The following is a 57,671-nucleotide window of genomic DNA, read 5'->3' as shown; positions in this document are numbered from 1 at the left end:
CATAAAATCCTCCGAACTCGATGGGTTTGTTCAGGTTAACAATAAACAAATTCCCATTAGTGAGCTGGTGTATTCAGACCGAAAAAGTGACTCAGAGTGGCGCTATAGTGGCAGTGTTGAGGCCGCACTCGATGTCACCAGCCACAGCAAAAATACCCAAAAACTCCATGCAAAAAGTGATATCACAGCCGAAACCTTGCAATGGCGCCATAACCTGAAAAGTGAAGTGCGCTATGAAACCGAAGGGAACGCCACCAAACGTAATACGATTGAAGGCCATTACAGCCTTGACTACCTCATCAGTGAACATTGGTTATTGCGGCAAGAAGATTATTTTCAAGAAGATAGACTCGACTTCCCAATTAGCAACTATTACGCCGCGATTGGTCCGGGTTATCGGTTTTGGGGAATAGGACGAGATAAACTGGACTTTGTTGTTACATACAACCATTTTTGGTTGGATACCCAAATATTTACCTATCAACTCAACGCTTGGGCATCCACGCTCAACTATAAACAATATTGGTTTGATGGCGTATTGGAGACCTATGCCGATCTCCAAATCGCCTTTCCTGACACACCAACCATTGATTATATTTCGGACTCAACATTTGGGCTTAAGTATCTACTGACTCAGCAAATTTACCTCTCATTCAAATATGATATCAATGAGACTAAAACCTCGATACGCCATGTTCGGGATGTCAGTTATAACCTAGGGCTTGGTGTTAATTTTTAATCATTTAGCTGTTTTGACCGTACAGGTCATTTCTGGCGCTTCATATCCCCAGACAATTTTGGCTTCGCCATGGTGTTCCCACAAACTCTCGTTTCTCCCCTGATACTTAGCGCCGCTGCCACTAGGCTGAATAAACATCAAGGAAGTTTGATCGCCATACTCTGCAATTAAGGTGGCGGGTTCAGTATTAAAGTAACTGACCACGACTTCATTGGCAGGGTTGCCATCGCAGGCATAAAATACTGGGCCAGTCATCTCAACGAGGCGATATTGCGCCTGTAACTCTGCAATCCGTGTTTGGTAACTCGATTCAATACACGCATGTTTATCATCGCTTTTCCAACATTCGTTGCGACCTTTTACCCAACCCCGTTGCAGCGCTTTTAACGTTGGAGGCTGTTCATTTTTAGCTTTTGCGGTGGCCTTAGCATAGACCTCGGCCAATTGTTTATCTAACTTAGTTAAGCCTGCATCCTTACACACCATATCTTCGATACTGTCCGGCTGTACTTTACTACAGTCAAAAGAAGGCTTTTCAGCCGCAATAGCAGGCATACTCAAGGCGATGGCTAAAAACCCCGCTATTCCTGCGATTTGCATATTGATTATCTTAGTTAACTTCATACTCTTGAGTCCCTCACATAAACGACCAACCACTATTCATTGCCATAGCTAACGCCATCTCAGCTTAACCTAAGCTGACTTAAGCAAAATACGCTTATCAAACTGGCAAAAATCAGCACTACTCCACAAATACCACTCAATGCCAGTTCCGCAATCAAGCGGTGTTTAACAAACTCGGCTAAGTGTAGTGCAGCCTGATGGGTTATCCCAAAAGTGTCCACTGAACGGACACATTGAGACTGAACGCGCGGACACATTTAGGATCGCCAGGCGGACATCTTATACATATCAATGATAAATAAGGGATATTTTATTGGCATGGACTCTGCTTATACAGGTGAGTTAATCACAAACACTTATTCATACAAGGAAGCATTATGAACACACGCACTAAAGTATTCGGCGGCTTATTGATCCTCGCACTTATCCCCTGTGGAATTTGGGCTACACAGCAGACAAGCACTCAGTCATCGACCGAAACCAATATTTCAATCAATAGCAGTAATTATCCTGACTTTTCGTGGATTTATGTACGCCAAGATGGTGAGCTCACGATAGGCGCGGGTGAAAGCCAAGATTGGAACACACTCAAACAACAAGGCAATGCTTACCAATCGGATTACCTGTGGGTTAAGACTGGCGGAAACCGCTATGTGATTACCGATCCAGCCCTTGTAAATCAAGTGAAAGAGGCCGTGCGCCCAATGCAGATCCAAGGCGAAAAAATGCAGCGTCTAGGCGAGCAAATGCAAGTAAAGGGTGATGCTATCAGTGCCGAAACCAACAACCTCTTAGTCAATCTCGCCTCAGGTGAAAAAGATGCTGAGAGTAACGCGCAAATTGAAAGCCTAGGCGCATCGATGGAAGTGATGGGCAAAGAGATGGAGCAACTCGGCGATGAACACCAAAAGCTAGTTAATATAGCCGAAAAGCAGGTTTACGAACTGGCGCAAAACGCGATTAAAAATGGCACCGCCGTATTGGCACCTTAAGCCATTTTTAGCACGAAAAGGTAAATTATCGGTTATTCCAGTTATAGAGATTGAATTTCCTAGTGAAATTGACTATTTTCACGCCGCTTTGTTATTTCACTAGGAAAAGGATCAACATGGAACAAGTGGTTAGTGCAGGGAACGACAACCCTATTCAAATGACCGATACCGTCTATTCGAAGGAAAAGTCACTCTTTACAATTTTAGCGATTATTTCAGGACTTATTTGGCTTGTACTTATTTTAGCCACCAAAGGTCTCGCCCTGATTTATGTGCTAATGTTTTTTATTATCTACCTCTTCACCCACTCGGCGTTTATCAGCTACTTAAAGGGAACGGCGGTTGAGATTAGCCCTGAGCAGTTCCCCGATTTACACAAGCAATACCTCGCCTGCTGTGAGCGTTTAGAGATTAAAGAACCACCGCGCGCCTATCTGTTAGCCGCCGATGGTATGTTAAACGCCCTCGCAACCCGCTTTTTGCGCCGCAACTACATAGTGCTGTTCTCATCAATAGTGGATGCACTTGAGTCGGATAAAGACGCAATTAACTTTTATATCGGTCATGAGCTTGGCCATATTCGCCGTAACCATATTGGCAAAGAACCGCTGTTAGTGTTTGCCACTTGGCTGCCATTGATCGGCGCCGCCTATGCTCGCGCATGTGAATATACCTGTGATTTACACGGCTTGCGCTGCTGCAATAGCTTACGTTCAGCCACCAATGCGGTCGCCGTACTTGCCGCCGGGGTTGAGCAGTGGAAACGGATGAATGTCGATCAATATATTCGCCAAACCCAAGAGTCGAGCGGCTTTTGGATGTCTTTCCATGAGATCAATAGCAGCTATCCATGGCTGACTAAACGCATGGCAAGAGTACAAGCAACCGCACAAGGCAAAGTGTATACGGCGCCTTCTCGCAGTGTATTTGCCTATCTCTTTAGTTTGTTTATGCCACGTATGGGCACAGCAGGCGGCGGGATTATCATCCTTGCGGCGATTATCGGTGTGGCAGCAGCGGTCGCGATTCCCGCCTATAAGGAATACCAAGAAAAAATGGGCGCAGAGATAAGTTATGAGGCGCCAACTGATCAAACTCCGGCTTTAACTTTGACCGTTCCCGATACTGATGCTGCGGTTAAACATATAGATCAATTACATCAGTCATTAACGCCCATTACAGATACTTTAACGGCCTACTACCAAGCCCACAAAGCTTGGCCGACAGAATTGGAAGTCCTTGGGCTCACGGATGCACAACTGGCCACCTTTAATCTCTACACCGATGGCATAGTCGGGTTTGTTGGCGGTGAAACCCTAGGGGATTATCAAGACTATGAGGTGTACCTATCGCCACAAGTCGACGAGCAGGATAATGTGACTTGGGTATGTAGCAGTAATGGTATTCCCGACGAATATCTGCCTGCCGATTGCCAAGGCTAAAAACCAAAAGCGCTGCTAATGCAGCGCTTTTTACTGTGTTGTGATTATTTTATTTAAAAAAAAATCAAGCCACACTGAATGCAGTAAGACTAGCGCTGGATCAGATAACGAATCGTTGGTCCATTTTGCTCAATTTCTAGCACTTTATAGCCATGATTCTTGGCATCGAGTGGAATATTATTGATTGACTGCGGGCAGTCACTAATCACTTCTAATATCTCCCCCGGTTTCAGTGTCGGCATGGCCTCAAGGGTGGCCACAGCAGGATAAGGGCAAGGCTCGCCCACCATATCGAGTTGATAATCTGGAATATATTGACTCATTACGCCGCCTCCGCGATCAATTGTTCATCCCGCTTCGCTTTGCGGGCAAAGAAACGTTTTTCCCACAGCAACATGGCCGCAAACGACAATGCCAGCAGCAGATAGGTCACTAATAAGCCCCCTTTATCGCCAAAGCTGGTGAGCAAGTTAACCTTGTCCCAATTAGTCGCTAATGGCTGGGCTAAGTCATCCCAGTAATAGGCCAACAATGTTGAGCCAAGTACGTTACCTAAACCTACCCACCAGAAATGTACTTGACCTTCGACGGCACGGTACATCCAGCCCGTCTCACAACCACCCGCCAGCACAATACCAAAACCAAACAACAGGCCGCCGATCACCGCATTTGGACCCGCCCACATAATTTTGGGCGGTACACCTAATTGCACATAGCTATAAATCCCGATGGCACTCACCGCCATACCGAGAATAATCGCCTTAGCCATATGGGTGCGTCCGGTGATCCACATATCGCGAAATGCCGAGGTGAAGCAGATTTGCGCCCGTTCAATCAACAAGCCAAAACCCACACCGCAGAGCATGGCGATACCCAGCTTAGGCGCATTGAACATAGTCAATAATCCCCAGCCGATAATGGCTGCGAACACTAACATACCGATGCGAAAACGCCGTCTGGCTTGGTTTTCATCCTGTTTGACCGAAGACGCCTTATCGACTTTCTTCAATTTCACTGGAATACGGAACATGGGTAGCAGCGTAAAGCGCGCACCAAAGTAAGAGCCCGCCGCCGTCGCGAGGGCAAAAAACCACGCGTGTAAGGAAAACTGCGGAATACCAGTAAAGAAAGCCGCTAAGTTACAGCCCATCGCCAAGCGCGCACCAAAGCCCGCAATAATACCGCCAATTAATGCCTGAGCGATGCGGATACGGCTCTGTGGCATACGCAGTTTAACGTTATTGGCCCACAGTGCCGCCGCAATACAGCCACCAAACATACCGATGATCATCATGCCGTCGATGCGGTCTAAGGGAGACCCCTGTAAACCTATCACCTTGAAATAACCCCAGGTTTCAGGATTGGCACCCACCAATTGCAGCAAATGCCCACCCCAGCGAGTAAATTCACCCGTCACCGCCCAGAAGGTGCCAGTTAAGCCAAAATAGTAAGTAGAAAGGATACCGGCGGCGATTACCGCAGGCATTGGCGCCCAAAATCGAATCAGATACTGTTGTTTAAATTGTTGCCATGTCATGTCATTACCCTAATGAACGAGACTATAAAAAATAAGCGCAATACGCTTATAACCTGTGTGCCAGAGTGATTGAAGTCGTTCGACAACTTCAATCTCAAGTGGCCTCACGCTTAAATGGCTTTAGCTAAGCTGACACACTGCTGCCCCAACAGGCGATAACCGTGGGTGTAAAGCGTTGCCCTGCCATTACGGCAAAAACCGATAAGCGTGATATTGCTTTTCTCTGCTAATTCCAACGCCAGTGAAGTCACGGCGGACATAGCAAACAGAATTTGGATATTGGCACTAGCGGCCTTTTGCACCATTTCGAAACTGGCACGGCTGGTGAGCAAAACGGCGACAGGACGCTGTGCCTGACGCATTGAAAATCCACCGATTAACTTATCCAGTGCAATGTGCCGACCAATGTCCTCAAAGGCGGCGATGATTTGTCCGTCTTGATCTAAGCCCATGGCAGCATGGGTCGCCCCAGTGAGCTTAAAGTGATGCTGATTTTCCTTAAGTTGCCCAAGAGCGATTTGAAGATGATCGATATCAAATCTGGCATCCGAGTCGACGCGGATAACAGGTTTTACCGCCTCTTCTAACTGAGCCACACCGCAAAGACCACAGCCAGTACGCCCCGCCATATTGCGCCGCTGCTGCTTGAGTTCCATAAAACATCTTTGGGTGATCTCCACCTGAATGAGCACGCCTTCAGGAGTGAATTCCAGATCCACCCCTTTGATTTCGTTCACATGGGAAACAATCCGCTCCGACAAGGTAAAGCCAATGGCAAACTCTTCGAGGTTTTCGGGGCTGGCTAACATCACAGTGTGGGAAATGCCGTTGTAGACCAGCGCCACACGCACCTCGTTGGCGACATAATCAGTTAACTCCGATGCCTGTCCCTGTTCTAAAAGGGTCACTTTTATTTCAGTAACCACAGCGTGTGAATGATATTCCATAGCGCCCCTCTAAACTCATAAATTCAAATAAAAACAATTAGTTTGCTTGTGAAATACGACTTAAGTCACAAACCACTTAATGAAATGCAAATACGCTTGATTCATGTTTACGCATTTTCTACTATCGCTTGGTCTTCTATTGGAAGAACGTCGTCTCCGGTGAGGCGTCCGGATTTCAAATCCGGGTAGGGCTGCCAGCAGTCCTGGGTAGGTTCGACTCCTATGTTCTTCCGCCAATTCTCATGGGAATAAAACAGTTCCCCATCTCGGATCTCCCGACTGTTACTGCGATACTTCCTACGGGTAAAACCACTGCGGTCAAAAAACTCTAGTAGTTGAATGCTTACCTTACGGCCAAGGCCAATCAGATCCTTAAACTCTGCGGTTTCGAGCTTGCCGTGGGTTTCCACATGCTCACGCACCAAATTGGCGTAATGGCACAACTGCTCGCTCAGCAGATATCTGTCCTTCACTACGGCGGTAATAAAGCCCTGTTGCACCAGTTGAAAACACAGCAATCTGAGTTTGGCGGGCTCGAGTTCCAGATATTCCCCCATCTCAGTCACCCACACAGGCGACGTTTGCTGCGCCAGCCAAGGGGCTAAGCGCTGCCAGCACTGCTGCGCCTCACTATCAAGAACAATTCTGTGATCCGCCAGCTGTAACAAGGCGCCGCGCAGCACCATTTGTCCCTCTTGGCAGAGGCTATCGAGCACCTTATTGGCTAAATCCTGAGGCAATACGCTGTGGCTCATACGTTGCAGACGATTACGCCCCAGCCCTAATTGGTCTGGGTGCTGTTGGTGATACTCACGTAACAGCTCAATAAATTGCTGTTTTTCTTGCTCAAGTAACTGAGTCGATAGCCCGTAGGCGCCAATTCGAGTCAGCCCCGCCTGCGCTAACATGGCGGCCAGCCCTTCATAGGTTAGCTGCCAGCGCCAATGGATTTCATCGATACTGAGCGCTTCAGTCTGGCCGAGTAGCGCTAGCACATTCACCGGATTGGAGAGCTGAGCCAGCTGTTGCAACTTACTGACACGCTCCGGCGTACGCTTCTTACGATTGGGGACTTTTAATGCCAGCACCCGCCCCGCGCCCAGCGTTTGCTTACCGCCAATATGCCTGAGCACTATCGGGTCGTCCTGACATAGCAACAGCGGTTTATCGAGCACAATTTCGGCCAGATAACGCCCCGGCTCATCGGCTTCATCCAGAAGCGATACTCGCCCCAAGGTATGGTCGGCGCCGTGGTGACAATGCACATTTTGCCAATGGGTTAAGGGTTCGAAACTGCGGATCTGCACTACAGGTCTGGCGCACAGTTCCGCCTGAGGCAAACTGCTTAACCAGTCACCGCGGGCGGGCGCCCTATGGTTATCAACACCAGTAAGATTCAACGCGACACGAGTGCCACTCAAGGCTCTATGAACTTCCATCCCTTGGCAGTGAATGCCGCGCACCCGTAATTTTGCTTTTTGCCCAGAGCTGTAGAGGCTATCGCCGATACACACACTGCCGCTAATCACAGTGCCAGTGACCACACAGCCCGCACCTTTAACGCTAAAGGCGCGATCGAGCGTCATCCTAAAGCTGCTGGCATCTTCCGCTTGGGTCGATTGCTGCTCGGCAATCTCTAAAATATGTTGCTTAAGAGTGTCTACCCCCGCATCGCCTGCATCATTAGCGCAAACCTCAAACACACCACTGGCCTCGATACCGTATTCGGCAAGCAGCGCCATCCCCTCTAGGGTCAACTTGGCGGCGGTTTGGTCATCGACCAAATCCCGCTTGGTCAGCACTAAGGTCAAACTATTTAGCGGTAAAAGCGCGAGGATTTGCAGATGCTCGCGGGTTTGCGGCATCACGCCGTCGTCACAGGCCAACACCAGCAGCGCGTGGCGCACATGGCTCACGCCCACCAGCATGTTATTGATGAATTTTTCATGGCCGGGCACATCGATAAAGGCTAAACGAGTACCATCTCGCAGTGGCATAAAGGCGTAGCCGAGATCTATCGTCATGCCACGGCGTTTTTCTTCGGGGAGCCTGTCGGTGCTCATGCCAGTCAAGGCACGGATCAGCGTGCTCTTGCCGTGGTCGACATGGCCCGCGGTGACCATAATCATAGCTGCACACCTAAGGTGCTGAGTTCGGCCAATAATTCGGCCTCATCATCGATACCGCGCAGGTCGAGGCGAAGTTGATCTTGGGTCATTCGACCAATCACAGGGCGCTGCGCCTGCTTAAAATGCTGCTCGAGCAACGTTAAACTGCCGCCCTCTTGTGCGTTAAAGCACAGGGCGATTGAGGGTAAAAAGGTATCGGGCTGCGAGCCGCTACCGACTTGAGTTTGGCACTCCACTGATTCGATGCCATAGCTCGGGGCAAACAGTGGCGCTAAGGCACGTTGCAGGCGCTCACCGATTTGGCGCAACTCAGCTTGGCTGCGGGCAAACTTAGCCATAATCGGCAGTTCTTTGTCTAAGGTTTCGGGGTTGAGATAGTGGATCAGCGTTGCCTCGAGCGCCGCTAGAATCAGCTTGTCGCAGCGCAATGCACGCTTTAGCGGATGGCTTTGAAGCTTATTAATCAGCGCCTGCTTACCGACAATCAAACCCGATTGCGGGCCGCCGAGGAGTTTATCGCCGGAGAAGCTAACCAGATCGACCCCATCCGCCAACATAGCTTGGGGAGTCGGCTCTTGTTTTAAGCCAAAACGGCGTAAGTCGGTGAGTGAACCACTGCCAAGATCCGAGATCAATGCAACACCGCGCTCGCGGCAGAGTTGGCCTAATCTGGCCTCATCCACCGAGGCGGTAAAGCCACTGATATGGTAATTGCTGGTGTGCACCTTCATGATGGCGGCGGTATTTTCGGTTATCGCCTGCTCATAGTCCTTAAGGTGAGTACGATTAGTGCTGCCGACTTCGACTAAGGTGCAGCCCGCTTGGCGCATAATGTCTGGAATGCGAAAGGCGCCGCCAATTTCCACCAGCTCGCCGCGGGAGACAATCACTTCTTTGCCCGCCGCGACCGCCGACAACATCAGCAACACCGCGGCGGCGTTATTATTCACTACGCAGCAGGCTTCAGCTCCTGTTAGGCGCTGGATTAACCCACTAATGGCATTATCTCGATGGCCGCGCTCACCGGCGGCTAATTCAAATTCCAGCGGCGTGGGATAACGCATCACAGAGGTGACTGCCCGAATGGCCGCCTCAGACTGCTGGGCGCGACCAAGATTGGTATGCAGGATGGTTCCCGTGAGATTCCACACGGGTTTTAGACTATGGCTATAGTCCTTAGACAATTGATCAACCAAATATCCGCTCAATAACGCCGGGGTAGCACACCAAGCGGGTAAACGTCGCTCCTGGGCAATCAGCTCACGCGCCGTGCGTAACTGGCTATCCAGCGCCGCCTTTACCGCCGCTTTACCATAGCGTTGCAGCAGAGGCGCCAATATCGCATCGGCGAGCAGACTGTCCATCGACGGCAGCGCACGGTACAGGGCTTGGGGTGTATCGGGTACTTGGGTCATCATTTGTATCATCTTGATAAATATAAGGGGAAGGACTCGATGAGCCCTTCCCAACTTTGGTTATTGCTCAGTTTCATGGGCCAGCAGCAATGGATTGACCGTGGTCGCTCCAAAGCCCTTGGCATTTAGCTCACTATCGAGCATCAAGGTCGCTAAGTCGTCGGCCGCCACATCCATCAGCGGTGACTTTTCAACGAACAGCATCTTGGTGTAACCATGGCATTCGTCGCAGCTCTCGATGCGCACCTGCGCCTTAGCATCATCGAATGACCAGAGCGTCGTCCCTTTATCCTGACCACAGCTAGTGCAGTGGGCGCGAATGTAATGCCATTCGCTCTCGCACAAACTGCAATGCAGATAACGCAAACCCGCTCTCGGCTGGTCGACGATTACGCTCGCCACAGGATGACAGCCGCAAATCGGGCATAGGTTCTGCTGCACGACTTTGCGTTGATCGATCCGTTTAATCACCATAGGTGCCCAATGGGACCAGTAGACCCCCATCGCCGCCCAGATAAACAAACTGAAGCGTGCGGGGACTTCGCTCATATGTCCCTGACGCAGTGCACTGCCCCATGAGGTGAGTTGCTCTGGAGATTGCTGCATCAACAAACGCAGCACTCGCGCCATATCCTCATCCACCTGCGGCAGCAGATCGCTTAACAGTTGTTGTAGCAGTCCTTGCCAGTAGCTATCTGCCTCTGAACCCAAGTGGGAAAGCGGAATCGCTTCATCTTTCCCCCAAGCGAGAAGCTGACCGAAGTCAGCCTCCGCCGCCAATCTGGCCTGAATCGCAACCACACGGCGGCATAGCTCAAAGTAGTCGGCCAGCGGCGAGTCCTTGGCCAACGACAGCAAACGCTGCGCCCGTCTGTGATAAACAGCTTTAGGGTCCACCGCCTTTATGGGTTTAAGCTCCAGCGGCGATTCGCTGCCGGGGACCATAGGTATCTCGGCTGTATGACTCATTAATGTTTCTCCACGTCCGAATGTTCATCCAACATCAGTGGATGATGTTTACGGCACCAAGCCTTAGAGACCTTGCCATAAAGCATGCCTGTGATAGAACCTTCCACCCAGGTCGCCATCCAAAAGTGCACCATCACAAACATCAGCATGATCAAGGCACAAATGGCGTGCAGCACGATTGCCCAGCCCACCACAGTGGCCGAGAAGTAAGGTGCAAAGTAGGGTTGCCACATGATGAATCCCGTCACGGTTAAGGTGATGGAAGTCAGCACAAAGGCACGGAACAGCACTTTTTGGCCAGGGTTGTAATGGCCGATAGGCGGGATTTTTTCCTCGTTCTCGAACATCACGTCCTTGATGGCGAGCATCCAAGCCAGATCGTGTTTTTCCCATTTGTTGTGGTGGTAATAACGCACCAACATCAACATCAGCGGTAAACACATCATCAGGCCGGCAATTGGGTGAATAAACTTCGCCAATTGCGGCGTGCCCGCTATCGCGCCCAACCATTGGAAGGAGGGATAGAAGAAGGAAAAGCCCGTCAGAAACGTGACTAGCCCCACGGCCACAATGAACCAATGACAGATGCGGTCGAACAGCTTGTGACGCACTATCATTTCTTGCTTATTATGCTTGCTCATTTCTTGGCCTCCTCTTCCTGCTTAACCTCTTCCTCTGGCGGTTGATAGCCGGGTTGGTCCTCTTCCACAATGTTGCGACCGACGGTTATCTTATGCAGGCAGGCCACAGCCGCCGTTGCAAGAAGTCCGACAGTACCTAGTGGTTTCACCCAGTCCTGCCACAGGGTGACAGACAATGGGATTTGCGGATCCTTTGGCATTTCGTAGGTTTCAGGCTGAGTGACATCGTGCAATATCATCAGCATGCCTGTGCCACCCACGCCCTCAGGGTTGTAGAGTCCAGCCTTGACAAAACCGCGTTCTTTTAGCTCGTTAACACGCTTTTCTGAGTAGAACAGCATGTCTTCGCGCGTACCAAAACGCAGCGCACCCGTGGTACAGGACTTAACACATGAAGGCTCCAGCCCAACAGCCAAGCGGTCAGAGCACATAGTGCACTTGTAGGCCTTGTTGTCGACGGCGCTGATTTTCGGGATATCGAATGGACAGGCACTGGCACAATAGCCACAGCCAATACATTTGTCCGAATCGAAATCCACAGTACCGTTGGCATGCTGAACAATCGCGCCGGAGGTAGAACAGGCCTTCAAGCAGGCGGGATCCGCACAGTGCATACAGGCACTGTGGGTAAACTGCCAACGTAATTTGCCTTGGTCTTCGATCTCGTTGAACTTCATCAAGGTCCAGCACTCTGGCGACAGAGATGCTGGGTTTTGATAAGTCCCTTGGAACGAACCCACCTCTTCACGCAGGTCATTCCATTCTGAGCAAGCGACCTGACAGGCTTTACAACCATTACACTTAGTCGCGTCAAACAGCTTCGCAATTTGCTTCACGCCACCGACTCTCGCCTGTGCAGGTGGAGTCGCTTGCGAAGTGCCGGAACGTTGAATGATATCTTGAGTCGCCATTATCAGACCTCCGCCTTTTCAACATTCACGAGGAACGCTTTGTACTCAGGCACACCCGTGTTGGCATCACCCATCTCAGTGGTAAGGACGTTACAGCTATAGGCCTTACGTGTAAGCGCGTTATGGCTGCCGTGACGTGGAATACCTAGCGTGTGTACCGTTTGACCATTAACCTGCAATGGGCGCATACGCTTAGTCACTAAGGCTTTGGTGAGAATGTGGCCACGTTTCGAGCTCACTTTCACCCAATCGCCATTCTTGATGCCTTTTTCTGCCGCCAATTGCTCATTCATTTCCACAAAGGTCTCTGGCATGGCAATCGCCGCTAAACGGCAGTGTGTCGTCCAGAAGTTAAAGTGTTCTGTGAGTGAGTAAGTGGTACAGGCGTAGGGATATTCCTCTTTAGTACCTATGGTCTCTTTCACCCCTTCGAACCAACGCAGCACAGGGCTGTGCACCACATTAGGATGCAGTGGGTTGGTGCCGATAGGCGATTCGACTGGCTCGTAATGCTCAGGGAACGGTCCTTCTTTAAGCAGTTTGAGCGCGAAGAAACGACCCACGCCGTCAGCCTGCATAATGAAAGGATGCGCACTTTCCTGTGGATTCAACTTGGCATTGAAGTCGGGCACGTCTATCCCTTCCCACTTGCCGTCTTTCCACTCGACAATCTTACGGTGCTCATCCCAAGGTTTACCGTTCACATCACAGGATGCACGGTTGTAGAGGACGCGGCGGTTAAGCGGCCATGCGAAAGCCCAGCCCGGCGTAATACCTTTACCCGATGGATCATGGTTATCGCGGCGAGCCATTTGGTTACCGGCTTCGGTCCAAGAACCCGCGTAAATCCAACAGGCACTCGCAGTACTACCATCGGCCTTCAATTCAGCAAAGCTGCTGATCTGACGCTTGGTCGCGACGTCGTAACCATTCAACTCTTTCGTCAGCTCGATAGCGCTAGGGTTGTGCGGATCGGTATAGTTCCAGTTAATCGCTTGAATCGGCTCAGGCAGTTTGCCGCCCTCTTCGCGATATAACTTTCTCAGCTCCAGCAGCAGACCAGACACAATCTCTGAGTCCGACATCGCTTCGCCTGGAGGATTAGCGCCTTTATAGTGCCATTGCATCCAACGACCAGAGTTAACGATCGAACCTTCTTCCTCCGCAAACACTGTCGCAGGTAGGCGGAATACCTCGGTTTGAATACTGGCGGTATCGACATCGTTATAGCCGGGTTCGTTTTGCCAGAAGGTGGCGGTTTCCGATGACAAGTTATCAAGCACCACTAAGTACTTAAGGTTACTCAGCGCCTTGATATTCTTGTTACGGTTAGGCATGGAGTTAATGGCGTTAACCCCTTGCACAATACAACCGTTCACTTTGCCACGGTACATCATGTCCAGATGCTTACCGAAGTCATACATCTGATCCCACTTCGGCAACCACTGATAACCGAACTCGTTTTCAGGCGTCGCATTCTCGCCCCAGAAGGCTTTGAGCAAGGACACATAAAACTTCGGATAGTTTTGCCAGTAGTTGGTTTGACCTGGGCGCAATGGCTTAGGTGTGTTCGCCGCCAAGTGAGCAGCTAAGGTAGGTTCTTTATCGTTTGGCAGTTTAAGGTAACCGGGTAAACTTTGGGCCAGTAGCCCCATGTCGGTTGAACCTTGAACGTTGGCGTGACCGCGCAATGCGTTAACACCACCGCCTAACTGACCAATGTTGCCCAGTAATAACTGGATCATCGCCATAGAACGGATGTTCTGCGCACCTTTACTATGGTGGGTCCAGCCCAGCGCATACATAAAGGTTGCCACACGATCTTTAGTATGAGTGCTCGCAATAGCATCACATACCACTTGGTAATCAGCGATTGGCGTACCAGTGATATTAGTTACCGTTGCAAAATCATAACGTTCTACGTGTTGTTTGAGTAAGTTCCACACACAACGCGGGTGCTCAAGTGTTTCATCCACTTTGGCATAGCCGTCTTCGTCGAGTTGGTAGAACCAGGATTCTTTGTTGTACTCGCCTTTTGCTTCATCAAAGCCTGAGAATAGGCCGTCATGGAAGTCAAAATCATCCCGCACCAGATAACTGGCGTTGGTATAGGCTTTCACATAATCGAAGTTAACTTGATTGGTCGAAATCAAATAGCGAATCACACCCAGAAGGAATGCTATGTCAGTTCCTGAGCGGATTGGGGCATAGTGATCTGCCAATGACGCACTGCGGTTGAAACGTGGGTCAACCACAATCAACTTAGCATTGTTATGCTGCATAGCTTCTGTAACCCAGCCGAATCCGACAGGGTGAGCTTCTGCGGCATTACCGCCCATAATAATCACTACGTTAGAATTTTTAATATCGATCCAGTGGTTGGTCATGGCACCACGCCCAAATGTTGGAGCAAGACTTGCTACCGTTGGGGAGTGTCAGTTACGTGCAATAGTATCGATAGCTACAAGGCCTAAAGCGCGAGCAAACTTTTGTGTCGCTAAGCCACTTTCATTGGCCATACCGGATGAGGTCATCATCCCTGTAGTTAACCAACGGTTAACCGTTACGCCATCGGCGTTTTTCTCAATTAGGTTCGCATCACGGTCATCTTTCATTAAACGAGCAATACGTTTAAAGGCATCATGCCAGCTGATCCGTTCCCACTTGTTGCTGCCGGGGGCGCGATATTCTGGGTACTGTAAACGGTGTGGACTGTTAACATAATCCACAAGGCCAGCACCCTTAGAGCACAATGCACCTCGGTTTACTGGATGATCGGCATCACCCTCGATATGGAAAATAGCATGTTCAGAGTTTTTACCCCCGCTGCCTTGGCTGTACATCAGCAGGCCACAACCTACCGAGCAATACGGACAGTTGTTACGGGTTTCTTTGGCTCCGATCAGCTTAAACTCTCGCACTGCTGCATAGGCCTTTTCGGACATCAATCCCAGCGCTGAAATCGCTGAGGTTGCCGCTCCGGCCGCACACAGTTTAAAAAACTGGCGTCTGTTCATAGCGTTATCTCACACTTTTGTCGTTATGAGTTTGGTAATTGCAGTGGTAACGCTGCAATCGTTTGAGTGAGTCAATAAAGACCTCACTTAATTTAAGATTATCCTTAAAGTGAAAATAGATAACAAATAATGACATGAGATCAAGATCTCAATTTGCCAGCTACAGAGCAAACAACCATTAAATAGATTTTAAATATTATTTTTTAGAGCTTAATTCCATAATGGCGAAACAAATTAAGATATAAACCCAAAAACCACCAAAAGACATTTTGTCCACATATCAAGACCCATTTTGTCTCACAATGGCATATTAAGGTTATATAAGGTGTAGATTTAAAGCCGAAACGAAATAAGAGATGGTTAAAAACACCTCATATTTACCAGTTTGGGATGGATAGACAGCTCTCAAAGCTGACAATGTAAAGATTGAATAAAAAAGCATTCATCCTGCGGTGTTAAACACACCTAAAGTACAAAGTGTAAAAACAGCGAAATCGCCGCATAAGATAGACAAAAGGCATAGCAAATCGCTATGCCTTTCACTTTATTGGTCGCTTGCTTCAGCACTTTTCACCCGCAGAGTGGTTATCGGCGCCAAAAACTGTGCATTACAGACTCGGCAATACGCCTTGGGGCAAGTAAGCATTAAAGCTGGCGGTGTACAACAGATCCGTTGCCGCTTCGATATCCGGCGCAAAGTATCTGTCTTTATCATAGTAGGCAACCACTTCGCGCAGCTCGGCCTTCGCCTGTGCCACAGCTTTGCTTGGCATTAATGGTGCGCGGAAGTCCAACCCTTGAGCAGCAGCCAATAACTCAACCGCTAACACACCACGGGTGTTTTCGCTCATATCCCGCAAACGGCGCGCCGCAAAGGTCGCCATAGACACATGGTCTTCTTGGTTGGCCGAGGTTGGTAAACTGTCTACCGAGGCTGGATGGGCGTAGGTTTTGTTTTCAGAGGCTAATGCCGCCGCGGTTACTTGGGCGATCATAAAGCCCGAGTTCACCCCGCCGTTTTTCACTAGGAAAGGTGGCAATTTAGACAGGCTAGAGTCGATGAGCAGCGCAATACGACGCTCTGCAATGGCGCCTAATTCGGCAATCGCAATCGCCAAATTATCCGCAGCCATAGCGACTGGTTCGGCGTGGAAGTTACCGCCAGAGATAATATCGCCAGTATCTTGGAATACCAGCGGGTTATCGGTCACGCCATTGGCCTCAGTGCCTAACACTTCCGCCGCTTGGCGAATTTGCGTTAAGCAAGCGCCTAGCACCTGTGGTTGGCAGCGCAGTGAGTAAGGATCTTGTACCTTTTCACAGTTTGCATGGCTTAAGCTGATTTCAGACTCTTCACCCAACAGATGACGGAACACCATCGCCGAATCGATTTGACCTTTTTGACCACGGGCCGCATGGATACGTGGGTCAAACGGGCTGCGGCTCCCCATGGCCGCCTCAACGCTCATCGCGCCAATCACTGAGCTGGCAGCAAACAAGTCTTCAGCGTGGAACAAGCCTTCCAGCGCCAGCGCGGTAGAAGCCTGAGTACCGTTGAGCAGCGCTAAGCCTTCCTTCGCGGCTAAATCGATTGGCTTAAGGCCAGCGATTTCTAAGCCTTCGGCGGCCGAAATAATCTGCCCTTGATAGCTCATCTCGCCTTCACCCAACAGCGGCAGACACATATGGGCTAACGGCGCTAAGTCGCCAGAGGCACCCACAGAACCTTTTTCAGGCACGCAAGGATAAACCTCGGCATTCACTAAGCTGATAAGGAAGTTAATCACTTCTAAACGGATACCCGAGAAGCCACGGCTTAAGGAGTTGATCTTTAACACCATCATCAGGCGCACAGTGGCGTCCTGCATGTATTGGCCCGTGCCCGCTGCGTGGGATAACACGATAGAGCGTTGCAGTAATTGCAGATCTTCCGGGGCAATCTTAGTGTTGGCCAGCAGACCAAAGCCCGTGTTGATGCCGTAAACGGTACGACCTTCATCCAGCACCTTTTGCACGATTTGCGCGCTGGTGTTGATGTCGTTTATCGCCTCTGGCGCCAGTTCGAGTGTCAGTTTATGGCGGCTGATTTCACGCAGTTGCGCCAGACTTAAGCTGCCGGGCGTTAATACTAAATGGTTGACTGATTTCATTTTTATATCCGTATTCTTGTCGTTGTTTTTCACGGTTTGTGTTGAGTTGTTAGTCTTTAAGCATGGGCAGATCTAAGCCCTGCTCTTTTGCACAGTTTTTGGCGATCTCATAACCCGCATCGGCATGGCGCATCACGCCTGTCGCTGGGTCGTTCCACAGCACGCGGCCAACACGTTTAGCGGCGGCCTCAGTACCGTCACAGACGATTACTACGCCCGAGTGTTGGCTAAAGCCCATACCGACACCACCACCGTGGTGCAAAGACACCCAAGTCGCACCGCTGGCAGTGTTTAGCAGTGCGTTTAGCAATGGCCAATCGGATACCGCATCTGAACCGTCCAGCATAGATTCGGTTTCACGGTTAGGGCTGGCGACTGAGCCTGAGTCTAAGTGGTCGCGGCCAATCACTATGGGCGCCGACAGCTCGCCGTTTTTCACCATCTCATTAAAGGCTTGAGCTAAACGCGCACGGTCCTTTAAACCCACCCAGCAGATACGCGCTGGCAGACCTTGGAAGGCGATACGCTCACGAGCCATATCTAACCAGTTGTGCAGATGAGGATTATCTGGGATCAGTTCTTTGACTTTAGCGTCGGTCTTGTAGATATCCTCAGGATCGCCAGACAGGGCAACCCAACGGAACGGGCCGATACCTTCGCAGAAGAGTGGGCGAATATAAGCAGGCACAAAACCTGGGAAATCGAACGCGTTTTTAACGCCGGTTTCGAAGGCCATTTGGCGAATGTTGTTACCATAGTCTAAGGTCGCAGCGCCCGCCATTTGCAGATCCAGCATGGCTTGCACCTGCACCGCCATCGAAGCTTTAGCCGCTTTAACGACGGCAGCTTCATCGGTTTTACGCATATCGGCCGCTTGCGCCATGGTCCAGCCCTGTGGCAAATAGCCGTTCAGCGGATCGTGGGCAGAGGTTTGGTCGGTGACAACGTCAGGGGTAATGCCACGTTTCACTAATTCTGCAAACACATCGGCAGCGTTAGCTAACAGACCAACTGAAACGGGTTTACCCGAGACATTGGCGTCGTTGATCATAGCCAAGGCTTCGTCTAATGAAGTCGCCTTTTTATCCACATAACGGGTACGCAGACGAAAATCGATACGGGTTTCATCCACTTCGCAGGCGAGCACAGAGAAGCCAGCCATAGTCCCGGCGAGCGTTTGCGCGCCGCCCATACCACCTAAGCCGCCAGTAAGAATCCATTTGCCTTTGGAGATGCCGCCAAAGTGTTGTTTTGCCACGGCAACGAAGGTTTCGTAGGTACCTTGGACAATGCCTTGGGTACCAATATAGATCCACGAACCTGCGGTCATCTGGCCATACATTGCCAACCCTTGTTTATCTAACTCGTTGAAGTGCTCCCAATTTGCCCAATGTGGCACTAGGTTTGAGTTAGCAATCAGCACGCGCGGCGCATCGGCGTGGGTTCGAAATACGCCCACAGGTTTGCCCGATTGCACTAATAAAGTTTCATCGTCTTCGAGGCGTTGTAGGACTTCGATGATTTTGTCGTAACAATCCCAATCGCGGGCAGCTCGGCCGATACCACCGTAGACGACTAAGTCTTCTGGGCGCTCGGCCACATCGGGATGTAAGTTGTTCATTAACATGCGCATTGGCGCTTCGGTTAACCAGCTTTTACAGCTTAATTGGCTACCATGGGGCGCAATAATGCGGCGGCTTGGGTCGTGTCGCTTGTGCATTGAGATGTCCTCTTTCAACCTGTTGAACTCACTTGCCATTAGGCTAAGTGCTATTGTTTTTATTGTGTTTTTCGCTAAACCTAAGGTTAAAGGCATAAGCTCTTAACGGGTTTTCGCGAGTTGTTATTTATTAAAGGTAAGGTGTCCGCCGAGTTTAAAGCGGCTACCTGGGTGTACTAATTTGGCAAAACTCACCACCCCTTGGCGCGACCAAGTTCGGCGTGAAATCTGTAAACAGGGTTCGGTCGCCGGAATGGCTAACCTCTGCTGCAATTCGCTACTGGCAATAATGGCTTCGATGGTGTGGTGCGCCTCGGTCAGCGGCGCCACCTGTGACAGGTATTCATGGGGCGTCTGCTCGCTAAAGTCCTGCTCTAAGTAATCAGGCGCAAAGGCGGGATTCACATAACGCTCCTCGACTTGGAGTGGCACGCCCTGCTCGCAATGCACTAACACCGAATGAAACACCGGACTTCCGAGCTCCAGCGCCAGTGCGATGGCGATAGGCGCGGTAGCGTTTACTTGCTCAAGTGCCAACTGCTGCACACTGTAACCATGACCACGGTCTTTGATTTCGTCGGCAATGTTGCGGATCGCCAGCATGGAGGATTGCGACTTTCGTCCGGCCACAAAGGTGCCCAGCCCCTGTGAACGCTCAAGCACGCCGTTATCTGTTAGCTCGGTCAAGGCACGACGCGCCGTCATACGGCTACAGACAAACAGTTCGGCCAGCTGATTTTCCGAGGGCACGCGGGCATTTTCTTCCCACTCACCAGACTCGATACAACCAATGATATATTGCTTAATTTCTGCAAACTTAGGCGTAGCCAAAACACTTCCTCGGTATAAAAATCTAGAATCTAGGTGCTAGATGCGAGCACACTTTCAAACGTTCAAAATTGCGGCTACAATCCTAGCTTGTATATACAAGTAAATACAAGCTAGCTCACATAACTTTCGATAATAAAGAGTTTGCGGGGCCAAAAAGCCAACGCAGCGAGGGATAACAATGTCTTGGGATCAGGTTTGGATAGACGTTAACGTAGCAACAATGGACCCTTCCATATCAGCACCTTACGGCGCAATTACCCATGCGGCTATCGCAGTAAAAGACGGTAAAATTGCCTGGTTAGGCCCACGCAGCGAGCTGCCCGCCTTCGATGTGTTGTCCATTCCTGTTTACAGGGGCAAGGGCGGTTGGATCACTCCAGGGCTGATTGATGCCCACACCCATTTAGTGTTTGCCGGTAATCGCGCCAACGAATTCGAGCTACGCCTAAAGGGCGCCACCTACCAGGAAATTGCCCGTGCTGGCGGCGGAATTATTTCCACAGTTAACGCCTGCCGTGAGGCCGACGAAGCCGAGCTATTTGACCTCGGGCGCCAGCGTTTAAATGCCTTGGCGAAGGAAGGCGTTACTACGGTAGAGATTAAATCTGGCTATGGGCTAGATACCGAAACCGAACTCAAAATCCTGCGTGTGGCCCGCGAACTCGGCCAACATCATCATGTGGATGTCAAAACCACCTTCCTCGGAGCCCATGCGGTGCCACCCGAGTTTAAAGACAATAGCGACGGCTATGTCGACTTAATCATCAATAAGATGCTGCCTGCGGTGATTGCCGAAAACCTCGCCGATGCGGTGGATGTATTCTGTGAAAACATCGCCTTTAACCTAGAGCAAACCGAGCGCGTACTGAGCGCCGCCAAAGCAGCTGGCCTGCAAGTTAAACTGCATGCCGAGCAATTATCCAATATGGGCGGTTCTGAATTAGCCGCACGTTTAGGGGCTAAGTCGGTTGATCATATTGAATATTTAGATGAGGCTGGCGTTAAGGCCCTAAGTGAAAGTGGCACCTGCGCCGTGCTGTTACCGGGCGCGTTTTACTTTTTGCGGGAAACCCAAAAACCGCCTATCGACTTACTGCGTCAATACGGCGTACCTATGGTGCTCGCCAGCGACTTTAATCCCGGCTCATCGCCCATCTGCTCGACCCTGCTGATGCTGAACATGGGTTGCACCCTGTTCCGCTTAACCCCAGAGGAAGCACTTGCGGGTTTAACACTCAATGCAGCCAAGGCGCTAGGGATTGAAGAGAATGTCGGCAGCTTAGTGGTCGGCAAACAGGCGGATTTCTGTCTGTGGGATATCGCCACCCCTGCACAGTTGGCCTACAGCTACGGCGTTAATCCCTGCAAAGATGTAGTAAAAAACGGTAAGCTAATCCATCAATAATTTCAAAGCTTTGGTCTATTTAACTGCACTCACTCAGTTAAATAGACCTTCTGACAATAGTGACAAGATCTCCTGCACTAGATACATCGCCTAAATACCTAAATTCCAACAGCATAATCTTGATTTAGATGCATTAGGTTAGACCGCCAACACATATCATCTAACACATTGAAATAAAATAAAAATTAAACATTTCATGTGATTTTCTGCAAATAACCACATTTTTATCCTCAAATAGGAAAAATGTCCGTTTTTTTAACGAAAAAATCTTGAATGATTCATCTCTATAAAATGATCTATTACCAGATGATGATGGATGAACCTATGTCAACAATCATGAGTTGTATCGGTATTGCTGTTCTAGTCTTTATTGGGTATCTATTCTCCGAAAATAAACGCCAAATAAAATTTAAAACCATTGCAGGAGCATTAACACTTCAAATTTTACTCGGTGCATTTGTTATGTTTGTACCAGCAGGAGTCACCATCATTGAAGCCATGAGCAGTGGCGTCAACAGTGTAATTGCCTTTTCAAATTCTGGTTTAACCTTTGTTTTTGGCGATCTAGCTAACTATAAATTAGGCTTTGTTTTCGTTATCAACGTACTTTGCGTAGTGATATTTATCTCTGCCTTAATCTCAGTACTCTACTACCTAAAAGTCATGCAATTTATCATTAATATTATTGGTGGCGGACTCTCTAAGATATTAGGTACCAGTAAAGCTGAATCTCTTTCTGCCACAGCAAATATTTTTGTCGGACCAATTGAAGCCCCATCGATGGTTCGACCCTTAGTCAAAAACATGACTCGCTCAGAGTTATTTGCTGTTATGACAGGTGGATTAGCCAGTGTCGCGGGTGGCACTATGGTGGGATATATCAACCTAGGCATTGATCCTAAATATATTCTTACAGCTTGTTTTATGACCGCACCAGCAGGTCTATTATTTGCAAAGCTACTCTGCCCACAAACTGAACAAAATATAGTTAATAATGACAATAAAATCGAAGATGCTGATCAGCCCAAAGGATTATTAGCAGCCATTACTGATGGCTCTTTAATGGGCATGAACCAAGTTATTACTGTAACGGCATTATTAGTATCATTTGTAGCCATTATTGCATTATTAAATGGCATCATTGGTAGTATCGGTAATTTATTTAGTATCGATAAGCTTACATTAGAAATGATTATTGGCTATTTGCTATCTCCATTAGCATTCCTCATGGGAGTCCCTTGGTCTGAAGCAATACCTGCAGCTTCAATTATTGGCCAAAAAATTGCCATTAATGAATTTGTTGCTTATATCAGTTTCTTAGAAGTATCTAATACTCTTTCAGATAAAACACAGGCCATTGTTGTCTTTAGCCTATGTGGATTTGCCAATATTGGCTCACTTGCTATGGTCGTTGGTGGTATCGCTGCCATGTGCCCAGATAAACGAGAACTTATCACTCAAATTGGCCCAAGAGTACTTTTAGCCGCAATCTTGGCCAATTTAATGTCAGGTACTATTGCAGGCGCCTTAGTGTCATTAATGTAATTTAGAGGTGAAACATGTCGACTCCACATATCAATGCGAATCCTGGTGACTTTGCAAAAACAATTATTATGTCTGGTGACCCACTCAGAGCAAAACTTATTGCAGAAACTTATTTAGAGGATGTAAAGGAAGTCACTAATGTCCGTGGAATATTAGGTTTTACTGGAAAATATAAATCTAAAGATATTTCAATTATGGGTCATGGCATGGGTGCACCTTCAGCCTCGATTTATTTTCATGAACTGATGACAACCTACGGTGTTAAAAACTTTATTCGAGTAGGTAGTTGTGGAGCTATATCGGATAATATTCAGCTGAAAGATTTAATTGTTGCCATGGGAGCCTCTACAGACTCCAAAATAAATCGTATTCGCTTTTTAGACCACGATCTGGCAGCCATCGCAAACTTTGACCTGTTACAGGCGTGTGTTGAAGTGTTAAAAACGACAACTGTTAACTATAAGGTAGGCAACGTATTTTCATCTGATCTATTTTATCGACCAAATGAAAATGACTATACCCTGATGGCAAAATACGGCGTACTAGGTGTAGAAATGGAAGTAAACGCTCTTTATGCGCTTGCTGCAGAGCATCAATGCCGCGCACTCGCTCTTTGTACCGTTACAGACCATATTACCCAGCATGAACATTTAACGGCTGACGAACGCAGAACCGATCTCCATGAAATGGTCAAAGTCGCATTAGAAACGGCCATTAAAATTTAATCTATTTAATATGGTTAAAGCGTATTGAATAAATCTTAACTTAATGCGTTTTAACCACTTTCACCAAATTCATACTCCAGGGTAGTGATTGCTATTCAATACTGCGATAGTATACTTGTATACAAATAACATGTTTTGAATATGTAACAAATACTTATGGATGATATCGCTACTATTGTTAAAGCTATTGGTATTGCAGAGATTAAATACCATAAGAACTCCTACTTGCTAAGACAATCTAAGCATGTTTCTGAACTCATATTCTGTGAAAATGCCAACCTAACCGTTTCTTATATAAACTCGAGTGGTAATGAATTCATTCTTAAAGTTGAAGATAATTACTGCGGATTTCTAGGTGAAATGGAGTTTTTCCAAGAAAACAACAGTGCTTTATTTAGCATAAAAGCAAATAAATCCGGCGTAATGTATCGAATATCTAAAGCTAATTTTATAAAAATTGTAGAAAAAGATTCAAATATGTTCATGTATATTACGTCATTAATTACAAAAAGATATAATCGAAATATGCACGAACTTATCAGCAATCTGACACAATCAACAAAAGTGAGTATTATCAACCAAATATTAGAAGCTAAAAATTTAGCAAGCGAAGAACAATTTAAGCTTTCATCAACTCTTGGCGCAAAACGACTCGGAATAACGACACGCTCATACCGTAGAATAATTAACGAACTCATCCAAGAAGGGAAAATCGTAAAATTAAAGCCATTTTATAAAATAATTAACTTGTAGCGATTACTTTTACTCTACAAAAACGTATATTGTTAAAAAACAATGCCTTTAAACACTTGGTATATAAGTGGTAATAATGGCGATTTAACGCAAAATACCATCCGCGCATCAAGCGTATAACTAAGCAATCGCGCGGGCGGATTCATACTCACGTGAAACATTAGAAACCGTATTTTTGACTTACATCCACTAACAATGCCTGCCATTTAGGATAGTTTAATAACTCTCCATTCCATGGCGCCATAGTCTTTTCTATTTCTGGTTTTTGGCCTTGCTTTAACTGATACAAATAGGCAAACGCTGAGGCACGATAATTAGCAAGGCAATGAACTAACACATTTTTCCCCTTATGCTGATCCATTACTGTAAAGAAGGCTTCAACATCTTCTACTTTAGGGTTTTGCCAATCCACGGGAATATACACATAGTCCATTCCGGCCTGAGTCACGAGTTTTCTTTCATCTGGATGGGCATCTTTGCTATTGTCCGGCATAAGGTTGATCACTACATCCACACCTGCCTGTTTAAGCTGCGTAAACTGTTGCTCACTCGGCAAGCCAGAACTTAATAACTGTGGCGCTTGCAGCTGTAATGCTCTCACATCTTTTATATTTTCAACCGATTTAAATTCAGTCGTGATATTTGTGGCATTCGCCAGTGGAGACCCTATAAGCAGTGCAAAAACAAGGCTCGAAAGTGCGGTTTTTCTCATCAACAACTCCTTAGTCAACATAAACATCAACGACTTACTTAATCCTCTGATAATCCCTTATCCGCTAAGTTCAGTAAAATCACTCTGGATGTAAAAACCTTTGAGCAAGCGCTCATTTTTAATATTACCTAGGACAACTTTTCCCAGATACAACGCAAAGACAGCAATTAATCGCTCAATCACAAAAATTAACCACTGAATGGCAGCAACCTCAGCGAGATGTGCCCCAATGGTATTGCCTATCTGTCCCAGAGGCCATGATGAATAATGCTTTCTCAGTTAGACATGAATTAGGTGCTTTGCTGTTTTATGTGGATGGGAATCCACTTGAAAGCCACCTATTTGAAAATGGCTGCCGATTATAATGATCGATAAGGATTTCCTTAGTCCCCCACTTCCCTTTTCACTCCAGATTATCAATAAAACTAGTAACAAAATTTATGCAGTTTGAGTGCAATAAACTGTTAGGATAATCGTTCAAATTTGAGCTTGATCACACTAATCACGGTTTAACGCTTGCGGCACAAGTCCAACAACGGATTTGCCACAATGTTTTTTGTATGAGTAACCTGATGAAAAGAATAGTAAATGCTTTAATTCTGGCCATGTTAGCAACGGGCTGTAGCGATCCAAACCCAACACAGACTAATCAAACCGCTGAGCAGACCAAGGCCGAAAAGGCCGTCCCAGTATTGAGCCTTAAGCAGCAACTCGCGCCAATCACCCAGCGTTATTTTGCCCTTAGACCCGAAATCGCCACCTATTATGGCGTGGCCGAGGATGAGGCAGGCAAGGATGTACTCTCTAAACTGACCGATTACAGCCCGTCGGGTGAAAATCATCGCCGTAAAGCGCTTAAGGCCATATTAACCGAACTCAATGCTATCGATGCCAGCCAGCTTAGCGTCTCGGAGCAAGTGAGTTTAGGATCAATAAAATCCGAAATCGCCGGCGCCCTGTTGCCTGCCGAAACCGTGGCCTATGGCACTATGCTCGGTGAATACGGTATTTGGTTTTTACCTTATGTCGTCAATCACTTATCCGGGCTGCATGTTGAGTTTCCGAGCTATATGGAAGATAAGTTTGCAGTCACCACCCCAGAGCAAGCTAAGGCCTATCTCAACCGTTTAAGCATGTACCCTGCCGCCATGGGTACAGTTATCGATAAGCTGGATCAAGATGTGCAAATGGGGGTAATCCCACCCGATTTTATTATCGATAAGACCATAGCTGGCTTACAGCAACAGTTAGTCCACCATGCCAACAAGCATCCCTTGGTCAGCAGTTTTAAAGCCAAATTAACCGCCGCCCAAGTACCTGAAAGTGAGGCGTTGGCGAACTCTGCCACCGAACTGGTGGAGACTAAATATTACCCTGCCACGCGCCAGTTGATTTCCGCACTACAAGCTGTGCGTCTCAAGGCCACCCATGTGGCGGGACTTGGACACCAACCTCAGGGCGCGAAACTCTATAAGGCGATGATTAAACACCTCGCCAATTCAGATAAGACCCCAGATGAGATCCACCAACTGGGATTAGATGAAGTCGCCCGCATTACCGCCGAGATGGATGTGTTACTCAAACAAGTGGGTTACCGCAAAGGCACAGTTGGCGAGCGCATGCAGCGACTACTCAAGGATCCTAAATATATCTACCCCAACACTGCCGAGGGCAAACAACAAATAATGACAGACATTCACGGCTATCTGGCGAAAGTGAATGCCAAATTACCGTTGTGGTTTGGGCAGTTACCAAATCAAGAGGTTGCGGTTGAAGCCGTACCCGATAGTCGTGCCGCCGCAACCAGCGGTGCATTTTACGATGCGCCATCACAGGATGGTTCGCGTAAGGGTACTTTTTGGATAAGCCTGTACGATATGGCAGCGCTGCCCTCCTATTCGCTGCAAACCTTAACCTATCACGAGACCAATCCCGGCCATCATCTACAGACCCTTATCGGTCTGTCGGATACCTTGCCGCTGCTGAGTACCATTTTTTACTCCAATGCCGCAGGTGAAGGTTGGGCGCTCTATGCCGAGCGGTTAGCCGCCGAGATGGGCATGTATCAGGATAATCCGATTAACGATCTTGGCCGCTTGCAGTCCGAGTTACACCGCGCGGTGCGCTTAGTGGTCGACACAGGTTTGCATGCCAAGGGATGGAGTCGTGAGCAAGCCATTGATTATGCAGTTGCGACTGAGGGAATACACCGCTCAGAAGCCACGTCCGAAATCGAGCGCTATGTGGTTTGGCCGGGACAAGCCTTAGGTTACAAGTTGGGCGAGCTGAAAATTATCGAACTGCGAGCTAAGGCCAAACAAGCCTTGGGCAATAAGATGGATATCAAAGTCTTCCACGACAAACTGCTCGAAAATGGCGCCTTGCCCTTAGATTTATTAGAGCAAAAGATGGATCAGTGGCTCGAGTCTGCTAAGACGGCCAATGCTACTGAGACCAAGGTTTAGTTCGGGTAAAACCGCTCACATCATCTTAAATCGGGGCAGCTTAGGCGGCCCCTTTGTTTTTAGGGCTCCCTTTATTTTTACGGCTCCCTATGCTTTTACGTTTCAGGTTAATCCGCAAAGCGACGCTGATACTTGCCGCTTAAATAGCGGATCACCACAAAACCGACAATACCTGGCAGTGTCCACGACAACAGACGCAAATTACCATGGTCGATAAACAAACGGCTGCCACCAAAGGCGAAAAAGGCGGTGTAGCAGGCGATACCCGAGCCAATCATCGCGCCTAAATGCTCTATCCACCATTCTAATTTAGTCAAAGTCGCCTTAACGCTATAGCGCAGGAATCCCGCCCCAACCGTAGTGCCTAATAGGCCGAAAATCACCGCGAGGATCAGCTTTTCTTGGTATCCCCATAGCGCCATCACAGGGCCAAGTAGCGTTAAGCTCAGCATTAACGACAAATGCAGCGGCGATTTTAATTGCTGACGCTGCGCCTTATAACGCAGAACCAACACGCCATGCCTAACGGTTACGAGAGTTAACAAGCTTATATAGATGAGAAATATCCAAGCATTTTTACGATCCGCTATCTGCACAGCTAAAGCATCGGCGTTGGCCGCAGGCTGTTTAATCACCGCGAGCGGATCAATGAGGCCTGTTGTTGCCATCGCCACGCCCGTCGCCGCCACTGTGTACATGGCATAGACATAATAACGGCCAAAACGACTGTGATTCGCGCTGCCCTTTTTCAGCATGGCAGGCATCCAAAATAACACTAATGCCAATGCGCCCGCGGTAATATGCACAAATAGCGACAGGGTGAAAATCGTGTTCATCATCTTGCTCCATCAAAGTTGAAGCTTGATAGTAACGAGCACGGGGAGTCATCCATAAGTGCCAAAAGTCATGTTTTATGGGACTGCATATTGCCTAGCATGACATGCTTATAACAGGTATTTGACTCTTTTATGGATTTTGATTAATCCGAAGCTTTGTTTTAATGACCAGAAATAACGTCGGGATCTGTAACACTACAAATGCACCCGCTAAGCCTTTTACTGAAAAAGTAGCAGACCCTGATAAAATAAGTACCGCTGATAAAACAAGCCAAATCATAAAGAAAAATGAACCATAGCCAATCAGCGATTTAAACACTATTTGATTATCTGGCGACATACATTCCTCTAAATTTACGAGCCTGACTACAGCCCGGTATGCTTATCAAGTTTCAAAGTATCGATGATCGAGAAGGTATAACCTAGCTCGGTGAACATCCACTCGATATTGAGCTTAAAATCGATGGGGCGATCTAAATCGAGTTGATTGATAAAGAAATGGTGTTTAGTCGGGATCTTTATCAGTAATTGTTTTTGATAGAAACAGGCTTCAACTTCGGCATTTAATTCGCGACTAAGGACTAAGAGATTCTCCATCATCAAAGGATTGAGTAAGTAGCGCGCCTCGACTTGGTCGCTGCTATACACCTCAAAGCAACGCTCAAACCGCACATCCTCAAGCTTGACCCGCGACAGCTTTGTCTTAAACCCCTCAATTCGATTTTTTAAACTGCCCTTATCCGTGACTAACAAGGTAGTAGCGTTGAATCGCTTAGGAATATTGCACACCAGCAGTACACCATTGAAGACGGTTTCCCGATCAACCGAACCATTATCGTTCGATTTAGTGTTGTAAGCATCAACTTCGTAAAACTGGAACGGCACCTTGTTATAGGTTCCCTTAAGGCAATTTTGCGCATACTGCTTATCGGTTTTAGGCAGTAGCCCCAGCTCAAGGAAGAGAGAGAAATCGACCTTAGGCGCCCTCGTTAGCGCAAAGTCATCGCCAAAATACTTAAGGCTAATGGGATAGAGTTTTTCAAAGGCAGCATTATAGAGTTCATCGCTTTCCTTACCCGAGGCAATGACCACTAGGGCTATCACGGGAACGGGCAGAAACGCGCCAATCATCAAAGGCACAAAATAATCCATAGGCACCAGCATAAACTGCACCCCGAGCAGCCCAGCAAATGCCCCTAAAATCACCGTGATGCATAGGTAGTAGATTGGGGTGGTGAACTTGGCATTTTTACGCCGCCTTTGGTTTACGCCTTCACGTTTTGCTTCAAACGGTGCACATTTGGGGGCGATTTTTTGTTTGTAATACTTCAGAAAGGGAATGCGGTGCTCTTCGGGAATATCAAATTCAATCGAACTCATTGACTCCTACTCTTTACGACTCAAATCCATTTAGGCCGATGATTTTACGAATTTTATTCCTGTAAGGCCAGTTTAAGGCCTACAAATGACCCATTAAGCCTGAGCAAGCCTGCGGCCACGGCGTTGCAGTAAGCCAAAAATAATCAGCACACCAAAGGCGGCGCTAAAGAGAGTTAAAGCTCTAGCTACACCGTAAAAGTCCGTGAGATTAAAGGAAACCCCATCCGCCCACAGCACCAATAAACCCAGTGGCATTTGCATCGCCACCGCAGTGTACCAATCGAATGGTAATCGAGGGAAAAGCCGCTGATAGCTAAATAGCATCAGCCCAGAGAGCAGCAATAATAAGCCCGCATCATGGGCAGCTAACCCCAGATAAACCGGACTAGTGGGGCTAAGATTATCGACGCTCCCGAGCAAGGCATGCATATAGCCAGCACTGGCAACCAGTGCAAAACTCGTAAAGCTCAATACCGCCAACAGAATACCTAAGCCTAATGCGGGTAAATATTTCATAAACAGCCTCATCATTGCTACGCGCTCAATCCAATCTTTAAATCGTAAAGGCGCACAAATTCAGTCGAAAGAGAGTAAAGCAACAATAACAGCCAAAATTTCCCTTAGCTATTAAGACCATAGTCTTATGTCGACAACAAACTGCTGGATTATAAACAGCATAATTCCCCACACTAGATCCAGTATTTCACCGATATCCACTAGATAAGCCTCTAAAATTACTCATTTAATTGATTTTCAGCCAAATGAGTTAGTGATATGGCGCACATTCTCCCTTGACTTAAAGGTGAAATCCACTAGCCAATTACCCCAATAACGCTTACGATCAGGGTTGCATTTTTTAGCCAACATATTGTGGAGTATCAAAACATTATGGGTATCAGAGCCATAGTCGTAGACACAGCAGGCACCACGACAGACCTAACCTTTATCCAAGATGTGCTATTCCCCTATTCTGTCAAAGCCTTGCCAGACTTTTTAGCGCAGAACCAACACAATGTTTTGGTGGAAAACTGTATCTGCGACACCCGAGATATCGCCCTAGAGCCAGATGCTGACTTAGCGCGCGTGACTGAAATTTTACAGCAGTGGGTTCGTGAAGACCGCAAAGCGACCCCGCTCAAAACCCTACAGGGGTTAATTTGGAAGCAAGGTTATGCCCATGATGAGTTTAAGGGCCATATCTTCCCTGACTTTATCGAAGCTGTTAAACGTTTTAGCGCACAAAATCTGCGTATTTACAGTTTCTCATCGGGCTCTGTCGATGCCCAAAAACTGTTATTCAGCCACAGCGATGGCGGTGATTTAACCGAGATGTTTAACGGTCATTTTGATACCCGTACAGGTAACAAATTAGATAAACAAGCTTACTGCAATATTCTCAACACCATCAGCTTAAGCCCTAAGCAAGTGCTATTTGTGTCTGATGTGATTGAAGAATTAAAAGCAGCTGACGCAGCCGGCATGATGACCTGCCAAATGGTTCGCGACAGCAAGCAGCGCACGGGCGATTTTCGCACTATCAGCAGTTTCGATGAGCTAGTGATCGAGTAACATCGGCACTGCACATCAAAAGCGACCCTAGGGTCGCTTTTTGTTTTTCTGGCAATCACATCTACCTATCCGCAGGGTGATTCACCCCATCGCAAACGGGCACATCGCCTAATTCATAGGGATTCACGCCTTCGAGGCAACCAAGGTTATAGCCATATTCATTGGGATTAGAGCGCCTTTGATGATGGGTATAAATGCCGCACACAGAGCAGAAGTAATGTTTGGCCGTTTTGGTATTAAATTCGTAGCACTTTAATACTGCCTCGCCTTTGATAATCTTCAATCCCGCCAGCGGCACTGAACCGACGATAGCGCCCTTGCGCCGACAGATTGAGCAATCACAACGCCTTGGCTTTTCAATGCCATTGGGCAGCGATAACTCCAACACCACAGCGCCACAATGGCAAGACGCAAAATGTGTTGCTTGAATAACCGTATCCCCAATCTGTTTTATCATCGCCAACTCCTTGCTTCACTTAATGTTGTCAGTATTGCCTAAGGCTTGTCGCTCGCACTTTATACTGCTAGTCTGGCAGCCTTAAACGAGCGTTTTAACTAGAGCTTTTGACTATGAGTAATGCAATGGAAAGTCCAACCCTAAGTCCAATGGAAAAGTTTCTCGCACAGCACCCTATAGTGACCGAAATCCCCGTGGCTTGGGGCGAAATGGATGCGCTGCAACACGTCAACAACGTGGTCTATTTCCGCTATTTTGAAACTGCGCGTATCGATTTTTTCAACCGCCTCTTCCCGCTCAATGCTCTGTATAAATCCGGTGTTGGCCCTGTTATCAGCGAAAATCAGGCCCGCTATAAACGCCCAGTGACCTTCCCCGATACCCTATTGGTCAGCGTAAGTATCAGTGATATTCAAAGCGATAGATTTACCATGCATTATCAGGCGTTTAGTAAACAGCAGCAGGCGGTAACGACCTTAGGCACTTCGGTGGCTGTGATGTTTAACTTTAAAACCGGCCAAAAAGCCGAGCTTCCCGCAGAATTATTCGCCATTCTAAAACAACACGAGCAAGCTTAAGCTACCGAGTCGATGGCTACATTGCCATAACACTTTAGGCCATATCAGAGGGAGGCTGTATGTCAGAAAAAGCACCAATTGAAATCACCGTTGAACACCAACAGGATAAACAACGCTTTGTGATCCCCGTTGACGGGCATGAAGCCATACTGGAATACCGACTCAATGGTCAGCACATCGATTTTAGTCGCACCTTTGTACCCAACGAGCTGCGTGGCAAAGGTCTTGCCGAACGTTTAGTCCGCCACGGTTTGAAGTGGGCAAAAGCCCAAGATTACGAGATAGAAGCCAGTTGCTGGTATGTGCAGAAGTTTTTGAAATAACTGGCTTCTCGACAGGTACGCTAAATCCAATACACAGGGTAATGGCGCTTGGGATCGGTGGAGAGATTATTCACGACCAGCGCCACCAGCAATAACAGTAGTGAGCCGAGGAATACTGGCATCAACGCATAGAGAAACCCGAGTTGATGCACGTTCTCACCGCCTATCACAGCAATTAATGCCGTTGCACCGCCCGGTGGGTGCAGTGTGCGAGTTAGGTACATCAATGCGATGGCGAGTGATACCGCTAACGCGCTCGCAAGCACCATATAATCGGCAAACACTTGGTACACAGCCACACCAATCAGTGCCGATAATACACTGCCGCCAATCAAGTTACGTGGCTGAGAAAACTCAGCCAGTGGCGCGCCATACACTAATACCGCCGACGCCCCAAATGAGCCAATCACAAACATAGTGCCAAGTAGATGTTCGCCCATATAAGTGGCAAGACTGGCGACTAAGTAAATGCCACAAAAGGCCCCTACCCATGACCAAACGATCTTTTTCAGGGGTTGTCGTGGCGGACAGATGTCCTTAGAACGCATTCGGGTGAAGTAAAATCTCATGCTAGATCCGGCCGGGAGGAATAAAGGCGCGGATAAGTGATCCGCATCACATTTGCGGCCGCCACGTTAACGTTTTCACCGCGCAATTGCAATTGTGCGGTGAAAGCGAATACCGGACTTAAGCAGTTTCGCCGTTCAGGCTAGCTAAGATTTCACGAATATCTTCGGGGATAGGGCGACTCTTCTCGCAGCTGTAGTCGTAGTGTACTAAGGTGGTTTTCACTTCGGCGGTTTTATTGCCAGCCTGCCAACAGCTTTGGGTCAGCTCGAAACTGCTATTACCGATACGGCTAACATAGGTTTTCACCGTCACACTCTTGCCGTAGTATGTCGGCGCGATAAAGGCCACGGTAAAGCCTGCCACTATGAGGTTCCACTGATGCAAATCCAACTCGGGATTAAAAATCTCGAAGATTGGCGTGCGCGCCGCCTCGCACCACACGGGGATCACTGTGTTGTTGATGTGGCCTAGACCATCGGTTTCGGTAAATCTTGGCTGGATGTCCAGGCTGTATTCGGTGACTGACATGCAAACTTCCCTTTTGTTGTTCTTATACTTTTATGCTGTGAATGGGATAAACGAGGTGATTGCCCCGTTTATCCCTACCAAGCCTAACAGAAATAAGAAGCGCGATGCTAGAACTGGCAGCTCGCGGTCTCTGGGGTTTGCTTGCCATTGGCATCGTATTTTTTCATACAGCCAGCCTTACCCATATCATAGATTTTTTCGTATTTGAGCTTGCCACTGCTGTCGTAGGACTTAAACACGCCATGGCTTTTGGGGTTTTCTAAGTGATAGATTTTGCGCCCCTTAGTCACATGGGAAAAATCCGAGAATCCAGGTTCTTCCTGATAGATCACTCCGTTGATATAGCGCTTATGCACCACATGTTGCTCATCAATCCGCAGCATTTCGCTGGCTAACTTACCATTCTGGTCATAACAGACTTTATCCACGGCATAATTGCTGTCGAGATCCTCGATACAACTCACGGCACCATTATCAAAATACTCCCGCTGGATACCACAGCGCGCAATGGCGTTATCCCAGAAATAAGGTTCACCGTTCCAGGTTTCGCCTTCTTGCTGGCAATAGTTCCACAAACTCTTTAACTGACCGTTCGGATAAAAAGTGTAATGGGGGCCAGAAAGACGGTTATTGATAAGATGACCATATTGTACGAGCGAATAGCCGCCGTCGGTGGAATAGCGAATGCTTGGGCCATATTCCTTACCCGCTTTATAAGTCTGCAAGGACATTAAGCGGCCGTTAGAATCAAATCGATATTCTTTATCGACTGACCCATTAGTGTAATAGCTTAATTCGGATAGTCGGCCGCCGCGATACACTCGCTGCTCACCATCTTTAATCGAGCTAGTCTCGGCATTGTTTGTGTTTATTACACCCTCACAATCGCCTGCATAAGGCTCTTTTCGCATCATGCATTCATCCTGCGAGGGTTTAAGTTTTACAGCGTCATTGAACTTATACTGACTCAACTCATTCAGATCGCCGTTAGGTTCGAGCCACATTTGTGGGCCATCTAACTCGCCTTGACGATAGTTAGCTACATTGCTGACAGTGTTCGGGGCTGAATACCATAGACTCTCACCATGGAGTCTGCCCTTATCATAATGTTTAAGGGCAAACATAAAATTATCTTTATTGAATAACTTAGCCTCACCTTGGCGTAGGCCGTTCTCATAGTTGACTTCGGTCTTGTAGAGGTAAGTCACCGATTGTCTAGTGGTAAATGCATCGTTAGCATCTGGGGTTCGAATATAGACCCAAGTGCCTGAACGTTTACCATCGAGGTAGCTGCCTTCACCGCTTTGAAAGCGATAATCCCCTTGGGTGACCTTTTCTACCCAAGCGCCTTGCTTCACACCCTTTTGGTATTGGCCTTTGCTACCATCGGACTCAAGCCACTCACCGTCTTTTACGCCATTGAGATAAATGCCCTTTTCGGATAATTTCTTCGCGCCTTCGGTGCCGGAATCGTAATCTGGGGTATAGATTTCACTCGGGCCATCGGGCACGCCCTTGTTGTAGTGAATAAAGCCGTAGTTATCGGCGTCATCCATAATGGACTGCAATACCCATTTACCCTGCTTTTGGCCGTCGAGGTACTCGCCCTCCCAATAGGTTTCACGGCTGTCGGCTTCTATCCATTTACCCACTTGTTTGCCCAGCTTATAGTCACCAGCATACATCACACTGCCATTGCGGGCATCGTAGGCGGCAAAGTGACCATCAAGTTCGCCTTGAACATAATTGGCTTCACTGGCAACACCAGCCCAAGTACTGCCCATGCTCATGAATTCGTAAAAAGGCCCTGTTCGCGGGATTTTTTCGCTGCCATTTTTAAGCCAATCGACATCGTCGGCCTCATAACCAATGGCGACTAACATAAAACTGCCATCTTCTTCGACGTAAGCACTGCGATCAAACGTGGCGACTAGACTATATTTTCGTTCACGCCCCTCGGCATCCTTATCGGTGCGAGTCACGGGATAGCGCAGCTTGTATTCCACTGCGGTTTTTACATCCGCCGCTGTGCCTTCAGAATTGCGATAACCAATTAGTGTTGGTTTGAGCTTAGAGGTACCATCTAAAATCGCTTTAATATCAGGATCTTTTACCCCTTCCGCCTCATAGGTCATACGATACTGCTGTGGTGGCAGCTGGCTTAACACCTTGCGAACGCCGCCGACGGTAAAGGTGCTAATGGTTGGTACAACTTCATCGAGCACGGCTTGCAAGCGTGGCAATTTAGTTAGCTCTTCACCCTCAAAGCCATAACCCCGTAGATGCTGACCATCGGCATCCTTGAGCATGACGATAACTTCCTTAGTACCGCCCTTGTCAAAGTCATGGTAAAACACCGCCACGATTTCAGCGCGGCCGTAATCGTCAATACGCACACCGGGCGCATCGCCATAGAGCATTTCGCCCCATACCTGTTGATCTTTTTGATAAAAATTAAGCCATTGGCCATTGGGAAGATCCACGGGACCGTGAACCATTTTGTCATATTCCGCCGCAACCGCAGCAGGAATGACCACAAAAGAAGATAACCACACCGCACCGACCGCGGCGCATAAACGACGAATCGAAAGTTCCATTTAACTATCCTTTACACCGACACCTTGCGCCTCGTGCGCACCAGTAAACGGGGCGAATTTTAAGCTAAGAACTATGCGTCAGGAAGTAGTTGAGACAAAAAAGGCCGCTAAGCGGCCTTTTAAGATCAAATATTTAACAATCAATTATTATACATAGCATTAATTTCATGGGCGTACTTGTGATAAATCATTTTGCGACGCAACTTAAGCGTCGGCGTGATTAATCCTGCCTCCATCGAAAAAGCTTCCGGCAGCAGGGTAAACTTTTTGATTTGCTCAAAACCAGCCAACTCCTGCTGGAGCTGTTTGAGACGCTGCTCGAAATGCTCAACCACATGGCTATGGCGCAGCAGCTCAATAGGCGACTCATACTTTAAGCCTTTTTCCTTTGCCCATGCTTCGAGGGATTCAAAGGCTGGCACAATCAGCGCCGTCACATAGTTACGCGCATCGGCAATCACCGCCACTTGTTCGATAAAAGGACAACACCCAACAGCACCCTCAACCCTTTGCGGTGCAATATATTTACCGTTAGAGGTCTTCATCAATTCTTTAATACGATCGGTAATAAACAAATTGCCGTGGGCATCGAGTCGTCCCGCATCACCGGTTTTTAACCAGCCGTCTTCAAAGGCGGCGGCAGTATCTTCAGGGCGATTGTAATAACCGCGCATCACAGTGTCGCCACGGACTAAGATTTCATCGTCTTTACCCAGTTTAATTTCGATTTCGGGCAAGACTTTACCGTTTGACCCCGCGACACGGTTATCCAAAGTGTTACAGGTCACAGTAGCGTTTGTTTCGGTCATGCCATAGCCACAAAGCACAGGAATACCAATAGCATGGAAAAAAGACGCCACATTTAAATCAAGTGCAGCACCGCCACAGGGCATAAACTTTAAGCGTCCACCGAGCACTGCCTGCAACTTGCTGTAAACCAATTTGTTCGCCAGACGCCATTGCAAGGATAACCACAAACCGCCCTTAGCGCGGCCTTGGCTCACTTCAAACTGACGCTCGCCAACCCCCATCGCCCAAGCAAATAATTTTTTACGACCCTCTGCGGATTTCGCTACCTTATCCTGTACTGCGCTGTAAACCTTCTCGAGGAAACGCGGCACCACACACAAGGTATGCGGACGCACAGCACTTATCGCTTCTTTTACTCTTTGGGTATTTTGCAGATAGACATTATGGCCACCACGGCATAAAACGTAGAAACTCCAGCTACGCTCAAACACATGGCTTAGAGGTAGGAAAGCTAAAGACACATCGCCAGCATTAAAAGGCAAAATCTGATCGTGCTGACGCACAGTCGAAGCCATATTGCGGTAATCCAGCATGACGCCCTTAGGATCACCCGTGGTGCCGGAGGTATAAATCAGGGTTAACAGATCATCAAGATTCGCGTCTTTTAAGCGTTGCTCCAGCTCGGCACTTTGGTCATATGCCTGCGCTAGCACGTTATCTAAATGTCTATGCTGAGGTTTATCCTGAGCCAACTGAACTGAGGCATCGAACACAATCACATGCTCTAGGGTTGGACACTGTTTTTGTAGCTCGCAGGCCAGCGCATATTGCTTAGCGTCGTCGACAAAAATCACCTTAGCCGCCGCATCATTAATGATAAAGCTGGCTTGCTCTAAGGTACTGGTTGGATAAATGGGCACGACAATGGCACGGCTTTTCAGAATGCCGATATCGGCACAGGTCCATTGTGGGCAGTTTTGTGACAGGATCACACAGCGGTCTTGCACTTGTACGCCGAGTTGAATCAACACTTGTGCAATTTTATGGCTGATCTCATCAAATGCCTGCCAACTGACTTGATGCCAAGGGGCTGCCATTTCAAAACCTTCCAGCGCAATAGCCTCCTTTAACGACTGGCTTTGCTGCTGTAATAGTCGAATTACGTGATATTGTTCGAGCGACATGAGTGACTCACCTTTTAGCTTACAAGTGTTCCGCTTTTGCAGCATTCTACCTGAAGGCAAGCTAAAAACTAAGAGTTTTTGCTCTAATCTTGTGCAAATGTCGCCCAAATCACGTCATTTAAGGCCGATTACAGCCCAACGATATCGCCCCGCCATAACTTTTTACGGCCGCCAAACAGGGCAATTTGCCCCAACACAACCAGTAAAAGATCGCCTATTAACCAATAATATAGATGACCATCATGCTGCAATGCCGCTAAACTGATAGACACCCATAGTGAATGCCCCAGCACCACCAGCATAGTCAAGCTAACCTGTAACACTCGGCGGCACAGGCAACCTAGCCCTAACACCAAGGCACAAGCCCAATAGGTGCTCATCACTAAATGCGCCAGCAATGGCACACTCATCTCGCCATTGAGCCAAGTAATAAACACACTACAGAGCAACATGCCGACACTGATGAGATACAGCAATCGTTGCTGTCCTCGGGCAAAAGCATTAACCAAACCAGTTCTGCCATCAAAACCCGGCATCAACAACAGTAACTCTGTTGCACGCGCTCGTTGCACCCGACTCCAATGCACTAGCGAACAGCTGATCACACAAAACTGCGCCAGTAGCAGTAACACCGGAAAATCCCAATTAAACTGATGGGATAATACCCCCAGCACTAATGTCAGCACGGGCAGCAACAACAGCAATACGGTTAACATCGGCCCGATAAAAAAGTTAACCGGATGCAAATAACGCTCGAAACGGCTCAAAAACCGCATGGATTGCAGATTAGGCAACCAAAACCAGCCCATTTCTAACCCGTTGAGGTACACACTGCGTGCTTCCACCCGCCAAGGTAATACTAGGCAGCGGCGCCAAATCACAACGACAAACACAAACAGCACTATGATGCTCAGCCACAATGGTACTTGCTCAGCCAAAGCGCTAGAAAACGGCACTAAAATAAACAGTAAAAATGAGGAGTAAAACCATTGGGTTTGCCGCAGACACAGCAAAATAAAACCTAAGCTTATCCCTTGGGCAAACACCAGTAACGACAGGCTAGAGGTAAAGTCAAACAATACGCATAAAAGCACCGCAAGGCTAAACACGCCAATGAGCATCACCTCGCACTGGATAAAAATATTCTGCCGATAACGGGGGATTAAGATTGAGCACTCACTCGCCATCAAGCGAATCAACTGCCACGCGACCGCAGCTGAGGTAGAGACAATCCCCATGCCGACAAAAATATCAAAACTCTCCTTCTGCCCAGCCCATCCCGCCAAAACGCTCAGGGCTAAGCCAAATAATCCGGTACCCAAAAAACTCACACTGCCGACATCAAATAACCACAGGCGCAGCATGCCGTTAAAGGGATTGATTGAATGCTGTGTTACAGGCTTATCAGTAGGTTGCACAAGCGGTTTAGCTGAACTCATTTGTGTAACTCCACAAAGAGTTGCTCCAAATTAAGCGCTTCACTTCGCTGCACGCCGGGAAGATTGAGATCGATTGCGCCACTATCCACCAGCACAGAATTACCATCACGGCTCAAAATACGCACCTGCTCAGGCAACTCCGTACCCACAGCCAGTTTGAGTAGACGCACCTCTTCCCGTAGAGCATCGATTTCCTTAAACAGCACTAATTCGCCCTGTTTAATCAGTGCCACATGACTAGCGACCCGCTCTAAATCTGAGGTGATATGGGATGAAAACAGCACCGCCGAGCCGGATTCGAGGGCCAAGTCGAACAAATCGACCATAAATTTGCGTCTGACGATAGGATCGAGGCTGGCCACAGGTTCGTCGAGGATCAGCAACTCGGGACGATAGGCCATCGCCATGATCAAGGCCAAGGATTGACGCTGCCCAACGGACAGACGTTGTACCTGTTGGCTGACATCTAACTCAAAGCGGGCAAGCCAATCTTGCTCTAACTGCATGTCCCAATGGGGATAAAAGCTGCGGTGTAAATCAAGAGCGCGCTCAACGGTAAAACCTTCATAACCAAAGGGCTGTTGTGGCACATAACCAAGGCGCTCCTTTGCGGCTGACGAAAGTTGTTCCGGCGTCTCACCTAAGGTGCGGATGTCACCCGAATCGGGCGAAAGAATCCCCAAAGCGCAGCGCATTAAGGTCGATTTACCCGCACCATTTTGTCCCAATAAGCCAACCACCATCCCGGCAGACAAGCACAAGGACAGATCCTTTAACGCCTGTTTTTCAACGCCATTTTTTCCACGAAAAACTTTGTTTACCTTAGAAAACTCAAGTATTGGGGGAAACTCTTGATCCATCGAATTGCGTCCTTTTTATTCTCGTTTTCGCTTGGGCCGACTAGGCTTGCCAGCGATCGTTAATCAATTGCAGCAACTCGGGCAGGCTCACGCCCAGCTGCTTGGCTTGTGCCAATAAGCCATCTAATTGCGGCTCAAGCAGACTCACGCCCGACTCCATCGCCTCGGTACGGGCAGCAACCCGAGTCGCCTGCCCACGGCGGCGTTCTAACCAGCCCTGATCCACCAATTGCTGAATTGCGCGAGATACTGTCATCGGGTTCACCGCAAGGTATTCCGCAATCTGGCGCACTGAGGGTAATACGTCTTCCTCTTGCAGTTGGCCGCCCACAATCAAGCGCACGATTTGCTCGTGTAATTGCTTGTAAATTGGCTCACCACTGCTGGGGTTGACATTTAAAAGTTCTAACATTAGGCTTTACACACTGTATTAATACATTGATACACCGATACACTGTATTTAAAGTATCACACTCATCCTGAAATGCAAAAAGGAAAGCGCTCATGATAGATAGCATGATCCACAGGAAGTCCCATAATACCAGCGCTTGCGTTGCGATTAAGCGTTCAAATACAGGCTGGCATAAACATATTTCAACTCGCAAAATCATAGGCTTGAGCACACTTATGCTCGCTATGGCTAGCGCAACGGTTTGGGCAAGTGAAAAATCAGCGCCTTCAACAACCCCCACAAATACCTGTTATGTGGACGGTGTTTCGGACCGTTTAAACTGCGGCTTTGTGACTGTGCCCGAAAACCCTAACAAGCCCGATGGCAAACAGATCCAAGTGCATTATGTGGTCTTGCCAGCGGTAAAAAACGTCAATCATGAAGAAGCACTGCTGGCGATAGCAGGCGGCCCAGGTCAATCGGCCATAGATAATGCGGCAAGCTTTGATAGCATGCTGAATAAAGTGCGTCAGCAGCGGGATATTTTGCTGATTGATCAACGCGGTACAGGTCGTTCGAATCCACTCAATTGCGACCCTGGTGCACAAACCCCACTCGCTATCAACGATGACAATGTTGACAGCGTAGTCGAAGCGCAAAAATGTCGCGATCAATACCCCGACACAGACGTCACCCAATACGGCAGTCTCAATGCCGTGGCAGACTTCGAAGCCGTGCGCGCCCATTTAGGCTACAAAAAGCTGCACTTATACGGCATTTCTTACGGCACACGCATGGCGCAGCTCTATATGCGTTTGTATCCCGAGCACTTAGCCACAGTTACCTTAGACGGCGTAGTGCCGATGCAACAAAGCGTATTAGAAATCGGCTCGGCAATTGAGCGCGGCTTTGACTTATTGTTTAAAGACTGCCAAGAAACCGCAGCCTGCCATGACGAGTTTCCAGAGCTCAGGGCCGAGTTTGACCAAGTGGTAACCAAACTCAGCCAAGGGCCAGTGATGGAGCAAGTACACGACCCGGTCACGGGTGAAAAGACCTTACTCACACTCACCCGCGCGAAGTTTTATGGCGCGATCAGAATGGCGTTATATCAAACCAATGTGCGCGCCTTAGTGCCCCATGCGATTCATCAAGCCGCCAAAGGTAACTATCAACCGCTACTCGGATTGTATGCCTTAACTACCGATGGTGCAGGCATGGCAATGGGCATGCACGCCTCCGTAGTTTGCGGTGAAGACATCCATCGCATCACCCCAGCGATGCGTGAACAGGCAAAAACCTCCTATGTAGGTAAAACCATGCTCGAAAGCCTGGAAGCATCATGCTCTGTGTGGAAAGTGCCACCCGTCGATGCCAGCTTTAGCGAGCCTATTAAGAGTGCAATCCCCACGCTGTTGCTGTCGGGCGAAATAGACCCAGCCACACCACCAAGTTGGGCGGAACTCGCCATGGAAAAACTCACTAACGCTAAACACTTAGTCGCACCTTATGCGACCCATGGTGTGGCCTATCAGTCCTGTGCCAATAACTTAATCGCCGAGTTAGTGCGTACAGGCTCAGTTAAAGATCTCGATGGTGAATGTTTGAAAAAGGATGTGCGCCGTAGTTTCTATTTAAATGCTAGCTCGGTTGAGCCTCTCGCGACCGAAGATGCAACCCAATCTGCCAAAGATAAGCCCAGCACTGGAGCCAAGGAGTAAGTCATGATCAAAGTATCCCATCTTTCTAAGCGCATCGGTGAAGTGCAGGCCTTAAACGATTTGAGTTTTGTTGCTGAAAACGGCCAGATCACCGGCCTACTCGGCCCTAATGGCGCGGGTAAAACCACCTGTTTGCGCACGATTTTCGGTCTGTTAAAGCCCGATACTGGCACGGCAGAAATTGAAGGTATCGATGTCGCCATCGACCCGATTGGTGCTAAGCAGCAACTCGGTTTATTCCCCGATCCATTTGGCCTGTATGAGCGCCTCACGCCGCGGGAATATATCCGTTACTTCGCCGAACTCAGCGGTTTATCTGCGAGCGACGCCAAAGAAGCCACCAGCAAGGTTATCGCCAAACTGCGCCTCGAAGATATTAGCGATCGCCGCTGTAAAGGCTTCTCCCAAGGGCAACGAATGAAAACCGCCCTCGCCCAAGCCATAGTCCACAGCCCCAGCAATATTATCCTCGACGAACCGACCCGTGGGCTGGATGTAATGAGCACTCGCTTGCTGCGCGATATTCTTATCGACCTTAAGAATCAAGGGCATTGCGTGCTGTTTTCCAGCCATGTGATGCAAGAAGTCGCAGCCTTGTGCGACCAAGTGATCGTGATGGCGCAGGGTCGAGTGGTGGCCATCGGCAGCCCAGAGCAACTCTGCGCGCAAACGGGTAAGGCCTCACTCGAAGATGCCTTTATCCAGCTGATCGGTACCGATGAGGGCATTGCCGCATGATGACTCACAGCATTAGCGCTCACACAAATTGCGATAACACCTGCTTCGACCTAATGGCGAACAGACAAACTTGGGATAAGGAATAATCATGAACAAAATCATCGCAATGGTTCGCAAGGAACTGATAGACGCCGCCCGCGATAAACGCTCTGTGATGGCGGGACTCTACTACGCCATCGGTACGCCGCTGATCATGTGCGGCCTGTTTATGGTGCTTATCGGCCAGCTGACCAGCCCGGACGATCTTAAAATCAGCATCACTAACCCCGACAAAGCGCCGGATTTAGTGCGTTTTTTATCTAACAAGGGCATTACCCAAGGCGAAGCTGGCGCGAAGGATTTGAAAGCCATCGAGCTGATTATCAGCCCCGACTATGCCAAGCAGATGAACCAAGGCAAAGGCGCAGAAATCACTATCGTTGCCGATAACTCAGAGGAAAAACTGCAAAACTCGATTCGCCGCTTAGAGAAACAGTTGCAGGCCTACAGCGCCGAAATGGGCAGCCTGCGCTTAATCGCCCGCGGTATCGACCCTCGCGTGGTGCAGCCACTGAAAGTGAATGTGCACGACCAAGCCACCACCGACTCTAAGGGCGGGATGATCTTAGGCATCGCCATTTTCACTATGATTTACTCAGTGTTTATCTCGGGGATGAACTTGGCCATCGACACCAGCGCCGGTGAGCGTGAACGTAACTCTTTGGCATTGTTACTCAGCCATCCGCTAACCACGCGCCAATTAGTGCTCTCTAAAATCATTGCTGTCGGCCTGTTTGCCCTGCTCGGCTTAGTGTTGATTTTACTGGTGTCTAAAGTCGCCTATACCTTCGTGCCTTGGCAGGAGCTCGGCTTTAGCGTCAGCATTACCAGCGAATTTATGGCGCTGATGCTGCTAGTCGGTATCCCAGTAGCCCTGATGGCTGCCTGTTTGCAATTGTTTGTGTCCTTTATGGCCAAAACCTTTAAGGAAGCCCAGTCCTATCTAACCATGGTGTTGTTTGTGCCCTTGGCACTGTCGATGGCCGCCAGCTACAACATCGCGCCAGACGTCCTGCAGTGGTTGCCCGTTTCGGGTCAACAACAGGCACTGATGGACTTTATTAAAGGTAAAGATATGAACATGCTGCAATTGCTGGTATCGACCTTGGGCACACTCGCCATTGCGGTAATACTGGCATTCGGCATGGAAAAATCGTTAAAGAGCGAAAAAGTGATCTTCGGTTTGTAACACTATCAACCCACAGAGGGCGCGCCGCGCCCTAACATTGAATTAAGGAGCCAATCATGGAAAAAGAATTTATTATCATGGTCATTATGGTGACCTTTATTATCGGTGTAAGCGCCACGGAGATGTTTAAGCATTACCTAAAAATGCGCCAACTGGGTGGCGGAAACGATCGACAACTTGAGGATAAACTCACCCAGCTGAGTCTACAAAATCAGGTACTGATTGAACGAGTACAAGTGCTGGAGCGCATAGTGACAGACGCAGAGGACAACGCCGCTAAAACCACACTGGCACAGCAAATTGAGGCATTAAAATAGTCGTTAATGCACCGCAGTTAAACTCGTATTACAAGGTATTAAAGTTGTGTCTATAGGCGCTAAGTCAAGCTGCGTACTTGCGACTTAGCGCGACCACAACAGCCCACAACAAATGCTAATAAAAAACCCAAGCTAGGCTTAATGCCGTTCACTTAAGAGTGAACGGCATTTTTCTTTGGTCTAACCGGAAACTTGTTTTTGCTCATTTTAAGGACTCGTGGATATGCCCTTTCCCGTTTACCATCCAGCTTAAATTGCCGTGCATTTCGTTCTATATCCAATACGTCTCTCGGGACATTCCCCGGTGTTTGTGATGACAGTTGTGTCAACTTGAAGATGATATAACTCGCCGCATCCCGAAAACTCAGTTGATTGGGATGGACCGATGGCAAGCTTTTAGCCATCAGCAACATCTTATATCTAATGAGATTATAGGCCAGTAGCACGCCCCATAACTCTTGAGTCACCAGCTCCGGTAGTTGACTGCGGAGCGTAAAACGACTATCCAGTAGATGTTGTTTCATCTCTCTGTAGCCCAGTTCGATTTCCCATCGATGGGCATATAAGTCGACGATGTCTTCGCTGGGGTAACGCATCGGGTCTGTCAACGAGGTCAAAATGGCGACTGACTTACCTTTCACTGTCTTAGTCAATAAACGCGCTTCAAGAGTTTCAGGGAGCTGCGGCCATTTCTTTCTGGCTTGAGGTGTCGTGGTGAGTTTCACGCTCTGGTCATGCTTTCCTAGCGTTCGCACCACCTCATATTGAGTGCCTTTCTTCAATGGCAACAACCAGTGGCTATCAGGTTGCGCTTGCTGCCAAGCGTGCAGCAGGCCGAGCGAGTAAAATCCTCGGTCAAATAGGGTTAGGCTGTGATTGGGAATGCTAGGAATGAGCAGGGACGCTAAGTTCATTTCATTTTCGGCAACCGAATCAAAGGCGCTGTTGACCAACAAATGGCTGCTTAATTCCATCAAGCAAACCATGCGAATTTGCGGATAAGCCGCTTCGCCTGAAGCGTTGGCGGTTCGTCCAAAGGCGGCTTGATTTTGGACACTATCGGGTGTCCGCCACACGACACCGTCAACACCATACAAGTTAAGACCGCACCAATGAGGATGTTCAGCTCTCGCGTGCCAGGTATTGGCGCTGCGGCTAAATACTTCTCTAATAACCTCACTGCCCAATCGTTTACGCGCCTGAGTCACGGCGCTGCGTGCAACATAATCAATCTCTTGCGGCAAAACAATGTCGAGTTTGTTGATGAGTGACCGAACAGACTCCCCTCGGAACAAAGCCATTCCGATAACGGCCCAAATCATCGCGTCCATCGGCAATTTACGCCGTCTTAACGTCGCAACGCCCTGAGAGTCTAGGCAAGATTGAATTAACTCAGGTTCTAACACATCAGCTAAGCAGGTGAATTCGGTTAGGCGGGTAATATGAGTACGGGCGAGTGCTTCTGAGAGTTGCATAAAAAAATCCGATGACATGAGGTCATCGGATTTTGATCTTTTCAGCGAGATCGTCAAGCGATCTGTCTTAACTGATCGGCATTACAAGCTAGGCTTGGGTTTATGTCATCTTGCTGTGCGGCGCGTTATTTTGCCTTAGGTCTAAAAGGCTTTATCACGGCCTCGTTACACTCGAGGTACGGCCCTTCCATCAGGTCAATACAGTAAGGAATCGCTGGGAATACCGCATCTAAACATTCGCGGATTGATTTAGGCTTGCCCGGCAGGTTCACAATTAATGAATCACCGCGTAAGCCCGCGGTTTGGCGCGAGAGAATCGCCGTCGGCACAAACTTTAATGACTCAGCGCGCATCAACTCGCCAAAGCCCGGCATCATACGATCGCACACGGCCTCGGTCGCCTCGGGCGTCACATCGCGTTTTGCTGGGCCAGTACCGCCCGTGGTCACAATTAAGCAGCAATCCAGCTCATCGGCCATCTTGATCAGGGTCGCTTCAATCACATCCTGCTCGTCGGGGATCACTTGATAAATCGGCTCCCACTCGCTGGTGAGGTAATCATTGAGGGTGTCGATAATCGCCTTGCCCGAGATATCCTCATAAATCCCCGCGCTGGCACGATCGCTCACCGTTACAATCCCGATTTTTGCTTTGCTCATAGGAAATCCCCAATCATGTTGAAATAAAACCATATCGACCGAAAGCAGAGGAGAAACCTATGCTCCTTCGACTATAAGCCGCAGCTAAAATAGCATAAATGCTCGGCCAATGGGGCAAGTAAAACGTGATGAAGTTCGCGCAATAGGCTCGAAAAAAAGCTAAGGCAAGCAATCACTCACCTCAGCTTGATGGTTTGCAGGAAGTGTTAACTCACCTGTGACAGTGTGGGCAACGCAGGGAAAGCGCCCTTCTGCCCACAGGTTACGGCGCCGCAACGCACCGCAAACTCAACCGCCTTGCGCAACTGTGCCTGACATGCAAGTCGATGTTTTAAGGTTAAATGCTCGAGATCAAACTCCAACTCAGAACCCAGTGCAAACAAAAATCCCGCCATAAAGCTGTCGCCCGCCGCCGTGGTATCAACGGCTTTAATTTGGGGGACTGGCACGCTAAATCGCTCATCTACTGTTATGCATTGCACTGGATTGGCGCCGTCAGTAATCAAAATCACTTCAACACCTTGCGCCAAACAAAACTGCAAATAATCTTCGAAACTCTTATTCCGCGTTAAGGCTAAATAGTCGGCTTCTTCACGGCTCATTTTCAGCACTTGTGTGTAACGAAAACACTGCTCTACTCGCTCTGCAAGCAATGCGGTATCGGGCCAGAGTGATAAGCGCAAGTTAACATCAAAACTCACTATCTTATTGAATGAATTAGCGCAACGGGCACCATAGATGCTCGCGTTAAAAATGCTCGCTTCGGTAAAGGTGTTGGAACAGAGATGAAAAACATCCATCTGTGGCCATGGAATGGCATCGAAATGGCGCTGACTATAGCAAAGGTCGGCAGTCCCTTGGCGGTTAAACTCGAAGGTTCGTTCACCATTCTCATCCAAATTTACCACCACTGTCGCCGTTGGCGCACCTGGCACTTCGGCCAAATAATCTGTAGCAACGCCTTCGTTTTCGAGGGATTGTTTTAACATTGCGCCATAATCATCGCTGCTAATGCCGCCAGCAAAATAACTCTTACCGCCCAGTTTGGCATAACCTACAGCCACGTTTGCAGGCGCGCCGCCCGCAATGGCTTGATGGGATTTGTCGCTAGCCTCTGTGGGTAATAAATCCACTAACACCTCTCCAAAACTGAGTAATACCGTCATATGGATCCCTTTATATTTCTATTAGTTAAGCAAAAAGCCCATGCTGGATGGGCCTTTTAAATTGTCGGTTTTAAACCTCAAACCCGCCGGAGTTAAAACTCGTATTTCAAGGTTGCACTCGTGGTTCTGCCATTAATGGTGCGAGCGCGGATAATATTGTTATCAGGAATCGAACCTTCCTCTGCTTCGGTGATACCAGTAGCGTCAAACAGGTTATTGACGTTTAAGGAGACACTTAAGGCCTGAGTTAAGTTGTAGGTTGCAAAGGCATTGACCTGATTGTAACCATCAAACTTCAGATCATTATTATCCTGTGCATAGGAGTCAGTAGTGCCAATCAGGTTGATGCCCACTGAACCTTGGTCAAAGTTATAACGGCCCATCAGCGAGTAGATAAAGTCGGCCTGTCTTCTTGGAGTATTACCCACAACATCTGGTGTTAAAGCGTCCTTAGCAATCTCAGCATCGGTCCAAGTGACATTGCCCCTAAAATCGAAGTCACCGATAAAATAGGCCGATTCAATTTCAATTCCTTTGGCTTTGTACTTACGGTCGAAGAAACGCTGACTGGTCGCCTCAAAGTTTTGCTCTTCGGTCTCGGAGTAGAAAGCGGTCGCGAACACCGATAAATCATCGTAACGGTACTTAACGCCTAACTCATATTGATCCACATTATCGACCGCATCTTCTTTTGCCACTGAACCATCGGCACGAACCTTACCAAATAACAGGCGATCCGCGTTGGCACGGCCGCCATGACTCAAGCGACCAAAAGCAGCTAAATCGCTGTCAAACTGATAGTTTGCGCCGAGTGAATAGGAGGTGTAGCTCCAGTCATAATTCACGGGTTGCGGATTAGCATTATCGATAGAAGAGACACTTTGCTCAGGAATAGAGATTACGCCATCCAAGTTCATATCGACTTGCGATTGCACATTGCCAGCGTAGTAACCACTGGCATCGCCGCTGTCGTAACGCACACTGGCATCCAGCGATAAATCCCCAAAGCTTGACGCGACCGCAAGATAAGGCGCCTTAATGTTGTATTCGGTATCGTAATTACGTTGGCAACAATTACCCCAATAAGGCACACCATAGCCGTAGAGCCCAGCATCGGAATAGGCGATACCATCAGCAGCCACAACATCAAGCAATGCGGCGTTATCCCCTTTGACTTCCATCAAATAGGAGTTCCACATCCAAGTCATATTGATATTTTGGGTGGCATTGTAATAACCCAAAGTAACGCTGGTATCGTCAAAGGTTTTCGTTAATTTTAAGTCGTTTACGATTGAACCAAAGTCATTCATCTTAACGTCGAAGGTATGGATCCGCATGGCGAGTCCATCCATAGGATTGCCCGCATCAGGACCATTGGCATAAATCAACTTGGCGCCAGTGCCCGCAATACTGGCCGCAATGTCGGCGCCATTAGCCACTTCTGCTGGGAATGGCGCCATAAAATTGCCACTCACATCCGAGAAACGGAAGCGGTTTTCGACCTGCCAGTCATTACCTAAATCAAAGGAAGCTTCTAATCCCACTGAGTTAACCTCAGGATTCATCCCATCGCGCATATCACCGCGACGACGCTCACCATCGGCGCCTAAACTCAGGGTTGAGAGAAAATATGCTGACTGGATGGCATCGGATTTCGCATTAAAACCTGGGACAGAGCTACCGTCCGAATACATTGGCATGGGTAAGTAGCCAATACTTTTATCATCTAAATGTTTGAAATAAAGACGAACATAGCCACTATCGAACTCTTTGGTTATGTTAGCTTTTACCTGACCACCTTTGTTGGCGTCATAACCTGCTTGGCGAGGGCCTTCACCAGTACGCACAAAACCACCCACATGGAAACGCAGGCTGTCATTGATGCTCGAGCCATATTCAAAGTCAGTACGGAAAGTATCGTAGTCCAAGCCAAAGGTGGTAGACACGCTGCCAGCATCCGAGCTCCCAGTTTTACTGATCACGTTAATAATGCCGCCGGGAGCGTTACTCGCCGCAGTGGATGCCGAACCACCACGAATAGATTCAATGGTTTGTACTGTAGAGTCTAAACGTAAAAAGATATCCGCATTACCAAAGGCAATATCGCCAAACTGTAGAATTGGTAAACCATCTTCTTGAATTTGAAGAAACTTAGCACCACCCGATGCCACAGGTAAGCCACGTACAGCAATGTTAGCATTACCTTCGCCGCCCGTTGATTCCACCTTCATACCCGGAATGATCCGGAACGCTTCGGCGGATGAACGTGGAGTACTAACCTCCAACTCCGCGAGTGATACGCTGCTAACTGACACGCTCGAGTCCATGACGCGAGTACCACGGGCCACGCCCGTAACAGTAATGCGCTCAAGGCCTAACGCATCTTTCTTGGTTTCTTCCTGCGCGGGTGCATCGGCAGCCCAAAGCTGAGAACTCACCAAGACGGCGATTGTGCTTAACAAGAATTGTTGTGATGTGCGATTTATCATTTTTATGTCCCCACCCATATTTGAGAAGCCGCCCTCTCCCCACGGCGACTTCTACTGAAATTATTGTTAATCGATTAGCCTGTTATTTCACTTTACTAAAAAACATCTTAATCGATTAAGTTAACAAGTTAGCAACTAAATGACAAAAAGCAAGTGCATTTTTTGTACAAACCAACAAACTTAAAGTGGGAACAACAGACAATTAATTGATTCATTAGAGAAATGTGACATAAAAATTTTTTCTGTCACATTTCAATTCAAGCGGTTTCACGGCTTAACAGCGGTTGGGAAGGATCTTTAATCAGATTAACCCCCGCTAGTAGACACAACAAAACGGCAAACCCAGTAGCGAGGTAAAAGCCATACTTCACATGGCCGAAAATATCCCCAACTAACCCCATACAAAGGGGAGCCAGCGCCGCAGAAACCGCGGTAAAAAACAGGATAACCCCAGCCACAGAACCGTGCTGCGCCACGGGGAAACAACTGATCCCCTTGGAGTTTAAGGTGGGATATATCATTGACATAAACAGCCCAGAGAGGGGCAAGAGAATAACGGCGGCCTCAACACCATAGAGCATAGAACCGAGATAGCAAAGGCTGATCGCCAAGCTAAACCAGAACATAACCTGTTGCCACGAAAAGTAATTTAATATCCATCCGCCCAAAAACCGCCCACCCGCTCGCAGGGTAAAAAAGAGGGTCAAGGCATAGGCCGCCAGTGCAGTGTAATCCCCCTGATACTCTTGCAGCAGGCTAGGCATCCATACATAAATCGCTACTTCGGTGGCCACATACAAACCAATCGCAAGGGAAAACCCTAATGCATAAGGGTTTTTCATCATACTGAAGGTGTTCGCCAGATTAATTGTTTCCGTCGAGGATTGCTTAACCTGCGGATAATCGGCCCTAAACGCCAACCAACAAAGCAGCAGACAAAAAATCCCTGCCCCAAAATACAAATACTTCCATGACACACCACTGATAAGCAGATAGCTAACGATAGCTGGCCCCACCATAGCGCCAACCCCAAAGAATCCTTCGACCGTGTTCATGGTGCTGGAATGTTGTTTTGGTGACCGAGAGATATCACCGATCAGGGCTAAAGCCCCAGTTTTAAATACCCCAATTGCCAAGCCCACCAAGGCCAATAGCATCAGGAAATAATAAAACGACTCCCCAAGCGCAAATAAAAAACAGGCAATAGCGAACAACAACAACCCTAATAAAATGGTTAGTTTACGCCCTATTTTATCCGCCAAAAAACCCAGAAACAGGCCACTTATTGCGATAAAAATCATCGGCATATAATGGAAGGCGCTCGCCTGAGACAAAGAGAGGCCAAATTCAGCAATCAGCTGCGGGATGATCACGCCCACGGCATCGGAGGTCATAGCAAACATAAAAAACATTAAATACGTCAGCACTCTAATACGAGTGTGATGGCGATTTTCTACAGAATTTGAATCACTTACCATACTGTTTCACCTTATCGTTATCGCGCCTAACTCCCTTTGAAGCTGGCTAAGCCCCAAACAGCTTTAGGCATTATTTATGTACAGCAGTGAGCTAATCCCCCCAAAACCTAAGACTAACTCAAAAATAAAACAAACCACTTGAATAATGTTTCACATTGGTTAAATATACAACTTAATCGATTAAGTTTGTTTGCGCAATTTATAAATAAACGCGGGCAAACTTTACTCTGGGAAGGCTACTCAAACGTGGGCAAAGTATGAAAAATCAAGTGCAATTGATCACCTATGTCGATCGGATAACCGGTGCCGGACTCAAAGAACTCAAAGCCTTACTCAATAACGAGTTGCAGGGGTTATTTGGGGGCGTTCACTTATTGCCCTTTTACTATCCTATCGATGGCAGCGATGCGGGTTTTGATCCCATAGACCATGTGCAAGTGGATTCACGCTTAGGTGATTGGGACGATGTCAAAAGCATAGGTGAAGAGTTCGACATCATGGCCGACTTGATCGTTAACCATATGTCTGCGGAGTCTCCCGAGTTTAAAGATGTGCTCAAGCATGGCAAACAATCGGCTTACTGGGATTTATTCCTAACCAAGGACAAGGTATTCCCCGAGGGATTAAGCGAGCAGGATCAAGAAGCTATCTACCGCCCTCGCCCAGGGAGCTGCTTTAGCACTTACACCTTAGCGGATGGTTCAACGGAAGAGTTTTGGACCACCTTTACCCGTAACCAAATCGATATCGACGTACACTCCGCAGCAGGTAAAGATTACTTAAACCGTGTATTGGCGCGATTTAACCACAGCAAAATCAATTTAATCCGCTTAGATGCCGCAGGTTATGCGATCAAAAAGCCCGGCACTAGCTGCTTTATGATTGAGGAATCCTTCGAGTTTGTGGATAAATTAGCGAAGCAAGCCAATCAGTTAGGCATGACAACCCTAGCCGAAATTCACTCCCATCACATGACGCAAATCGATATCGCCAAACGGGTCGATATGGTTTACGACTTTGCATTACCGCCGCTGATTTTACACACGCTCTTCAGCCAAGATTGTCGTGCCCTGAGCCACTGGCTTGAAATGGCGCCTCGCAACTGCATTACCGTACTCGATACCCACGATGGTATCGGCATTATCGATGTGGGCCCAATGGATGGCTTACAAGGATTATTGGACGAAAAACAAATCGATAATCTGGTTGAAACCATACACAAAAACAGTCAAGGCGAGAGTTTACAAGCCACAGGTGCGGCCGCCAGCAATGTCGATTTGTATCAAATCAACTGCACCTATTACGATGCCCTCGGGCAAAATGACCTAGATTACTTGATGGCTCGGGCGATTCAGTTTTTCGCACCGGGTATTCCGCAGGTGTACTACGCAGGCCTGCTTACCATACCCAACGACATGGTATTGCTAAATCAAACCCATGTTGGCCGAGATATTAATCGCCCCTATTTAAACCGAGAAAAAGTGCAACAAGCCCTGCAAAAACCAGTGGTTAACGCTCTTATTCAATTGATTAAACTGCGTAATAGCAGCGCCGCATTTAATGGCCGTTTTACGATGGCAGCCAGTGGAAAATCACTAACACTCACATGGTCTGCGGTAAATGCGCAGGCGAGTCTTAATCTCGACTTTGCCAATAAACAAGGGCTGATCACCCTGCTTGATGAGCAAAGCATCGAAACCCAAATCAGCTTAGCCGACCTGCTCACCCCAGCACAGGGATAAATACCAAACATAAAACAAAAGGCGCTTTAATAGCGCCTTCTTCATTTAAAAATCCATATATTAACAGCTTTTACCTAAACGTAATTCATACCCTAATACCTGAGCATGTACGGCATCGTCGATAAACATCTGCGCCGCCATTTGGCCTTTTTGTTCAGAGTATTGATAAACCGTAGTCAGCGGAGGATTCGAGCGAGTCGCCTCATCAATACCATCAAACCCCACTACACGAATATCCTCAGGGATCGCTAATCCCATCGCCAGTGCCTCGCCCAGCACGCTAAGAGCAATTAAGTCACTCATGCATAAAAATACGTTGGGTCTTGGGGTCGAATTCAGCGCCTCCTTGGCCGCAATCCGCGCATATTCCGCATTACTTTCAGGAATATTCCAAATTCGATCATTGCCAAGGGTAATACCGGTTTCCTCAATTGCCTGTAAATATCCCTGCAACCTCTGGTGTGCAATCGACATATCGATTTCGAGCAAATTCAAATCGTAAACTCGGCAAGTTAAATGGGTATCGAGCAGTCTTAGGCCTAATATTGCAACCTGATCGGTAGGTGATTTTAATGCCAATTTTGCCACTTCATAGGCGGCTAGCTTATTGTCAATGCTGACAGCGGCGTTGCGGTGGATATCAAAATCCACTGTAACCACCTTCTTCTTAACCTGTTTCAATTGCTCAGCAAGCAAGGCATTGCGGGGGCGACCATAACAAATAAACCCATCCACAAAATCTGCCACCGCATTCACACTGTCAGAGCAGCCCGAAAACAGCAATAAGTTGAGTTTTTCCCGCTCCAATACCGAAGCCACACCCTTCATAAACTTACTGGCGACAGGATCGGACACCATATATTCAACACTATCGGACAATACCAGCGCGACGGTATCAAATTTGCCTCGGCGTAAGGATTGCGCCGCCTTGTTTGGGCCAAAGTAACCCAATTTAGAGCAAGCGGCCAAAATTTCGTTGCGGCGTTTTTCCGATAGTTGATCGGGACGATTAAAAGCATTAGAAACAGTGGCGTTAGAGACACCTAGCTCGTTAGCTATGCTCTTTAAGGTCCAGTTTTTAGTTGTCATGCAGAATTCCTGGCAAAGAATGGGGTCACAGCGGAAGCTAACCTATCGCAAATACTACACAGCTTAAATCCGTCATGCACCAACAAATCTACTCATGATCCCTAAGCGCTGTGGCGGGCGAGAGATACCCTACAATCGCAGAGCTGAGCGCCACCAAGGCCGCCGCGATAAAACCCCATTGGAAGGCGTGATGCACAACCTCAATGGGTAGCTTTTTTATCGCCGCAATCCCCACCTGCGCCCCTTCGAGCGGTAACAAGCTATATAGCAACAGGCTGAATAAGGCCGTACCAATTGCCGCGCCCATGGAGCGACACAAGGACACCATAGCGGTAATTTGGCTTAAACGCGCCTTGCCCGACACACTCTGCACAACTAACTGCACGCTGGGCATCACGGTTCCTAACCCTATGCCTACCAGCACACCTAATCCGCCAATAAGATCCGCATTGGGCGGGACTAAACCGATAGAGAGTAAACCGATAGAAGCCAGCCCCATCCCGAAGGTCGGCAACCATTTAGGTGCTACATCTCGGCTCAACAACCGGCCCGCAATAGTAGAACCTGTCACTATACCAAAGGTCATTGGTATCAGCAGCAAGCCAGTTTTGGCCGGATTGGTTTGCAGGCCGACCTGCAAGTAAATGGGTAAAAAGAAGATCATCGCAAACAGACACGCGGCAAACAGCGCAGCGGTTAATAGCGGCATATAAATGGCTTTGTTGGCGAGTAAATCCAGCGGCAAGAAAGGACTCTCACGCTGACGCTCCCACCACAACAGCAAGGCGGCACCCACAAAGATAAATCCCATAAAGCCTAAACTTGTGGCCGATAGCCAAGCAAAGTCTTGCCCTGCCACAGACAACCAATACAGCAGCGCCGTAATGATAGAAGGAAATAACAGCACGCCAAGCAAATCAAACCGACCCAGTCGTACAGGTTTAATACTCTGTTTATGCAAGCGATTAAGTCGCCAAACCGCCAGCATAGCCAAGGGAATATTCGCCCAAAATAACCAGTGCCAAGAATAGGCATGCACCACAAAACCACCAATCACTGGGCCGCCAACACTGGCGAGGGTAAACATAGCGGCAAAATAGCCCTGAAAACGCGCCCGTTGCCGTATCGGCACCAATTCCCCCACAAGGGATTGGGACAGACTCATTAGCCCGCCACCGCCGAGGCCTTGGAGAATCCTTCCGGCAATCATATGGTCCATCGTCCCAGCGCTGGCGGAGACAATTGAGCCTAACGCGAACACCGCCAAGGCAATCATCAAGATTTTGGCGCGGCCAAAGTTATCCCCCAGCCAGCCATAAATAGGCACACTGGCCGCCATTGCCAACATATAGCCGATAGTGATCCACGAGGCTTGCCTGAGGCCGCCAAGATCTTCCACTATGGCAGGGGTTGCGGTGGCGAGTAGGGTTTGATCGACCGCCGCCAAAAACATGGGTAAGAACACGGCGGAGAAAATCGCCAGAAAAACCGAAGTGGGTAGAGGCTCATGTTGGGACGAAGCAGACGCTGGGGTCATAGAGTCTCTACCTGTGATTAAGGCTTAAATTCGCCTTGCATTCCAATACTTTGATGCCCAATAGCTATTAAGTAGGCTCGAAATTTTTACCCCTTGGCTCGTCGAGACATGGAGGAAATTATTCCCGCCCACATAAATGCCGACATGGTGCGTGCTCCAGCCAGTTTTAAAGAACACTAAGTCCCCCTTACGCAGTTGATCCCGCGCCACGGGTTTACCAAGTGCTTGCTGCTCCTCCACTGTACGCGGCAGAGTCATACCCAACATTTTTTGGTAAGCGACCGACACAAAGGCCGAGCAATCAATGCCTTTCTTGGTCGCGCCCCCTAAACGATAGGGCACGCCACGCCATTCGGAATGCAATTCGGCGATATTGCTATCGTTCCATACCGAGACGGGTTCAACTTGCTTTACCACAGGCTTAGGTTCTGGCGCGCTCGCACAGGCGCCAAGACCTAAGGCCAAGATAACTATCAGTAATCGTTTCATTAGCGTAAAACTCATCGCGGGTCATTCTTGCGTAATATCGGGTGCTATCAAAGCGATAACTAACATACCGTGAAAAAAACGATGGTAACAGCCTAAGCTAATCCCAAGCTTAAAACTATAACGCCGTCCACAGTAAACGAATACCCACCAGCACCATTAAAATCAATATGATACGTTTAAACAGCCTATCGCTGATCTTATCTTGAATCGCCAACCCCAGTTTTACGCCTAACCAAGCCAAAGGCGCAAGCAACAAGGAGATCAGAATGTTACCTTGGTTAATTTGCCCAAGCAGACTGTAGGGCACCAACTTAACCAGATTCACCACCGCAAAAAACACCACGGCCGTGGCTAAAAACTCTGGTTTAGCCAAGCGTAGCGGCAGCAAATAGGCATTGAGTGGCGGCCCGCC

50 protein-coding genes, 1 tRNA gene and 1 pseudogene (1 of these 52 running past the window's edge) are annotated in these 57,671 nt (G+C 48.2%); 17 read left to right on the top strand and 35 right to left on the bottom strand.

The window, feature by feature from the left end; all coding sequences use genetic code 11:
* Positions 1-739: the 3' portion of a DUF481 domain-containing protein gene (locus tag L976_RS10175; RefSeq protein WP_047536481.1), read on the top strand. The gene continues 251 nt to the left of window position 1, outside the view; 739 of the gene's 990 nt are visible here — the last part of the coding sequence; its start codon lies beyond the left edge, outside the window; its stop codon occupies positions 737-739.
* On the opposite strand, the gene L976_RS10170 is transcribed toward L976_RS10175, so the two are convergent.
* On the bottom strand, positions 740-1,339 hold the full coding sequence (locus L976_RS10170; protein ID WP_373867193.1) for an MliC family protein: 600 nt from the start codon (positions 1,337-1,339) through the stop codon (positions 740-742).
* 401 nt (positions 1,340-1,740) lie between these two features.
* On the opposite strand from L976_RS10170, the gene L976_RS10165 reads away from it, so the two are divergent.
* Positions 1,741-2,355, top strand: a complete 615-nt coding sequence (locus L976_RS10165; protein ID WP_047536477.1) for a hypothetical protein — start codon at positions 1,741-1,743, stop codon at positions 2,353-2,355.
* Positions 2,356-2,471: 116 nt separating this feature from the next.
* Positions 2,472-3,797, top strand: a complete 1,326-nt coding sequence (locus L976_RS10160) for a M48 family metallopeptidase (protein WP_047536475.1) — start codon at positions 2,472-2,474, stop codon at positions 3,795-3,797.
* An 89-nt stretch (positions 3,798-3,886) separates the two neighbouring features.
* On the opposite strand, the gene yedF is transcribed toward L976_RS10160, so the two are convergent.
* The 3 genes from yedF to fdhD all read right to left on the bottom strand — a co-directional run bounded on the left by yedF (position 3,887) and on the right by fdhD (position 6,281).
* Positions 3,887-4,120 carry a sulfurtransferase-like selenium metabolism protein YedF gene (gene yedF, locus L976_RS10155; RefSeq protein WP_011070517.1) on the bottom strand — a complete coding sequence of 78 codons (234 nt, stop codon included), beginning with the start codon at positions 4,118-4,120 and terminating at the stop codon, positions 3,887-3,889.
* Entirely contained in the window at positions 4,120-5,334 is a 1,215-nt protein-coding gene (gene yedE, locus L976_RS10150) for a selenium metabolism membrane protein YedE/FdhT (protein WP_047536473.1), read from the bottom strand. Before yedE ends, yedF begins: the two co-directional genes overlap by 1 nt.
* Before the next feature lie 110 nt (positions 5,335-5,444).
* Complete coding sequence (gene fdhD, locus L976_RS10145) at positions 5,445-6,281, bottom strand: formate dehydrogenase accessory sulfurtransferase FdhD (RefSeq protein ID WP_047536472.1); 837 nt, start codon at positions 6,279-6,281, stop codon at positions 5,445-5,447.
* Between the two features lie 141 nt (positions 6,282-6,422).
* On the opposite strand from fdhD, the gene L976_RS23260 reads away from it, so the two are divergent.
* A tRNA-Sec gene (locus L976_RS23260) sits at positions 6,423-6,517 on the top strand.
* 93 nt (positions 6,518-6,610) lie between these two features.
* On the opposite strand, the pseudogene selB reads toward L976_RS23260, so the two are convergent.
* The 9 genes and pseudogenes from selB to hutC form a co-directional block, all read right to left on the bottom strand.
* Positions 6,611-8,404: pseudogene (selB, locus tag L976_RS23870) on the bottom strand (selenocysteine-specific translation elongation factor); the annotation flags it as partial.
* Positions 8,405-8,406: 2 nt separating this feature from the next.
* Entirely contained in the window at positions 8,407-9,828 is a 1,422-nt protein-coding gene (gene selA / locus L976_RS10135) for an L-seryl-tRNA(Sec) selenium transferase (RefSeq protein WP_047536469.1), read from the bottom strand.
* 57 nt (positions 9,829-9,885) lie between these two features.
* The gene (gene fdhE / locus L976_RS10130) at positions 9,886-10,794 is read right to left on the bottom strand and encodes a formate dehydrogenase accessory protein FdhE (protein WP_023265884.1); all 909 of its coding nucleotides are present in this window, start codon (positions 10,792-10,794) and stop codon (positions 9,886-9,888) included.
* Positions 10,794-11,435 (bottom strand): formate dehydrogenase subunit gamma, encoded by a 642-nt coding sequence (locus L976_RS10125; protein ID WP_037416279.1) that lies wholly within the window; start codon positions 11,433-11,435, stop codon positions 10,794-10,796. Before L976_RS10125 ends, fdhE begins: the two co-directional genes overlap by 1 nt.
* Positions 11,432-12,346 (bottom strand): formate dehydrogenase subunit beta, encoded by a 915-nt coding sequence (gene fdxH, locus L976_RS10120; RefSeq protein WP_047536467.1) that lies wholly within the window; start codon positions 12,344-12,346, stop codon positions 11,432-11,434. Before fdxH ends, L976_RS10125 begins: the two co-directional genes overlap by 4 nt.
* 2 nt (positions 12,347-12,348) lie before the next feature.
* Positions 12,349-15,363, bottom strand: a complete 3,015-nt coding sequence (fdnG, locus tag L976_RS10115) for a formate dehydrogenase-N subunit alpha (RefSeq protein ID WP_156143181.1) — start codon at positions 15,361-15,363, stop codon at positions 12,349-12,351.
* 608 nt (positions 15,364-15,971) lie between these two features.
* Complete coding sequence (gene hutH / locus L976_RS10105; RefSeq protein ID WP_047536462.1) at positions 15,972-17,513, bottom strand: histidine ammonia-lyase; 1,542 nt, start codon at positions 17,511-17,513, stop codon at positions 15,972-15,974.
* Between the two features lie 49 nt (positions 17,514-17,562).
* Positions 17,563-19,233 carry a urocanate hydratase gene (gene hutU / locus L976_RS10100; RefSeq protein ID WP_047536460.1) on the bottom strand — a complete coding sequence of 557 codons (1,671 nt, stop codon included), beginning with the start codon at positions 19,231-19,233 and terminating at the stop codon, positions 17,563-17,565.
* A gap of 123 nt (positions 19,234-19,356) precedes the next feature.
* Complete coding sequence (hutC, locus tag L976_RS10095) at positions 19,357-20,064, bottom strand: histidine utilization repressor (RefSeq protein WP_047536458.1); 708 nt, start codon at positions 20,062-20,064, stop codon at positions 19,357-19,359.
* Positions 20,065-20,242: 178 nt separating this feature from the next.
* On the opposite strand from hutC, the gene hutI reads away from it, so the two are divergent.
* From hutI to L976_RS10075, 4 genes are all read left to right on the top strand, one after another.
* Positions 20,243-21,469, top strand: coding sequence for an imidazolonepropionase (gene hutI / locus L976_RS10090; protein WP_047536456.1), 1,227 nt, complete (start codon positions 20,243-20,245; stop codon positions 21,467-21,469).
* Between the two features lie 324 nt (positions 21,470-21,793).
* Positions 21,794-23,014: a NupC/NupG family nucleoside CNT transporter gene (locus L976_RS10085; protein WP_047540364.1), complete on the top strand. Its 1,221-nt coding sequence runs from the start codon at positions 21,794-21,796 to the stop codon at positions 23,012-23,014.
* A 14-nt stretch (positions 23,015-23,028) separates the two neighbouring features.
* Entirely contained in the window at positions 23,029-23,739 is a 711-nt protein-coding gene (gene deoD, locus L976_RS10080) for a purine-nucleoside phosphorylase (RefSeq protein ID WP_047536455.1), read from the top strand.
* A gap of 156 nt (positions 23,740-23,895) precedes the next feature.
* A complete protein-coding gene (locus L976_RS10075; RefSeq protein ID WP_047536454.1) occupies positions 23,896-24,492 on the top strand; it encodes a Crp/Fnr family transcriptional regulator in 597 nt (198 codons plus the stop codon).
* Positions 24,493-24,652: 160 nt separating this feature from the next.
* On the opposite strand, the gene L976_RS10070 is transcribed toward L976_RS10075, so the two are convergent.
* Positions 24,653-25,204, bottom strand: a complete 552-nt coding sequence (locus L976_RS10070) for a protein tyrosine phosphatase family protein (RefSeq protein WP_047536453.1) — start codon at positions 25,202-25,204, stop codon at positions 24,653-24,655.
* 572 nt (positions 25,205-25,776) lie between these two features.
* On the opposite strand from L976_RS10070, the gene L976_RS10065 reads away from it, so the two are divergent.
* Positions 25,777-27,669 (top strand): DUF885 domain-containing protein, encoded by a 1,893-nt coding sequence (locus tag L976_RS10065; RefSeq protein WP_231570490.1) that lies wholly within the window; start codon positions 25,777-25,779, stop codon positions 27,667-27,669.
* A gap of 107 nt (positions 27,670-27,776) precedes the next feature.
* On the opposite strand, the gene L976_RS10060 is transcribed toward L976_RS10065, so the two are convergent.
* From L976_RS10060 to L976_RS10045, 4 genes are all read right to left on the bottom strand, one after another.
* Positions 27,777-28,505, bottom strand: a complete 729-nt coding sequence (locus L976_RS10060; RefSeq protein ID WP_156143250.1) for a hypothetical protein — start codon at positions 28,503-28,505, stop codon at positions 27,777-27,779.
* 130 nt (positions 28,506-28,635) lie between these two features.
* Positions 28,636-28,845 carry a hypothetical protein gene (locus tag L976_RS10055; RefSeq protein WP_037416240.1) on the bottom strand — a complete coding sequence of 70 codons (210 nt, stop codon included), beginning with the start codon at positions 28,843-28,845 and terminating at the stop codon, positions 28,636-28,638.
* 26 nt (positions 28,846-28,871) lie between these two features.
* Positions 28,872-29,885: a DUF3137 domain-containing protein gene (locus L976_RS10050; protein WP_047536447.1), complete on the bottom strand. Its 1,014-nt coding sequence runs from the start codon at positions 29,883-29,885 to the stop codon at positions 28,872-28,874.
* Between the two features lie 93 nt (positions 29,886-29,978).
* Entirely contained in the window at positions 29,979-30,401 is a 423-nt protein-coding gene (locus tag L976_RS10045; RefSeq protein ID WP_037416234.1) for a hypothetical protein, read from the bottom strand.
* Positions 30,402-30,773: 372 nt separating this feature from the next.
* On the opposite strand from L976_RS10045, the gene mtnC reads away from it, so the two are divergent.
* Positions 30,774-31,454 (top strand): acireductone synthase, encoded by a 681-nt coding sequence (gene mtnC, locus L976_RS10040; RefSeq protein ID WP_037427953.1) that lies wholly within the window; start codon positions 30,774-30,776, stop codon positions 31,452-31,454.
* Positions 31,455-31,515: 61 nt separating this feature from the next.
* Here the strand turns inward: mtnC and L976_RS10035 are convergent, their stop codons facing one another.
* Complete coding sequence (locus tag L976_RS10035; RefSeq protein WP_047536445.1) at positions 31,516-31,911, bottom strand: GFA family protein; 396 nt, start codon at positions 31,909-31,911, stop codon at positions 31,516-31,518.
* A gap of 149 nt (positions 31,912-32,060) precedes the next feature.
* Between L976_RS10035 and L976_RS10030 the strand changes: the two genes are divergently transcribed.
* Both L976_RS10030 and L976_RS10025 read left to right on the top strand, forming a co-directional pair.
* A complete protein-coding gene (locus L976_RS10030) occupies positions 32,061-32,489 on the top strand; it encodes an acyl-CoA thioesterase (RefSeq protein WP_047540363.1) in 429 nt (142 codons plus the stop codon).
* 59 nt (positions 32,490-32,548) lie between these two features.
* The gene (locus tag L976_RS10025) at positions 32,549-32,812 is read left to right on the top strand and encodes a GNAT family N-acetyltransferase (protein ID WP_047536443.1); all 264 of its coding nucleotides are present in this window, start codon (positions 32,549-32,551) and stop codon (positions 32,810-32,812) included.
* A 20-nt stretch (positions 32,813-32,832) separates the two neighbouring features.
* Here the strand turns inward: L976_RS10025 and L976_RS10020 are convergent, their stop codons facing one another.
* The 7 genes from L976_RS10020 to L976_RS09990 all read right to left on the bottom strand — a co-directional run bounded on the left by L976_RS10020 (position 32,833) and on the right by L976_RS09990 (position 41,152).
* Positions 32,833-33,381, bottom strand: a complete 549-nt coding sequence (locus L976_RS10020) for an HPP family protein (protein WP_037427960.1) — start codon at positions 33,379-33,381, stop codon at positions 32,833-32,835.
* A 118-nt stretch (positions 33,382-33,499) separates the two neighbouring features.
* The gene (locus L976_RS10015) at positions 33,500-33,910 is read right to left on the bottom strand and encodes an acyl-CoA thioesterase (RefSeq protein ID WP_023265906.1); all 411 of its coding nucleotides are present in this window, start codon (positions 33,908-33,910) and stop codon (positions 33,500-33,502) included.
* 107 nt (positions 33,911-34,017) lie between these two features.
* A complete protein-coding gene (locus L976_RS10010) occupies positions 34,018-36,507 on the bottom strand; it encodes a toxin-antitoxin system YwqK family antitoxin (RefSeq protein ID WP_047536439.1) in 2,490 nt (829 codons plus the stop codon).
* Between the two features lie 140 nt (positions 36,508-36,647).
* Positions 36,648-38,441: an AMP-dependent synthetase/ligase gene (locus L976_RS10005; RefSeq protein ID WP_047536437.1), complete on the bottom strand. Its 1,794-nt coding sequence runs from the start codon at positions 38,439-38,441 to the stop codon at positions 36,648-36,650.
* 128 nt (positions 38,442-38,569) lie between these two features.
* Complete coding sequence (locus L976_RS10000) at positions 38,570-39,880, bottom strand: hypothetical protein (RefSeq protein ID WP_047536434.1); 1,311 nt, start codon at positions 39,878-39,880, stop codon at positions 38,570-38,572.
* Entirely contained in the window at positions 39,877-40,740 is an 864-nt protein-coding gene (locus L976_RS09995) for an ABC transporter ATP-binding protein (RefSeq protein WP_047536432.1), read from the bottom strand. The genes L976_RS10000 and L976_RS09995 overlap by 4 nt, the downstream gene beginning before the upstream one ends.
* Before the next feature lie 40 nt (positions 40,741-40,780).
* The gene (locus tag L976_RS09990; RefSeq protein ID WP_037416203.1) at positions 40,781-41,152 is read right to left on the bottom strand and encodes a GntR family transcriptional regulator; all 372 of its coding nucleotides are present in this window, start codon (positions 41,150-41,152) and stop codon (positions 40,781-40,783) included.
* Positions 41,153-41,244: 92 nt separating this feature from the next.
* On the opposite strand from L976_RS09990, the gene L976_RS09985 reads away from it, so the two are divergent.
* The 4 genes from L976_RS09985 (at position 41,245) to L976_RS09970 (ending at position 45,135) form a co-directional block, all read left to right on the top strand.
* Positions 41,245-42,852 (top strand): alpha/beta hydrolase, encoded by a 1,608-nt coding sequence (locus L976_RS09985; RefSeq protein WP_047536430.1) that lies wholly within the window; start codon positions 41,245-41,247, stop codon positions 42,850-42,852.
* 3 nt (positions 42,853-42,855) lie between these two features.
* Positions 42,856-43,590 carry an ABC transporter ATP-binding protein gene (locus tag L976_RS09980; RefSeq protein ID WP_037416198.1) on the top strand — a complete coding sequence of 245 codons (735 nt, stop codon included), beginning with the start codon at positions 42,856-42,858 and terminating at the stop codon, positions 43,588-43,590.
* 88 nt (positions 43,591-43,678) lie between these two features.
* On the top strand, positions 43,679-44,818 hold the full coding sequence (locus L976_RS09975; protein ID WP_037427971.1) for an ABC transporter permease: 1,140 nt from the start codon (positions 43,679-43,681) through the stop codon (positions 44,816-44,818).
* Positions 44,819-44,874: 56 nt separating this feature from the next.
* Positions 44,875-45,135, top strand: a complete 261-nt coding sequence (locus L976_RS09970) for a phage-shock protein (RefSeq protein ID WP_037416192.1) — start codon at positions 44,875-44,877, stop codon at positions 45,133-45,135.
* A 152-nt stretch (positions 45,136-45,287) separates the two neighbouring features.
* Here L976_RS09970 and L976_RS09965 read toward each other — a convergent pair whose 3' ends face one another.
* The 5 genes from L976_RS09965 to L976_RS09945 form a co-directional block, all read right to left on the bottom strand.
* On the bottom strand, positions 45,288-46,610 hold the full coding sequence (locus L976_RS09965; RefSeq protein ID WP_047533362.1) for an IS4 family transposase: 1,323 nt from the start codon (positions 46,608-46,610) through the stop codon (positions 45,288-45,290).
* A 125-nt stretch (positions 46,611-46,735) separates the two neighbouring features.
* Positions 46,736-47,269 carry a molybdopterin adenylyltransferase gene (mog, locus tag L976_RS09960; protein WP_047540360.1) on the bottom strand — a complete coding sequence of 178 codons (534 nt, stop codon included), beginning with the start codon at positions 47,267-47,269 and terminating at the stop codon, positions 46,736-46,738.
* Between the two features lie 206 nt (positions 47,270-47,475).
* Entirely contained in the window at positions 47,476-48,435 is a 960-nt protein-coding gene (locus L976_RS09955) for a carbohydrate kinase family protein (RefSeq protein WP_047536427.1), read from the bottom strand.
* Positions 48,436-48,527: 92 nt separating this feature from the next.
* Positions 48,528-50,924: a TonB-dependent receptor domain-containing protein gene (locus L976_RS09950; protein WP_047540358.1), complete on the bottom strand. Its 2,397-nt coding sequence runs from the start codon at positions 50,922-50,924 to the stop codon at positions 48,528-48,530.
* 257 nt (positions 50,925-51,181) lie between these two features.
* On the bottom strand, positions 51,182-52,402 hold the full coding sequence (locus tag L976_RS09945; RefSeq protein ID WP_047536425.1) for an MFS transporter: 1,221 nt from the start codon (positions 52,400-52,402) through the stop codon (positions 51,182-51,184).
* 257 nt (positions 52,403-52,659) lie between these two features.
* Between L976_RS09945 and gtfA the strand changes: the two genes are divergently transcribed.
* A complete protein-coding gene (gtfA, locus tag L976_RS09940; RefSeq protein WP_047536423.1) occupies positions 52,660-54,144 on the top strand; it encodes a sucrose phosphorylase in 1,485 nt (494 codons plus the stop codon).
* Between the two features lie 60 nt (positions 54,145-54,204).
* On the opposite strand, the gene L976_RS09935 is transcribed toward gtfA, so the two are convergent.
* The 4 genes from L976_RS09935 to L976_RS09920 form a co-directional block, all read right to left on the bottom strand.
* Entirely contained in the window at positions 54,205-55,233 is a 1,029-nt protein-coding gene (locus L976_RS09935; protein WP_047536421.1) for a LacI family DNA-binding transcriptional regulator, read from the bottom strand.
* Between the two features lie 88 nt (positions 55,234-55,321).
* The gene (locus L976_RS09930; RefSeq protein WP_047536418.1) at positions 55,322-56,770 is read right to left on the bottom strand and encodes an MFS transporter; all 1,449 of its coding nucleotides are present in this window, start codon (positions 56,768-56,770) and stop codon (positions 55,322-55,324) included.
* Positions 56,771-56,794: 24 nt separating this feature from the next.
* Positions 56,795-57,259, bottom strand: a complete 465-nt coding sequence (locus L976_RS09925; RefSeq protein ID WP_037427995.1) for an NlpC/P60 family protein — start codon at positions 57,257-57,259, stop codon at positions 56,795-56,797.
* A 115-nt stretch (positions 57,260-57,374) separates the two neighbouring features.
* Positions 57,375-57,671: sulfite exporter TauE/SafE family protein (locus tag L976_RS09920; protein ID WP_047540355.1), on the bottom strand; the 297-nt coding region annotated here is incomplete at its 5' end.

This window comes from Shewanella sp. ZOR0012, assembly GCF_000798835.1.
Classification (GTDB): domain Bacteria; phylum Pseudomonadota; class Gammaproteobacteria; order Enterobacterales; family Shewanellaceae; genus Shewanella; species Shewanella xiamenensis.
The sequence above is the reverse complement of the archived record's forward strand: the minus strand, read 5'-3'. Positions and strand labels throughout refer to the sequence as shown.

Coding starts and splice junctions, on each gene's coding strand:
- fdhD (WP_047536472.1), bottom strand. CDS start 6,281: ATGGAATATCATTCACACGCTGTGGTTACTGAAATAAAAGTGACCCTT.
- mtnC (WP_037427953.1), top strand. CDS start 30,774: ATGGGTATCAGAGCCATAGTCGTAGACACAGCAGGCACCACGACAGAC.
- L976_RS09995 (WP_047536432.1), bottom strand. CDS start 40,740: ATGGATCAAGAGTTTCCCCCAATACTTGAGTTTTCTAAGGTAAACAAA.
- gtfA (WP_047536423.1), top strand. CDS start 52,660: ATGAAAAATCAAGTGCAATTGATCACCTATGTCGATCGGATAACCGGT.
- hutI (WP_047536456.1), top strand. CDS start 20,243: ATGTCTTGGGATCAGGTTTGGATAGACGTTAACGTAGCAACAATGGAC.
- L976_RS10020 (WP_037427960.1), bottom strand. CDS start 33,381: ATGAGATTTTACTTCACCCGAATGCGTTCTAAGGACATCTGTCCGCCA.
- mog (WP_047540360.1), bottom strand. CDS start 47,269: ATGAGCAAAGCAAAAATCGGGATTGTAACGGTGAGCGATCGTGCCAGC.
- L976_RS09925 (WP_037427995.1), bottom strand. CDS start 57,259: ATGAAACGATTACTGATAGTTATCTTGGCCTTAGGTCTTGGCGCCTGT.
- hutU (WP_047536460.1), bottom strand. CDS start 19,233: ATGCACAAGCGACACGACCCAAGCCGCCGCATTATTGCGCCCCATGGT.
- L976_RS10160 (WP_047536475.1), top strand. CDS start 2,472: ATGGAACAAGTGGTTAGTGCAGGGAACGACAACCCTATTCAAATGACC.
- L976_RS09970 (WP_037416192.1), top strand. CDS start 44,875: ATGGAAAAAGAATTTATTATCATGGTCATTATGGTGACCTTTATTATC.
- L976_RS10165 (WP_047536477.1), top strand. CDS start 1,741: ATGAACACACGCACTAAAGTATTCGGCGGCTTATTGATCCTCGCACTT.
- L976_RS10055 (WP_037416240.1), bottom strand. CDS start 28,845: ATGTCGCCAGATAATCAAATAGTGTTTAAATCGCTGATTGGCTATGGT.
- hutH (WP_047536462.1), bottom strand. CDS start 17,513: ATGAAATCAGTCAACCATTTAGTATTAACGCCCGGCAGCTTAAGTCTG.
- L976_RS10030 (WP_047540363.1), top strand. CDS start 32,061: ATGGAAAAGTTTCTCGCACAGCACCCTATAGTGACCGAAATCCCCGTG.
- L976_RS10000 (WP_047536434.1), bottom strand. CDS start 39,880: ATGAGTTCAGCTAAACCGCTTGTGCAACCTACTGATAAGCCTGTAACA.
- selA (WP_047536469.1), bottom strand. CDS start 9,828: ATGATGACCCAAGTACCCGATACACCCCAAGCCCTGTACCGTGCGCTG.
- L976_RS10065 (WP_231570490.1), top strand. CDS start 25,777: ATGAAAAGAATAGTAAATGCTTTAATTCTGGCCATGTTAGCAACGGGC.
- L976_RS10005 (WP_047536437.1), bottom strand. CDS start 38,441: ATGTCGCTCGAACAATATCACGTAATTCGACTATTACAGCAGCAAAGC.
- fdhE (WP_023265884.1), bottom strand. CDS start 10,794: ATGAGTCATACAGCCGAGATACCTATGGTCCCCGGCAGCGAATCGCCG.
- L976_RS10045 (WP_037416234.1), bottom strand. CDS start 30,401: ATGAAATATTTACCCGCATTAGGCTTAGGTATTCTGTTGGCGGTATTG.
- L976_RS10035 (WP_047536445.1), bottom strand. CDS start 31,911: ATGATAAAACAGATTGGGGATACGGTTATTCAAGCAACACATTTTGCG.
- L976_RS10170 (WP_373867193.1), bottom strand. CDS start 1,339: ATGCAAATCGCAGGAATAGCGGGGTTTTTAGCCATCGCCTTGAGTATG.
- fdxH (WP_047536467.1), bottom strand. CDS start 12,346: ATGGCGACTCAAGATATCATTCAACGTTCCGGCACTTCGCAAGCGACT.
- L976_RS10015 (WP_023265906.1), bottom strand. CDS start 33,910: ATGTCAGTCACCGAATACAGCCTGGACATCCAGCCAAGATTTACCGAA.
- deoD (WP_047536455.1), top strand. CDS start 23,029: ATGTCGACTCCACATATCAATGCGAATCCTGGTGACTTTGCAAAAACA.
- L976_RS09930 (WP_047536418.1), bottom strand. CDS start 56,770: ATGACCCCAGCGTCTGCTTCGTCCCAACATGAGCCTCTACCCACTTCG.
- L976_RS10075 (WP_047536454.1), top strand. CDS start 23,896: ATGGATGATATCGCTACTATTGTTAAAGCTATTGGTATTGCAGAGATT.
- L976_RS09950 (WP_047540358.1), bottom strand. CDS start 50,924: ATGATAAATCGCACATCACAACAATTCTTGTTAAGCACAATCGCCGTC.
- L976_RS09955 (WP_047536427.1), bottom strand. CDS start 48,435: ATGACGGTATTACTCAGTTTTGGAGAGGTGTTAGTGGATTTATTACCC.
- L976_RS10050 (WP_047536447.1), bottom strand. CDS start 29,885: ATGAGTTCGATTGAATTTGATATTCCCGAAGAGCACCGCATTCCCTTT.
- L976_RS09985 (WP_047536430.1), top strand. CDS start 41,245: ATGATAGATAGCATGATCCACAGGAAGTCCCATAATACCAGCGCTTGC.
- L976_RS09980 (WP_037416198.1), top strand. CDS start 42,856: ATGATCAAAGTATCCCATCTTTCTAAGCGCATCGGTGAAGTGCAGGCC.
- yedF (WP_011070517.1), bottom strand. CDS start 4,120: ATGAGTCAATATATTCCAGATTATCAACTCGATATGGTGGGCGAGCCT.
- L976_RS09990 (WP_037416203.1), bottom strand. CDS start 41,152: ATGTTAGAACTTTTAAATGTCAACCCCAGCAGTGGTGAGCCAATTTAC.
- yedE (WP_047536473.1), bottom strand. CDS start 5,334: ATGACATGGCAACAATTTAAACAACAGTATCTGATTCGATTTTGGGCG.
- L976_RS09945 (WP_047536425.1), bottom strand. CDS start 52,402: ATGGTAAGTGATTCAAATTCTGTAGAAAATCGCCATCACACTCGTATT.
- L976_RS10125 (WP_037416279.1), bottom strand. CDS start 11,435: ATGAGCAAGCATAATAAGCAAGAAATGATAGTGCGTCACAAGCTGTTC.
- L976_RS10085 (WP_047540364.1), top strand. CDS start 21,794: ATGTCAACAATCATGAGTTGTATCGGTATTGCTGTTCTAGTCTTTATT.
- L976_RS10025 (WP_047536443.1), top strand. CDS start 32,549: ATGTCAGAAAAAGCACCAATTGAAATCACCGTTGAACACCAACAGGAT.
- L976_RS09975 (WP_037427971.1), top strand. CDS start 43,679: ATGAACAAAATCATCGCAATGGTTCGCAAGGAACTGATAGACGCCGCC.
- L976_RS10070 (WP_047536453.1), bottom strand. CDS start 25,204: ATGAGAAAAACCGCACTTTCGAGCCTTGTTTTTGCACTGCTTATAGGG.
- L976_RS09935 (WP_047536421.1), bottom strand. CDS start 55,233: ATGACAACTAAAAACTGGACCTTAAAGAGCATAGCTAACGAGCTAGGT.
- L976_RS09965 (WP_047533362.1), bottom strand. CDS start 46,610: ATGCAACTCTCAGAAGCACTCGCCCGTACTCATATTACCCGCCTAACC.
- L976_RS10060 (WP_156143250.1), bottom strand. CDS start 28,505: ATGAACACGATTTTCACCCTGTCGCTATTTGTGCATATTACCGCGGGC.
- L976_RS10010 (WP_047536439.1), bottom strand. CDS start 36,507: ATGGAACTTTCGATTCGTCGTTTATGCGCCGCGGTCGGTGCGGTGTGG.